Below are 57,671 nucleotides of genomic sequence, written 5' to 3'. Positions count from 1 at the left end.
CCGCTTTGAAACCTCGCGAATGGATGCCGAGGACGACGGCCGCCTTCTGCGCAGGCGCCCTTGCCGCAGGCATGCTGGCCGTGTGGCCCCAGACAGCCGAAGCCGCAGACAGCATAGGGAAAACAACCGCTGCGAGAACGAAGGAAGAGATCGTCGAGAAATGGATGCAGAGCTACCTGCCCATGAAGAGGTCCTTTGCCTATATGAGCGGGAACGACATTTACGAGCAATTGCCGAGTCTGACAGCTCCTTTCCAGGAAGGCAAATTAAAAGCCGAGTATATTGAAGACGGCGTGCGGGCGACGAACTTCGTCCGGTATTTGGCCGGAGTCCCCGATGACGTGCAGCCGGACTGGAGCCTGCACCGGCAGCAGCAGAGCGCATCGCTGATCAATGTGCTGAACGATCGGCTCAGCCATTCTCCGACCAAGCCGGCTGGAATGGAGGAGGAGGCTTACAAGCTGGGCTACGCCGGAGCGGGCAGCAGCAACCTGTATATGGGCAGCCCGACGCTGTACAGCAGCGTCCTCGGCTACATGTCGGACAGCGATCCAAGCAACATCGACCGGGTCGGCCACCGCAGATGGATTCTGAATCCGGCGATGACCCGGACGATGTTCGGCTATGTCCGAGCAGCCGAGACGGGCGGTTACGGGTCGCCGTACTCCTCCATGTACGTTTTTGACAAAGGAAGGACCGCTGGCAGCGTCGAGTACGATTACATCGGCTGGCCGGCCGCCGGGTATTTCCCGTCCGAAGCCTTCTCGCCATCGGATGCCTGGTCGGTATCGCTGAATACGGACCGGTACGACAAAAACAACACGGATTCCATCACCGTAACGGTGACCCGCCAAAGCGACGGCAGGCAATGGACGCTGGACAAATCGGATACGGACAAATCCGGCGAATACTTCCGTGTCGACAAAGGCGGTTATGGCGGCATTCCGGTCTGCATTATTTTCCGTCCGGGCGGAATCTCGGATATCAAGGAAGATGACCGCTTCCACGTGCGCATAGACGGCATCCGCTCCAAAGCCGGCGCGGAAACGTCGATCGAGTACGATACGGTCTTCTTCCGCATGACGGAAATGAAACGGTTCGGCAGCGACGCGATCGCGATAACACCGGGCGAGAGCGTGCCGCTGCGCCTCTACTCCACGGGCGAAGGCGCGGTGGCAGGCCGAATGGCGGGACAGCTGGAATCAAGCGATCCTTCCATTGCATCGGTGGATTCCTCCGGCGTCTTGCGAGGCGTGAAGGCGGGCGCCGCTTATATCCGCTACAGCAACTATTTGGGCCAGGAGAACTCGCTCTACGTCACCGTGCGACCGGCAGCGCCGGGCGATGCCCCGAGCGGCTGGGCGAAGGAAGCCTATGCGAAGGCGAAGGGCGCCGGTCTCATCCCCTATTCCCTGGACACGCAGTACCAGACGCCGATCCGCCGCATTGATTTCGTGCGCATGCTCGTCGGGGTTTATGAAAACACCACGGGAAGCAGTCTTCCGGCAGACCGGAAGCCGTTTCAGGATACGAGCGACTCCAACGTCTCCAAGGCGGTGTCTGCCGGACTGATCAGCGGCGTCTCCCCGACCGAGTTCGCTCCCTTGGCGAAGATTACCCGCCAGGAGGCCGCGGCCCTGCTGACCCGGCTGGAGAGCAAGCTGGCAAACGTTGCCGGAAAGCCGCCGGGTTCCGCCGCACCAACCGGCCCGTTCGCAGATGACGAGGCGATCGCCTCGTGGGCGAAGGCGGACGTATACCGCTCCGTCGGTCTCGGCCTGATGCAGGGCGTCGGCCAGAACCGCTTCAACCCGATGGGCAATTTGACGGTGGAGCAGTCGATTCAAATTTTCCAGAGAACGTTCGAACGATTCGTGAGAGACTAGGCCCGCTGCCCGGGCTCCAGGCTCCGGATCCTGCATGAAAGCGCTAAGGGACACCTCGCGAGGTGTCCCTTTCGACGTGAACGGAAAGCCCCTGACGGCTCTTCCCCGGCCTCGGCTTCAAGGCAAGCCGCCGTTTCAAGGGGACGACAGCCGCCCCCCGGCTCGCTTCGTATAAATCTTTTTAGTCTAAATTACCCCTTGATCCTACTGAAACTATATTCAACCATATTTCACGAGGGATAGATTTAATCCGCTCTAAATTTACACCTTAAATCCCTACTGCGACCTTGAGGAGTGATGGTGGTTGAAAACGAACGAACATGCAAATCAACCTGTGAGAGGCCGCTATTGGTAACCCTTGCACCTCTCATTAGGCCATGGGAGGCAACCGGAAATGATGTCGCTAAAAAACATGGTACGGGGAACGGAAACCGATTCCGCGGCCAAACAACTGATTTCATGTTGGGAGCATGATGCCGGCACGCTGACGTTTTGGAGAGCAAGCAGCAATTTTGTCTACTTGTCGGAAAGAAACGGCGTTCGGCAATTTCTACGTTATGTCCATGAAGAGGACAACCGTCTCGAGAATATTCAGGCAGAGCTTGATTTCATCCTGTATCTGATATCGTCCGGCTATCCGGCTGCCGCTCCTGTCCTATCCCGATACGGCAACTGGATCGAAACGATCCAAACGGCAGATGGATCGTACTTCGGCGTTGTATTTGAACAAGCCAAGGGAAACCCTATTCCGCTGGATCTCATGACGGATCGGCATGCCGAAGAGTGGGGAAGATCGCTTGCTTCGCTGCATCTTTTATCCGAGTCTTATTCGGCTGTGCCGTCATCCCGACCAAGCTGGATGGACGCCCTAACCTTCATCGCCTCCGTATTGCAGCGGCATCCCTCGGAGGAAACGGCTCGGCACGAGCTTGAACGCATCCGTCAACAGCTCTCCAAGCTTCCGACTGACGAGAGACATATGGGCCTGATTCATTATGACTTCGAAACGGACAATATTTTTTATGACGAGGAGCAATCCCGCTATTCCGCCATCGATTTTGACGATGCCATGATCCACTGGTACGGAATGGATGCAGCATCCGCCCTGAGGGATCTGGCGGAGCAAGAGGATGCCGGCGCCCAGCGGAAAATCGAGCACTTTCTAACCGGATATCGGTCGATTAAGCCGTTGGATGAACGCTGCGTGCAGAAGTTTCCTCTTTTTCAGAGGTTTGCAGACCTGTATGCGTTCGCACGTCTCCTCCGCAGCGTGGAGAATATGGATATCCATCGGTCGCCCGAGTGGGCTCTTCAGCTTCGGATCAAGCTCTTGAAGGCGTGCGATCGGCTGCGGGAACGCTTGAGGCCGACCGTAGAACTGCGACCCATCGATTCAACTAACTGGCACGCTTGCACCCGGCTTGAAGTCACGGACGAGCAGAAGGACGTATTTCCTGTACCTGCGGTCTATTGGCTCGCTGAGTCCGCCTATTGCGGGTTCACCCCTCTCGCGATGTACACGGATGAACAACTCGCGGGATTCGCGGTGTACGCTGTCGATCCGGCTGACGGAAGCTGCTGGATCATGGCTTTTATGCTGGATCGCAAGTTCCAAGGAAGAGGGCTTGGACGCTCCGGGATGAAAGAGCTTATGCGTTATATCGAGGACAAGCAATGGGGCGGCACGATCAAGCTCGGCCATCGGTGCGACAACATGCGGGCATCACGCCTATATGCTTCTCTCGGCTTTGCGGAGATTAGCCGGGATGAGCGCGAAGTGGTGCGGGAATGGAGATTCCAGCCCTGATCTTTCCGTGAAGGGGAAGCCTACGGTTGCCTGGCGAAGGGCAGCGGCCTCATTTCGCTGCTCAAGAGCAAACAAGGCGAGTGGAAAGTGGCGACGATTGATTAACGAGGAAGACATCAAGAACCCGAGCCGGACGCGGGTTCTTGATGCTGGATTCGGATTCGGATTCCGATTCCTAAATTTACTTGATGACAGGAAAAAAAAAGTGATTAAATAAAATAGACTGACCAGTCTTTTTTGCGGGGAAACAACAATCGTTTCTAATGGGAGGCTTTTGGCATGGAACTGAAATCCCTCGATCCCAACATTCGGACAGCTGTCGAACAGTACAAAGCATTGGAAGAAAAGATCGCTCATCTAAGCATGATTTCGAGTCTGGTCGGATGGGACCAGAAGGTAACTGCTCCCAAGAAAGGGAGAGACTTGTTCGCCAAAGCGATCGGGACCTTCCGAACGGAGCAGTTCAAATTATCCGTATCGGAGGAGATGGGCTCTCTGCTCCGCCTCCTGTCCGCTCCCGAGGTACAGGCCGACCTGGACGAAATTACGCAGGCGCAGCTTCGGGAACGCACCGCAGAATATGAGCGCTTCAAGAAAATTCCCGAAGACATGTACCGCGATTATGTCGTCCTCACCTCCAAAGCCAACCATGCATGGGAAGAAGCCAGAGAGAGAAGCGACTTTTCCCTCTTCCAGCCTTATTTGGAGAAGATCGTGGACTTCAACCGCAAGATGGCTGAGATTTTCGGCTATGATCAGCATCCTTATGATGCGCTTCTGCATGAATTCGAGCCGGGTTTAAGCGTGGCGGTACTGGATCCGTTGTTCGCCAAGCTGAGGGAGAGCAGCGTGGGCTTGCTGGAGAGGATCAACCGCTCCGGCAACAAGCCTTCGACAGCCGTCTTCGAGCAAGCATTCGAGGTGGACCAGCAGAAAAAATTCAACCACTACTTCCTTCCGATCCTCGGCTTCGACATGAACGCGGGACGGCTGGACGAGACGGTGCATCCGTTCGCCCAGTCCATGAACACCGGGGATGTCCGGATTACGACCCGATATCTCCAGAATAATGTGCGATCTGCGGTATTCGGGACGATCCACGAGGCAGGACATGGCATTTATGAGCAGAACATCGATCCGCGTTTCGAAGAAACCGTCCTATCCAGCGGAGCATCCTTCGGCATCCACGAGTCCCAGTCCCGCTTCCTGGAAAATATGATCGGCCGCAGCGAGCCGTTCTGGACGTACTTCTATCCCAAGCTCCAGGAGCACTTCCCGAAGCAGCTGGAAGGCGTCAGCCAGCATGACTTCTACCGGGCGATCAACAGCGTGCAGCCGACGATGATCCGGGTGGAAGCGGATGAGCTGACGTACAACCTTCATATCATGATCCGGTATGAGATCGAGAAGGCGCTGATCAATGGAGACATCGAGGTGGCGGAGCTGCCGGCGATCTGGAACGAGAAGATGCAGGAATACCTCGGCATTACGCCTGCCAATGATACGGAGGGCGTCCTGCAGGATGTCCACTGGTCCTTCGGCGGCTTCGGCTATTTCCCTTCCTACTCCCTCGGGAACCTGTACGCAGCCCAGCTGCTGAACACGATTCTGCGCGAGAAGCCCGACTTCTATGCCGACATCGAAGCCGGCCGCTTCGAAGGCATCCAGGAATGGCTGAAGGATAAAATTCATCGTCACGGCAAGCTCTACACGCCGGAGCAGCTGATCCGCCAGGTCACCGGCGAGGATCTGAAGGCCGACTATCTGGTGGACTACCTGGAAGAGAAGTACAGCCGCATCTACGGTCTCTAGCTCAGGCGCAAGACAGGCAGCGGCATATCGCTTCAACAAGGAAAGATGGAGGATCCATGAGGGATCCTCCATCTTTCTTTGTCAGGTCCGCATTAAAAAACAGAGCCGAGGTGATTGTTCCCCCAGGCTCTGCATGTCTGATCCGGTTATAAATTGAACCTTTCTACAGCCGCTTCCAGAGTGGAGCTCCTTTTCTTCAACAGCTCCGTCGTATCGGTGATCCGCTTTGCCGCCTCCAGCTGATTCGTCGACATCCGTTGGATCGAGGCCGCGTTCTCCGCCGTTGCCGCTGTAATCCGGGCGATCTGCTCTACCGATGCGGCTGCCTCCTCGGAGCCCGCCAGCACCTCTTCCGCAGCGGCTGAAATCTCCTGAATATGGCTGTTCACGAAATGGAACCGATCCACCGTATCGACAAACAGCGCCTCCACCTGGCTGGAAAGCTCTGTCCCTCTGACCATTTCCTCGGCTTCCTCCGCCATCCTCTCGCCGATCAGAGCCGACTCCTGCTGGATTTGCTGCAGGAGCGAGGTAATCTGCGTCACGGACACGGAAGACGACTCCGCAAGCTTCCGGACTTCGCCGGCCACGACCGCAAAGCCCGCTCCATGCTCTCCCGCCCTCGCAGCCTCGATGGAGGCGTTCAGAGCCAATAGCTTGGTCTGTTCGGCGATGGCCGTTATCGCGTAGAGCACGGGTTCTATCTCATGCATGTACCTGTTCAGCACCTGCACGGAATTCGTCGTCTGCTCCGCCACATCGGAGATGGATGCGACCTGCTCTCTCAGCCAGAGAATCGAGCTTCTGCCCTGCTCCGCTGTTTCCAGCGCTCCCATGGAAGCGATCGACACGCTGGATGAAGCTTCCGACACCCGTTGGATGGCCTGGGTAATCTCCTCCATCGATTTTGCGCTTTCCTCCGCCCCGGAACGCTGATGCTCCGCTCCCTCGGCCATGTCCGCAATCGATTGTCCGAGCTGCACGTTCAAAGCCACCATTCCGTCCGCTTCCGTCCGGAACTGATCCGTGGAATGGACGAGGTCATGCGTGGTCATCTTCACATCGCGGACGACATCCCCGAGCGTGACGCCCAATCTCTCGGTCATCTTCATCATGGCCGAATAAGCTTGTCCGATCTCGTCCTTCGAGCTTGCCCGCCGAATATCCAGATGGCTTTTCGCCTCCGCGAGATCCCCCCGGGCCATCGCTTCCGCACCTTTAACGATCATTCCCAAGGGCCGCAATGCCCGGGACATGAACAGCGCGATGAGCAGAAACACAGCCAACGTCAGAATTCCCATCAGGGCGAACACAGGCATGCTTTTATGCATGACTTCCCGATAGATCGTATTGGACACCGACACATTCGTATCGATTCCAATCGCGCCGATAACCGTTCCCGCCGAATCGAGAAGCGGTGCATAAGAGGAAATGTAATCGCCGTACTCCGTATTCTCGATGATGCCGGTTTTGGCTGTCTGTCCCTTCAGGATCGCTTCAACCGCTTCCTTGGGCACATCGGTTACTTCGCCGATCGGCGAAGCCGAGTCCGATCCCTTCGGCTGACCGTCGATGACAATGAGGGGCTGCCCTTTATCGTCGATTCTCACCGTATAGACGTACTGCGCCCCGATCTGCAGCCGGTAGCGGTTCAATTCCTCGCGAAGGCTCCAATAGAGATCATTCTCCCCGGCATCCTTCAGGTACGTTTCATAGGATTTCAAATCGAATTGCCCCGCATAAGCCTCCGCTGTGTGCATGCTGAAGCTGCCTATCGCTTCTTCGCTTGCCTTCTTGGTGCTGAGTATCTGCAGGTAGATCAAGGCGGAGGACAGGATGACGAGGGTCGACAAAATCATGATCGACAGCTTGAATACCAGGCGGCTTCTAAATCTAAACATGCAGTCCATGCTCCCTTTGATATCGTTTGCGAAATCGGTCCTGTTTCCAGAGGTCCCCCGGAAATGAAGGGATCATCCTTATATCGGAATCAGCCGAGGGCATGTTTAGAATAGAGGGCATAAATGAATGCCGAGGAATCATGTCCCCCGCTTGGACTCCCAAACTCATCTAAAAGCGGGCGAACTCTCCCCCCTATGGGGAAGCACATGGCCGCTCTCTCCTTCACTTCACGCGGAAAGTGCGTTGGCCGCTGCGGCGGATGATCAGCAGCGCGGCAGCCAGATACACCAGCGCCAAGCCTGCCGCCAAGGAGGCGAATGTTCCCGCTGCCGGCTTAAGCACGATGCAGGCTCCTCCCAGCATGGAAATGAACAAGCTGAAGATGAAGTACAGCGGATTTTTCACATTGAGCTCCGTAGAGTAGGGCTGGAAGAAGTAGTACATGAACAGATGATGGACGGAATAGAAGAGCGACAGGAACAAGACGGATATCCACAACAGCACAATCTCCATCCCCAGCCAATCGTTGCCCGCTGCGGCTTGCAGGATGGCAAGGACCGTTCCGAGAGCCGCGGCGATCAGCAGGTTGAAGGCTGCGATCCGGACAAGGCGAAGGCGAAAATGCTGGCTCGCGGCCGACCGGTAGAAGCTGTGCCGCATCAGGCTGAGGTCGCAGTGGTAAAACATGGCCTTGCACATTTTTTCTCCGACCGCGATGAAGTTGAAGCCCAGCAAAAGATACGGGTATACCATCGCCAGCTCCAGCCCGAGCCCGTCGAGCTGCTCGCGAAATGCCAGCGCGGCTGCGGCCAGCAAGGCTCCCCCCGCTCCAATGATGATCAGGCGCATTTTGACTGGGGCTACGAGCAGGCTGCGATGGCGGGCAAAAAAGATCGCATTCAAATAGCGGTAGCCTTCCAGTCCTTCCAGCTTGCTTCTTGATTGCAGGGTATAGTCGCTGTCCTTTGATTGGACGCTTGTCTTCTGCGCCTCCGACATCATGCGTCCGACGTCCAGCAGCGGGTCATCCCGCTTGGCGGCGGCATCGACCGTCCTTCTGTACTGCTTGTAGCGCCACAGCCGGACGGCCGCAAGCAAGCCGGCCGCCGCCATTACAAGCTGAATGGGCCGGCTGAGCATCCAGGCTCCGGCTGCGGGTACGGCATCGCTCAGGAGCGGCGCATATGCAGCCGCGAACGAGAGGCAGATGACGATCCAGACCAGCCCGACTTTCTTGATCAGGATGATTCCCTTGCGGTCATACAGCAACAGATGAAGATATTCCATGAAAATCCGCCACAGGGTCAGCGCCGCTGCGAGCAGGATGGCATCCAGCGCGCCAGCCCCTAGCGCCAGAGCGAAAATGATCAGGACCGGCACATAAAAAACAAAATAAGCCGCATAGCGGTATGCCAGTGCTGCCTTCATGTATCGGGCCGGAGACAGCCTCATCAGCTTGACCGCGACGTACTTCTCCCGCTTGGGCTCCAGAATGGTCGCTGCGCTGACGCCCGCCGCGACAAAGCTGGTCAGGAAAAACAGATGAAGAAACAGCGTCCACCGCTCATCCCCGGATAGATCCGGCACGGCCGACACCGGCAAATAGAGAAATAGTCCGACAAACGCCAGCTTGCCGGCAAAGTTCCCGAGCAGGCTGAGGAGGAATGCCGCTGCCGACAAGATTTTCTTCGCGCCCAGCTTGGCGTAGAGCCTGTCTGGAATCCGCTTGCCGACAAGCGGCAGCTTCTGAAGGTAGTAGACGACTACATTCGCCATGGACGAGGTGCGGATCGCGATCAGGGTGCTAAGCGTTTTCTGCATGGCTCTCGTCCTTCAGCAGATCGATGACGCTCTGCTCGAACTCCGGGCTGCGCAGCAGATCGGCAGGCACGGAGGACAGCCTGCCCTTGCTCAGAACGACCAGCTCGTCGCATAGATCGGAGGCGAGCTGCAGGATATGCGTGGAGAAGATGAGAATATGGTCCCTTTTCATTTCCCGCAGCATGGTTTTCATTTCCAGCGCCACGATGACGTCGAAGGAAGTAAGAGGCTCATCCAGCAGGATGACCAGCGGCTTGGTGATGAGGAACAGCAGCATCTGGAGCTTGTTCTTCATGCCGTGGGAATAACCTTTGATCAGCTTATGCCGATCCTCCTCGGTCATGCTCATCATGTCAAAGTATTCATCAATGGTCCGGTCCATCTGCAGCCTGCCCCGGTTGATGTCCATGAAAAACCGGACAAACTCGTAGCCGGTCAGGAACTCGGGCAGGATGGGCAGCGAATAGACGTAGCCGACGTCCTGCTCCTCCAGCTCCCGTGCCTGACGGTCTTCCTCCAGAAGCACTTTCCCTGCGTCCATCCCCATTTCTCCGCTCAAGCAGTTGAACAGCGTTGTTTTGCCCGCGCCGTTGCGTCCGAGCAGGCCGTAGATTTTCCCTTTCTCAAACGTATAGGACGCTCCCTGGAGCACCTTTTTGCCGTCGAATTCCTTGACGACTCCATCGATCCGCAATCGCATTCGCAGTCCCTCCATCTTTGCCAAAAAACGGATTTTTGTGTTAGCCGTACTATACGGACCAACCGCGGAGAGGTCTCAAAATGGGAACGGGACGGATTTGGAGGACTTCGCCCGAATCCTCTTTTTTCATCAACTAATTTACACTTCATGTAACCTCTATATATACTGGATGGATATACATAATGAACCCAATGGGGAGGGATTTTGGTGCAAAAGACAATCCAAATAGGCATCGTAGGTTACGGAAACCTCGGAAAAGGCGTGGAGAAAGCGATCGCTCAAAATCCGGACATGGAGCTTGCGGCTATTTTTACCCGCAGACAGCCTGATGAAATGATCGGCGGAGAAGGCGTCCGCTTCGAACCTATTTCGGCCGTAGAGCAATACAAGGGCATTATCGATGTCATGATTCTATGCGGGGGCTCCGCCACCGACCTGCCTGAGCAGACTCCCGCGATTGCGGGTATGTTCAACACCGTCGACAGCTTCGATACCCATGCCAAAATTCCGGAATTCTTTGAAAAGGTCCATGCCGTTGCCTCGCAGTCAGGCACGCTCAGCATTATCTCGACAGGCTGGGATCCGGGTCTATTCTCGCTCAATCGTCTCCTGGCGGAAGCCATTCTTCCCCAAGGCCAAGAGTACACGTTCTGGGGCAAAGGCGTCAGCCAAGGCCACTCCGATGCCATTCGCCGGATACCTGGCGTCAAGGCGGGAGTTCAATATACCGTGCCGGTTCAAGAAGTCATCGACCAGATTCGTTCGGGTCAAACGCCGGAGCTCGCGACGCGGGACAAGCATGTAAGGGAATGTTTTGTCGTTGCGGAGGAAGGCGCGGATAAAGAGGCGATTGCCGAGACGATCGTCACCATGCCGAACTACTTCTCCGACTACGATACGACCGTAACCTTCATTACCGAAGAACAGCTGCAAGCGGAGCATCAAGGCATGCCGCATGGCGGTTTTGTCATCCGCAGCGGTGTGACCGGTACCGGAACGAAGCAGATTATGGAGTTCGGCCTGAAGCTCGAAAGCAATCCGGAATTCACGGCAAGCGTTCTGGTCGCATGCGCGAGAGCGGGGCATCGTTTGAGCCAAGAGGGAAATAAGGGGGCGAAAACCCTGTTCGACCTTCCGATCGGCTATTTGTCGCCGAAGTCGGCCGAGCAGCTGCGGTGCGAGCTTCTGTAGCCGTTTCCTCCGATATAAAAAACGGCATTGCCGGGCAACTTTGCCCTGGCAGTGCCGTTTTTTCTTTTCACAGACTACGCCTATTCGCTAGATGATTCTCATATTGCTCGATTGAATCTGCAAATGGATCTTTCCCATACAGCGCATTCAAATGATCGATGAGCTCGATTCCCCAATCATTCATAGCCTTCAATAAAGGCGTCAGGCGCATTTACTTGGATATACGTGTGGGAGACCACTGCAAAAATCGCCCCGTCCTATTCTCTATGGAGAATAGGACGGGGCGTTGAGGGAAAGATATTGTAAAAAAAATAGGGGGTGGGCGCATGGTAACCCTTCCGGATGGGACATCTTTGCCCCGAATCGGTCAAGGCACGTGGTATATGGGGGATGAACCGTCCAAGAAAAATGAAGAGCTGCGCACGTTAAGACGCGGTGTGGAGCTTGGATTGAACCTGATCGATTCGGCTGAAATGTATGGCGACGGCAGATCCGAGTCCTTGGTTGGAGAAGCGATCGAAGGAATACGAGATCAAGTGTTTTTGGTATCCAAAGTGTACCCGCACAACGCGGGACTGAATCGCATCGCCGTCAGCTGCGAACAAAGCTTGAAGCGGTTAAGGACGGACCGCCTCGACCTTTATCTTCTTCACTGGAGAGGAAGCATTCCTCTAAGCGAAACGGTAGAAGCGATGGAGAAGTTGGTCGAAGCGGGAAAAATTTTGCGATGGGGCGTCTCGAACCTGGACACGGAAGATATGAAAGAACTGTTCGAAGCGGCGCGAGGGACGCATTGCATGGTTGATCAGGTGCTGTATCATCTCGGTTCCCGCGGCGTAGAATACGACTTGCTTCCTTGGTTGAGAGAGCGAAAAATCCCGACGATGGCCTATAGTCCGCTCGCCCAGGCGGGCTCTTTACGAAAAGGGTTGATTGAGCATCCAGCGGTCAAGGAGATTGCCGAACGACATGGCTTAACGCCGCTTCAGATTCTCTTGGCTTGGTGCATTAGAAGCGGTGACGTGATTGCCATTCCCAAGGCGTCGACAGCAGCGCATGTCGAAGAGAATGCTGAGGCGGAACGTATTAAGCTTACCGAGGAAGACTTGAGGATGTTGGATGAGGCTTTCCCCAAACCGACTAGCAAGGTTCAGCTCGACATTATTTAACAAAGCCTTCAAAGTTCCCGCAGGTTAGACTTGTTTGATCCGAACTTGAGCATGATTAGTACCTCAATAGAGAATTCCTCGATTTAATGTTGATTTTCGCATGATATTGTTGTTACTGCTAATACATAATGACCACCGGTCGTGTTGTCTTGCCGGTGACGGCCAAGCTGTCCAGACTAGGGTATGAAGAAAGGGAGAATCAAGATAAGTTCAAAAAATACTTATATGATAAAAAATAAATGTGACCCTATACCGACGGAAGCAGTCTAACTTGTATAAAAGAAAAAGGGGTGTGGAATGTGGAGTTGAATCAACTTGCGGTTCAAGCGACAGCGGGCGATCGCAATGCTTTTATCGGCCTTGTCAAGCACTTGGAGAACTCTTTATACCATATGGCCAAATCCATCGTGGGTAAAGACGAAGATGTCGCAGATGCCCTACAGGAAACCATCCTGAAGGCTTATAAATCGATCCATTCCCTTCGTGAGCCCAAATTCTTTAAGACCTGGATCTTCCGAATTCTGATCAATGAATGCAATACAATTCTGTCAAGCCGCTCCCGCACCGTAGTTTGCTCAGAGCTTCTGGCGTCTTCTTCACACTCCGACGACTACGATAAAGTTGATTTGAGAGAAGCCGTAGACCGACTGGATGAGAAGCAGCGTATCGTTGTCATTCTTCATTATTTTGAAGACTTGCCGCTGCGGCAGGTGGCCAGTGTCCTCGACATCTCGGAGAGTGCCGTCAAGATGCGCCTTTCCAGAGCACGCGATACACTTTTGAAAAATTTTAAAATCTTTCGTGAAGGGAAGATGAACTATGGATCGGTTTAAACTACAAATGGAATTGAAAAAACTGAAAGAGGTGAACAACACAGATAGGGTGATGTCACCGCTTGTCCGCACACGTCTGGATGAGACTTACGCTTCGCTCACGGAGCTGCCTGCCCAGCGTACTAACAGGCCTAAACGTTCGTGGCTGCGCGCATCAACCTATGCCGCTGCAGCAGCTGTCTTCCTCGGAGCAGCAGTCTTCACTTCCGGCTTCGTGTCTCCGGTCATGGCGAGCTCGATCAAGAATATTCCTTTAATAGGAAGTATCTTCAGCTCTATTGAAGGCGACACCGGACTCCGCAATGCCGGTGACCTTGGGCTTGCCTCAACCGTGAACAGCAATGTTTCCTATAAAGACATTAAGCTTGAAGTGAAAGAGACGGTCTTCGACGGAAGCCGGGCCGCTTTTCTGGTCAATGTGACGGCTCCTAATCTGACGAATGGCCGCTATGATAACGGAAAAAAGGCAATGAAACTCAGCGATGCAATTGAGAATGTATATTTCAGCGTTGACGGAAAATCGCAAGGCGATTCGGGGTCGTACCTGAAGGGCACATCCTACATGGGCGCCGGGGAAGAACATCCGAACATGCTAATCTTTGAAGAAGTTCTCGATACATCCAGCACCAGCTCCATTCCCGACTCATTCACTGCCGATGTAACGGTCATCTTGGACGGAATAGACCATACATTCAAACTAAATGTTCCCTTCCATAAAACCACGGAAGATATAGTAAATGTACATCCGAATACTGTTGTCCATAATGATGAGCTTACTTTCTCCGTCATCGACCTGCAGTTAACCCCATTGACGACTCGTGTGAATTATTCCATTGCATTGAACAACATGACTGCATTGGAAATGAAAAATGAACTCCGATTACGTCATATCGGTGTAGCCGTATTCAACGACCAAGGCAGCCGACTGGCCACCCTTGGCGGCGATGGCGAGTATGAAGCGAACAGCCTGAACTTTGACGGCCGATATGCTTCAACACCCGGGGAGACCAACTATTTGATTCTGAAGCCTTTTGTAATCAAGGATGATTTTTCAGAGAGCGTACATGAGGATCAATATATAAAGGATTTGGAAACAAGAATTGAGCTGCCTTCTTCCAAATAAATAAGAAGACAGACTACCAGGTTATTTTTCGTAGTCTGTCTTTGTTTCTACTATTAATTATCTATACCTAGTAAAGGGAGATTCCAAGCATATGTCTATCCAATTCACCATTGAATCCTGGTATGTCCTGCTGCCGATGTTTCTTGTATTTCTGTTCGTTCTGTTGGCGCTGGCTATAGTTAAGAAACGGAAGTTTACACCTCTGCAATACACCTTACTGTTCACGTTCAGCATCTATCTGATCGCTGTTATCCATTTGGTATTCTTTCCGATTGATGTAAATATCGGATTATATGCGAACCAGACGCCTTGGTACAAAACGATTAATTATATCCCTATTTTAACAGTCGATTTGAAGACCTTTATACTAAATATCATCATGCTGATTCCACTGGGTATCTATCTGCCTTTGTTGAACCCTAAATACGGCAGCCTAACAAAAGTGGCGAAACTTGCTCTACTCCTCAGCCTCTCGTTTGAAATTCTGCAGTTGATCATCCGGATTACTCTTGGCAGCGGCAGAAGCACGGATATCAACGACATTCTAGCCAATACTCTTGGGGGTATGCTTGGTTTCCTCATCATCAACAACCTGATCAAGACGAGTGCTGTTCAACGTCTGGCGGCCAGGTTCAGTCTGTAGGGGTCTCCACTTCAGTCTATCCCCTCTCCCCACACTGAATTCACCCTATTGTGATTCGGTTCCCCGCGCTATCTGTACCGGTCTTTATTTCCGTTGACCTCGCGTTGACGCAGGCATAAAAAAACATCATCGGGACCAACGGGCCACTCGACGATGTATGTGAGACTTAAATACGGCTATGCCTTCTCTGGATCTTCCTCGTCGCCTACGGCAATCGGATTTTTACTGTAAGAAATCCAGTCGCTCCAGCTGCCCGCATACAGCTTCACATTTGTGAAGCCGGCCGCCTCCAGTGCGAGAATGTTCGGCGTGGCCGTTACGCCGGAGCCGCAGTAGACGATCAGCTCGCGATCCTTCGGAATGCCGGCGAAAGCCTCGTCCAGAGCGGCGCCGGACTTCCAGCGGCCCTGCTCGTCCTGAACGCCCTTCCAGAACCGGTTGACGGCGCCGGGAATATGCCCGGCCTTGGCGTCAAGCGGCTCCTCAATGCCCGCATACCGGATCGGGTCGCGGGAGTCGATCAGCAGCGGGGCGGCGGCTTCGCCCGCCCCTTCCGCTGCCTCGTTCGGCTCCTCGATCGAACCGAACGCCGCTTCGAGGCCGTCTACGACGGAGGCCTCGACGCCGAGGCGGTCAACCGGGGCCAGATTCCCCGGTTGGACCGCCTCCACGGATGCGTGCCCGCCGGCCGCATCCGTCCCGGCATGGCCGCCGCTGCCGCCGGCGGCCCAAGACCCTGGCGCCGCCGCAGACGAGGCGGCGCGCACTTCCTCCAGGCCCGCGAGCCGATGCGGCTGCGGCCTGGCGGCAAAGCCGCCCGGGACGACGATGCGCGTCTCGGCCGTCACGGGAAAGCCTGCGGCTTGCCAGGCGCCGAAGCCTTCGTCCATGACGTAGACCGCGTCATGACCGAGCCAGCGCAGCAGCCACCACAGGCGCGAGGCCATCGCCCCTCCCTGGTCGTCGTACGCGACGACGCGGGAGTCCGGGCCGATGCCCGCGCGGCGGAACACCGCCTGCAGCGCTTCCGGCTCCGGCAGCGGGTGGCGCCCGCCATGCGTTCCGACCGGAGCGGACAAATCCTGCTCCAGGTCCAGGTACACGGCGCCGGGAATATGGGCTTCCTCATAGGCAGAGCGCCCCGACAGCGGCTTGCCTAGAGCGAACCGGCAGTCCGCGATGACGAGATCAGGTTCATACATTCGGGCCAGCAGCCATTTCGGCGATACGACGGTTCCCATGGACGAAATCCTCCTCATAAGCGAATAGGCTTGGCTCCGATCCAAGCCTGCGCCGTGATCGGTTCCAGCGATTCTAGAAGCGTGTTGAAAAATAGGTGGCCTGCGGTCGGTATGGGTCTCCAATCGCTGTTGCCGTTCTGATTTCATTGAATAAGGGATTAGCAGTTGAAATCAGACGACAAAGGCGAACGCTGACGCTTTTTCGACTCCATTCCGACCCTCCGGTCACTTTTTCACCACGCTTCCAGAGCTTGTTCTGCAAGTACCCAGGCTGTTCATCCGAGCAGAATGCCAATGTTAGCCTCTTCTAATCAACTGCTCGGCGCTCTATCCAGCCCCCGATGCAGTTTCCCCATCTATTGCGCTTCCAACCCGGCCGGCTCACTCCGCAGCAGCCGGACCTTTCCCGCTCTTCCGCTCGCCGCCCCGCATCGCCAGAAGCGCGAGCAGCAGCAAGAGCAGAATGGCGGCCATCGCCGCCGTCATCTGCAGCAGGACATGCCAGTCATAGGCGTCGAGAATCCAGCCTGCCAGCTTGGGGAACAGCGCTCCGCCAAGGCCGCCGCAGGCGACCATGAGGCTCGTCGTGCGATCCGTCATGCCCGGCAGCTTCTCGTTGACGTAGATGAGCGCGACCGCGAAAATCCCCGCCATGAACAATCCGGCGAGCGCGACCAGCACCAGCATCCAGGACAAGCCCGACTCCGATACGCCCGACATCAGAACGAGAGATACGAGCGATGCTCCAACGGATACAAGCAGATAAGTCCGGTAGCCCGCAGCCTTGGTCGCCGCTCCGATGAAGAGACGTCCAGCCACCATCGTTCCCCAGAACAGACTGAGAACGGCCGATGCTTCCGCTTCCTTGAGTCCAGCCTGCGCGGTCATGACCGAGGGCAGATAGTTCGCGAACACCATCTCCATGCCGACATAGAGGAAAAAGAACAGCATGCCTGCCGTCAACAGCGGCATCGAGCCTCTTGCATAGCGGGGACGGAAAGGCCGGTCGGTTGCCCGCCCTTCCGCAGGCTCCGGCGAGGAGCCGCCGACGCTGCCGGCCGGATGGGCGAGACCTTGCCTCGCTGCAGCCGTTCCATGGGATGGATGCCCGTTCTCCCCTCTTGCATCGGCCCTAACAGCCGAAGCTCTGCCGGATCCGGCAGCAGGCGCTGCGGAAGAAGCCAGCCCTTCTCCGGCAAGTCCTCCGTCTTCGCCTGCAGCTCCGGCGGTCACAGCGCCCGTTCCCCCGGCGTCTTCGCCATCCGTCCTCTGCTTGACCATGACCGGACCATCCATGCCCGGCGCAGGCGCTTCGCCAGGCGAGCCTTCAAGGAGTGCGGGCCGGCGCGGAACATAGGCCACCGCCTCTTCCGCCTCCCCGAACGACAGCGTCATCCAGAGCAGGAGGCAGATGCCGGCCAGCGCGGTGAGCACCGGGAAGCTCATGGGCCAGATTCCGCCCTGGATGAGCAAGGAAGCCACTCCGGGCATCACGAGCGCTCCGATGCCGAAGCAGACCTCGAGCCAGCCCATCGCGGAAGCTTTCCCCTTGACGAATACGTCCATGATCAGGGCGCCTACGACGGCCTCCGTCATGCCGAAGCCGAACCCGGCCACCGGCGCGACCAGCAGAATGATATCCCAAGGCGGCAAAGTGCTGTATACCGCTTCGGCAATTGTCAGCGCTCCCATAGCAAGCACCAGCGTGCTCCTGCGGCCGATCCGCGAGGAGAGAGCCGGCGCCGCCAGAACGCCGATCAGAAACCCGATGAATTGGTTGGTGATCCATTGCCCTGCCGAGCTGTAGTCAAGCGCATACTCCTTCATGACCGGCTCCAGCAGCGCCCCGGCGACGACATGGGCAAGCCCTATGACGAAATAGGACAGGCAACCTAGCAAAATCAGTTTTCGCATCGCAGCTCCCTCAGGTGCAAGTTTTACATGATGAGTTCCTGTTGTCTCCCCATCATATCATGAGAGCAATCGGGAATGGTATAATGGCCATGCCGGGCAACCGTTATCACGGCCGAAGGAGTGAACCCCTCTATGACGAATAAACCCGACGGCGGGCTGGGCTGGCAGGTGGTGCCCATGACGGAGCGGCATGCCGAGGAAGTATGCGGCTGGCGCTTCGAGCCCCCCTATGACGTCTACAATAACGATCCTTGGGAAGTGCTCAGGAAGCTGGAGATCGAGATCGGCGATCCCAAGCTCAGGCAGGAGCAGTATGCAGCCGTGGTCGACCCGGAGGACGGCGAGCTGATGGGCTACGCGCAGTTTTTTCCCATCCAGGGCGTCACCCGCCTCGGTCTGGCGATGCGGCCCGATCTGTGCGGAGACGGGCTCGGCCCGGCCTTCGTCTCGCTGCTTGTCCAGGAAGCCAAGCGTCGCAAGCCTGGAGACGAGATCGACCTCGAAGTGCTCATATGGAACCACCGCGCGAAGCGGGCCTACGAGAAAGCCGGGTTCCGCCTGACCGACACCTACGAGCGCGGGACGCCGGAAGGACCGAAAATGTTCCACTGCATGGTGTACAAGGGCCGCTGACCGTCTGCGGCCCGGATTGAAATCGGTTCTATTTCTTCCTGCGGCACTTCACTATCCTCTATTCATCCTGCCACCCGGATCGATACCAGCTCTATTCATTCCAGCGCCTGGATGGACATCAGCCTCTATTCCTTCCAGCAGCTCAAACTCGCTGGAGCCGCCATATGTACTCCCGTCAGCCAAGCTCATCCTCCCGGACATCCACTAGCAGGAACATGTCCGGTCCCGCCGGCACGGACACGGTACGCACCCGGCCGCCCCGGTCCAGATCCGTGTACGGCCTGGAGATAGCGAAGCGCCGTCCGGACAGCAGCTCCACGCTGCTGTAGACGAAATAGGGACGCCAGCTCCAATCCGAGCCCCGGTAATGTTCTTCCCGAATCCATCCGCCCTCCGTCCGCTGGTAGTTGGCGGAGAGCTGAATGCCGTCGGACCGGCACAGGTAGGCGCGCATGCAGCCAGCATCTAGCTTGCGGAGCAGCGGCGCCAGGAAAGCCTCTTCGCCGCCCTCCCCTCCGCTGTCCCGGAGCAGCCGCTCCGCCTCGCGGGCGAGCTCCTCGGCCTGCCTCCAGCGTCCGCTTTCCTCTCCCGCCTGCTTCCGCTTGGTGTCCAGCAGCTCCGAGTCCAGCAGACGCTTATACCGGTCCCGGCTGCCGAAGGCAGCCTCCGCTCCCGAGAACAGATAGCCCTGCACGTAGCGCGCCCCGGCCGATATCGCCCGCTGCAGATCCTGCCGGGTCTCGACCCCTTCCATGAGCAGGGAGGCGCCGATGCCGTCGGCGATGGCCGAGAGCGATCGCAGCACCCCGTGGAAGCCTTCGTGATGGGCGCTCCGGGATACCATATTCATATCCACCTTGAGCATATCCGGCTGGATATGCGCGATCCGGTCCAGGTTGCTGAACTGGCTCCCGACGTCGTCGACGGCGATGCTGCAGCCCGCCCGGCGGAATTCACGCACCGCTCCGACCAGGCATTCGATTTCTCCGTCGAAATCCTCCTCCGTCACCTCGATGCAGATCAGGCTTGGATCAACCTTGCACTGCTCCAGCAGCTTCAACATCGGAAGGACAGAGCTGTCCACGCTCCCGGAGGACCCGCCGGACAGCCACCCCGGCTGAAGATTGATGAACAGCTTCTCGGTCCGTCCCAGCCGGCCATGCTCCCGCACGGCCTGCTCCCGGATGAAGGCGTCGAGCTCCCTCTTGGCTTTCTCGGAAACGCCGGGATGGCTGAAATAAGCCCCCAGGCTGCGCGCTCCGGAGGCTCCGCAATCTCTTCCAAGGACTTCGTATCCGGTTACGATCCGGGTATCCAGGGCCAGGATCGGCTGATAGTAGGCTCTCGGGTTCTGCGGGCGGGACGGCTGGTCCGCCTCCGGCCGCTCGCTTGAATCCATCGTCATCGCTGGGGCCTCTCCTGTACCGGTCAATTATGTAAGATAATCTGACATTAATTGCTATTGTATCGGACTCTCCCTTGCGTGACAAGCTTTGGAAGAGCTCCAGGAGAGCCGGCAGCCCTTTCCCCAGCCATCTTTCGCGCATCGCGATCAGCCGGCATGCGATGCGCATCCGGCTGGTCGTTTTATTGTATCGGCAGTTTTCGCCGGCGCGCTCCTGCCCGCTCTCGGCTGACCCATTCGCGCGGAGCGGCCGCTCAGATCAGCCGCACGATGCGGGCTTCCTTGCCGTCCACCAGCACCTCGATGACATGGAACTTCGGCTTGTAGGCGACGACGCCCTCGCCCACATGCAGGATCGGCTCCTCGCCGAGGCCGTAGAAGACATCGTCCGCCAGCGCCTCCATCACTTCATGCTTCTCCTGGTCGCCAAGCTCGCTCCAATCCTCCTGGCTCATATCGAAAAAGGAGTAACTATCGCGAATCGCGCTCACCGCGACCGTCAGATCTTCCAAAATTTCCTTGTATTCCCTCGCATGCTTTACGCCCATGCCTTCCGCCATCCTTCCTGTAAATACGGATCTATTTTCCTATTGTACACGGATATGTGGGGCCTTAACGCCTGGTGACACAATAAAAGCCAAAATTTCTCTAATCGCAACCAGCCGAGAAGTCGATATATAGGACACAAAGGGCTCGGCTCCGCATCGCCTCGGCGCTTGGAGAGCCTGTCATCAACCATTTTTGGACGGGGTGTATTATGGAAAAATCCACATTCATCGGTATTGTACTGGGTTTTGCCGCCGTATTGGTCGGCATGGTGCTTAAGGGAGCTCCGCTCCACAATCTCGCCAACCCGGCGGCATTTATGATCATCATTGTCGGAACGGCCGCGGCGCTCTTCATCGGCTTCCCGATGTCGGAGATCGCCAAGTTTCCGACTCTCTTGAAGCTCGTCTTCTTCAGTCCCAAGCTGCTCTCCCGCCAAAATCTGATCGGCATGTTCGCCGACTGGGCTTCCGTAACCCGCCGCGAAGGACTTCTCGCTCTGGAGACCAAAGTCGAGGACATCGAGGATCCGTTCCTGAAGAACGGCATGCGCATGATCATCGACGGCAACGACCAGGACTTCGTGCGCGAGGTGCTGCTCGAGGACATCGCGGCGACGGAGGACAGGCACAAGGCCGGCGCCCTCATCTTCACCCAAGCCGGCACCTACGCCCCTACGCTCGGGGTTCTCGGAGCCGTAGTCGGCCTCATCGCGGCCCTCTCGGACATGAGCGACATGGAGAAGCTGGCTCATGCGATCGCCGGCGCGTTCATCGCGACGCTGCTCGGCATCTTCACCGGCTACGTGCTGTGGCATCCGATCGCCAACAAGCTGAAGCGGATTTCCAAGCGCGAGATCCAGCTCAAGCTCATGATGGTCGAAGGCCTCCTCTCCATCCAGTCCGGCGTCTCCACGATCGCCATCAACCAGAAGCTGTCGGTCTACCTGACGCCGAAGGAACGAATCCAAATGCAGGAATCGAAAGAAGGGAAGCTCATTGAGCAAGAAACATAAGCACGACGACCACGAAGAGCATGTGGACGAGTCCTGGCTCATCCCTTATGCCGACCTGCTCACCCTGCTGCTCGCCCTCTTCATCGTTCTCTACGCTTCCAGCTCGGTCGACGCCAAGAAGTTCGAGCAGATGAGCCGCGCCTTCAACATCGCCCTCAGCGGAGGCAACGGCGTCCTCGAGAGCTACAAGTCGATCGACGCCCAGGCGATGGTATCCGACAAGAAGGAAAAGGAGCAGGGACAGTCCTCCTCCCAGTCGTCGCAGTCGACCCAGGACTCCCAGAGCCTGGACAAGGCGATGCAGGAGCTGATGCGCAAGGAGCAGGAGGATCTCGAGAAGCTCAAGCGCCAGGTGGACAAGTACATCAAGGACAACGGCCTCAGCACCCAGCTGGAGACGAAGCTCAACCAGTCCCGCCTGATGATTACGATCAGCGACCGCGCCTTGTTCCCTTCCGGCAGCGCGGCGGTGAAGCCCGAATCCCGCAAGCTCGGCACCTTCATCGGCGGCATGCTGCAGAAGTATCCCAATTACGAGATCATGGTGTCGGGCCATACCGACAACCAGCCGATCAACAATTCCGAATTCAGCTCCAACTGGGATTTGAGCACGATGCGCGCCGTCCGCTTCATGGACGTCCTTCTGCTCAATTCGAACCTCGATCCCAAGCGCTTCAGCGCCGTCGGTTACGGCGAGTACAAGCCTCTGGCCACCAACGACACCGATGTCGGCAGAGCCAAGAACCGGCGGGTCGAGGTGTCCATCATCCGCAACTACGCCGAGCCTTCAGCCAAAAGCGAAGTATCGGAAGTGTTCAAGTAGACAAAAGCCCCGCTTTCGCCGGTCGAACCGGAGAAAGCGGGGCTTTTCTTTTTAGCAGGGCTCGCACGAGCAGCGCTCGGCGGCGGCGCCAGGGGCTCGCAGACATCTCCGGCCCCCCCTCAGCCGGCTCCATCGGCAGCTTGATCCCTGCCGCCGGTTCAGCTCCGGCTTCCTGCGGGCGAAGCCGGCTCGTAGTCCAGATCGGAGAACAGCTGCTGCAGCTCCTCGCGGCTTAGATCGCGCCACTTGCCGACCGGCAGGCTGCCGAGCTGGATGTTCATGATCCGCAGCCGCTGCAGCCGGCGCACCTTGTAGCCGAAAGCGCTGCACATGCGCCGAATCTGCCGGTTCTTGCCCTCGGTGAGAATGATCCGGAATGTCCTCTCTCCGACCTTGGCCACCTTGCAGGGCAGCGTCATGCTGCCGAGGATGCGGACGCCCTCGCTCATTCCCTTCAGGAACATCGGCGTGACCGGCTGGTCGATGGTCACGACGTACTCCTTTTCATGGCGCCCTTCCGCGCGGAGGATCCGATTGACGATATCTCCGTCGTTGGTGAGCAGAATCAGCCCCTCGGAATCCTTGTCCAGGCGTCCGATCGGGAAGATCCGTTCCTTATGGCCGACAAAATCGACGATATTGCCCTCGATGTGGGACTCCGTCGTCGACGTAATGCCTACCGGCTTGTTCAGAGCCAGATAGACGTGGCCCCGGTGGGCGGATACCAGCTCGCCCTTCACCCGGACCTCGTCGCCGTCCTGGACTTGGGATCCCAGGACGGCAAGCGCGCCGTTGATCGTAACCTGTCCGCCTTCTACCAGCTTGTCCGCTTCCCTGCGGGAGCAGAACCCCGTTTCGCTGATCCATTTATTGATACGCAATCGATCCACCTCGGCTCTTGCTGCCTGCCTAAGCGCCGCTTCGGCAGCAGCTTCAATGGTACCATTGTACCACACCCTCAGCCGCTCTCAAGAAGCCGCTCCGTCTCCGCCGCTGCGCCGATCGGGAGACATGGGCAGCGTAATGAGGATGGATGTGCCCTGGCCCAGCTTGCTTTGGATTTCCATGCGGCCTTTGTGGCTCTGGATGATCCGCTGGCTCACCATGATGCCGAGCCCCGTTCCGGTTTCTTTGCCCGTAAAGAAAGGATTCCCGATCTTGGGGATGATATCCTCCGGAATGCCGATCCCTTCATCCGTGATCCGGACCAGGACGGAATGCGGCTCTTCCCTTTGGATGTCGAAGTATACGTTGCCGCCTTGCGGCATGGCTTCGATCGCGTTTTTGATGACATTGATGAATACCTGCTTGAGCTGGTTCTCCTCGCAGGAGATCAGGCAGCTGTCCGTCGTGAAGCGGGTATGGAAAACGGCATTTTTGAGATGGCCCTCGCTGTCCAGCAGCGAGATGACGTCGCCCAGCGTGTACCGGACATCCTTGATCTCGAACTTGGCGGCTTGAGGCTTCGCCAGGATGAGGAATTCGCTTACGATCAGATTGATCCGGTCAAGCTCGGCCAGCATGATGTCGTTATGCTGCAGATTCAGCCTGCCGCTCTGCTGCTGCAGCTGGAGGAAACCGCGCAGCGTCGTCAGCGGATTGCGGATCTCATGGGCGACGCCGGCAGCGAGCTGGCCGACCGTCGTCAGCTTCTCCGACTGCCGCAGCAGCTCTTCCATCTTCGCTCTGGAGGTGACGTCGCGGGCGACCGCCACCAGGCTCCACACCTCCCCCTGCGAGTTGCGGACGGCGGACATCGTCACGCCCACCGTCAGGTAATCCCCGTCCTTGTGGCGCCACTTCTCTTCTCCGGGAGGCAGCGCCTCCCCCTGGAGCATGCGGGCAAGCTCCGGATGCTTGTAGGCATGCTCGACGGGATGGACCACATCCGTAATGCGCAAAGAGGAAATGTCCGCAGGAGAATACCCGAATGTATGGAGGAAGGATTCGTTGACCCTCAGCAGGTTCCCGTCCAAGCCGATGATGACGATGGAATCGGCCGTGTTGTTGAAGATCGATTCCAGCTCTTCCTTCATGAGCGCATTTTCATTGACGGCCGCCTTCAGCTTGTCCGTATACGATTTCAAGCTTCCCGACATATGGTTGATGCGGCTCGCCAGTTCCCCGATCTCATCGCTGCGCTTCACCTCGATATCCCGGTCGAACCTGCCGAACGCGACTTCGTTGACTTTGTGCAGAATCCCCTTGAGAGGCCGCAGGAGCAGTTGGATGATGACCCATGTCCCGATCAGCGTCGCGGCCAGAATGAGCAGCGAGCTGCCGATCTGGTTGCGCCGGTGCATGGAGGAGAGATTCTCGATCTGCGTCCGGTCGACAACGACAGAGATGACGTAATTGCTGTTCTTCGCTTCCTCGAAAGGATACCAGGACCGGAGCACGGACTTGCCCCCGATGACCGCCTGTTCCGACTGTGCCTTGCCGGCTTCCGCCAGCTTCATCAGCTCGATGCCGCGCGAATCGGAAGTGTACTGCTCGCTTCCGTATTTCAAGGCGCTGGCGTCAACCCCCTTTTGCCCGCTCATGCTCCAGATGCCGATCTCAAGCACCTCGGGCTGATAGGTCCTGACTTGCTCGATCAGCGTGTCCGGAGAGTATCCGTGTGAATAGATTGTCAATGCAAGTATGTAAGGATGTTCGGAATCGGCGTAATAGCCCCACGATACGGGCACCTTGTCTCCATCGGAAAAAGTGTCCTTCATGAGATAGCGCTCCCCGCTTGCAGGAGGTCCGCCTGCCCACTCCGCAGGAAGGTCGCTCATTTTGAGCGCCATCTGGCCGATCCGGCTTGCGTCGCTAGAAGCCGTAACCCGGTAGCCTCCGGACACCGGCTTCAGCAGCTCCAGCTTTTCGGCTCCTGTCAGCTTGGCAACCTTCCTCAGGCTGGCCACGTTCTCCGCTCCCCCTACCAGAGATGCCGCGCCCTCGATGGCATGGCGCAGTATCGTCGCCGCTTTCTCGCGCTCCTTCTCTCTTCCTTCCAGAAAGTCTTCCACCAATACCGATGTTTGACGGCCTACCGTCTCCGAGAACATGGCATTCTGCGAATTCAGTTCCCGACGGATAAAGTGCTCGTTGATGAAAACATTCAGGACCAGCATCACGCTGACCAGCAAGGAAATGATAAGGGAAAGCCTGGTTTTGACGGACAATGCCGGACACATCCTTATAAGAGGATCAATATCCAGATGATACCACATATACCCAGACTGCGGCCTCTTCTGTTCAGGGTCAAACGGCATAAAAGGACTTTTGATCCACAGTTCAACGTCCTCTACTTCTCTTTTTCGGATGTATTCACAGCTCTGTCCACAAAAATGATGACTTATCAACATTTTCGGGGAGTTGTACACAGCGTTTCAGTGGATAGTTTGCGGGAAGATTCTAATAATTTATAGTTATCCACAAAATTGTGCACAACATGTTAACAAAAGAATGTTTGTTCGTAGCATAAAACGCTATTATTCGACATTCCCTCTCTGTCGAAAGTCACTGCTTGACGGCAGGAACGGGCGGGCAAGCTTGCTTCGGCCTTTTATGCACAGATTCTGTTGACAAGCGGCTTGCATCCGCCACGGGTATCGGGGACAATAAGTCCATAAACCCGCTTCAGGAAGGAAAGATTGATTTGCTTCGTCAGGAAGAAGATGAACGCTGGATGCGCGAGGCGATCGCCGAGGCCCGAAAAGCGGAAGCGATCGGAGAAGTGCCGATCGGCGCCGTCATCGTGCATGAGGGAAAGATCATCGGACGCGGCCACAACTTGAGGGAATCGATCCCCGACTCCACCGCGCATGCGGAGATGCTGGCCATCCGCGAAGCGAGCCGGAGCCTTGCCGCGTGGAGGCTGCTGGACTGCACGCTGTACGTCACGCTTGAGCCCTGCCCGATGTGCGCCGGAGCTTTGGTCCAATCCAGGGTCAAGCGGGTTGTGTACGGCACTCCCGATCCAAAGGCCGGCTGCGCCGGCACGCTGATGAATCTTCTGGATGAGCCGAGGTTCAACCATGAAGCCGAGCTTACGTCCGGGGTGCTGCAAGAGGAGTGCGCTTCGCTGCTCACCGATTTTTTCAGACGTCTGCGCAAATCCCGTTCCACCCGGTAAGAACAAAGTAAGGGCCTGCAGCTCCGGTTCTCAAGGGAGGCATCATCCGCTCTCTTGCTCACCGGGCCGCAGGCCCTTGTTTCCATATTCGTTCGAGCTTGAACTCGCGCTGCTGCTGCTGCAGCTCGACAATCAAGCGGTCCGCTTCCTCGCTGATGGCCAGAACTTCGGGATCCGTGAGGCTTCCCCGTTCCTCCGCTGCCTGGTATAGCCTTCTGCGCAGCTCCTGCAGCCTCTCCAATCGTTCGTTCCTCATCATATCGTCGCTCAAGCTACGCTCCTCACCTGGATGCTTCTTCCGTCGGGCTGTTCTTTATTATACCCGTATGGGGAGGATTTGTTTGTAATAACTTGTCGACAAAATAACGATAAATGGTGGAAATATTCGACAAATCCGGTTTCAGATCAGGTCTTTAGGCTCATTTGAATAGGACTAAGGATTCAAATATAAGGGAGCCAAGGCAAATCCAAGGATAATGGCGAGGATCACCCACGAAACCGGATGGCCCCAGTTGAGCGTAAATCCGATGCCCGTCCGTTTCTCGACGAAAATAGCGGAGTCCGACCGGTCCCAATAGAAAGCTCCCGCCTTCCATTTCGCATCCTCCCCCGGTCTCGAAGCCTCCATCCTGCCCTTGCCGAGCTTCATCATGCTGACGACGGCAGCCGCCGACATGACAAGCGGCGCAATGCCCGCCGCCCCGATCAGGACTCCATTCATCCGGCTTCCCCCGTACAGCATGAAGGCTTGCAGGAATCCCATGAAGATCACCATGCCCAGGCCCAGCAGGAGCATCAGCAAGGACATTCCCTTGCGATAGCGGCGCTGCTGCTCCTCCGAGCGCTCCGGGTCGGCCGGATCGATCTTCATCCGGGCTGCCCCCGTCGTATAGTTGACGAAGATGAATATGGCCAGCATGAACAGCTGGACGAGATTCATCTCGAACACAGTGCCGTAGGATTTGTCCTGAATCCGGTCCGGAATTCCTCGAGCGTTGTAGTGGGTAATGATGCTGTCCGGTATTTTGTCGTACAGCAGCCAAGCGGCTCCGGCAGAGATAAGGATAACGAGCAGATGGGGAGCAAAGGCATAGAGCGGGTAATGAAGCCGTTCCTTGCGGAGCGACAGGCTGGCGGCGGTCCTTCTCTCCTCCTGCCAGCCTGACTCGCGCTTCAGGCGCTCCGCCTTCTGATGGAAAGCGACGAACAGGCCTCCCGAAATGCCGAACAGCGCCAGCAGAGCGCCGACCGGCAGCGTCGCCAGCCATTGCGTGTCATCGGCAGGCATCGTCCCGCCTGTTTTCCAAAGGATTCCCGCGGCAACCAGGATGCCGAATGCGAGGCCGTACCCGATCACCTGACCCGTATAGGAACGGCGAAGCTTGCGGACGGCATCATCGTCGACGGCCGACTTCGGAATTGAGATTCCGAACAGGATATTCCGCGGAGCAAGAGAAGGCTGGAAAGCCGCCACGGCCAGGACCAGCACATAGACAGCCCCCATCGTCAAGCCGAATCCGTACAAAGACATGTTCATCGCTCCCTTCCCCCTTCATGCGTATCTCTTGCTTGAGGCCGGATGCTCCGATAGGCGCTTCGGCATCTCTCCAGAAACTCTTCCTCCCGCATGCTTCGGCATAACGCCTCCGAGGCAAGCGATTCCAGCTGCCGCTCCATCCGCGTTCGAAAAGCATCCGTGACTGGCAGCGAGCCGGCCGGCTGCACGACCGCTCCCTTTTGCCGGTGGATATGGACAAAGCCCTCCTGCTTCAGCAGCTGGTACGTCTTGTTGACCGTATGCAGGTTGATGCCGAGGTCGCCGGCGAGGCTGCGGACCGAGGGCAGATTCTCCCCGGACTCCAGCCGGCCCGATGCGATGCCTCGGACGATTTCGTCATATAGCTGCGTATAGAGCGGAGTGTCGGACTCGTAGTCGATGGAGACGATCATGGCGGCATCCTCCTCCCTTTATTACCGTATGTTTGTTATACACAAAGCATAACAGATAGAACGATACGAAGCAATAAAGCTTCCGCCATACTCCTTGCCGGCTTCAAGTTCTGAATCTCGTCCCATCCTCATAGAAATAGAGACAGGGAACAGGTCTGGCGGGCTCGCTCGACGGGAAAGCTGATAGGAACGAAAGCGGAAGGATGGATGAATGAGGATGGAAAAGAAACGCAAGGAGCAATTCGCCGCGGACGCCAGGATGGTGTACTGCCTCGACACGCATCGCCTGCTGGCTGCCGATGACCGGCTGTACGTGTTCAACACGGCATTCCGGACCTGGAGAGGGGTCAACTATCCGATTGCGGTCCGCAAGGAGTCGCTGCGCCCGTCCTACCTGATGGCCGTGTCGGATTGACGCCTCCGGTTGCAGGGACGTCGTCAACCATGGTATAGTAAATCCGATGCGCGCCCGTAGCTCAGCAGGATAGAGCGACAGTTTCCTAAACTGCAGGTCGTACGTTCGAATCGTATCGGGCGCGCCATTCCTTCAAAACCTTGTTATTGCAAGGTTTTTTGTTTTTTTACAGGACAAATCGGACTCACAGTTTCCCCTTCAATAACGGGCAGACTGTTGCTCCAAACCTTGCGAGACTGTTGCTCCCCCCGACCAAGTACACAGAACCGCTTCTACCGCAGTCATCTTAGGAGGACATGAAGATGGCAACTGTAAAAAGCACAGAAGGACGAAAAGGAAAACGTATTGTACTTGGACGGAATGAATCGTCTGCAGAGCGTCCGATAACGACTCCGCTTCAAATGAGCATCGCAGAAGCATTTAAGCTATTCGTAAGTGTGAAAGAAGCTGAAAACGTAAAACCTCGAACAAAGACGGAATACCATGTTCAGTTTGGATATTTCCAAGACTGGTTAAACGCGAACTACTCCGATCTTCTATACGTAGAAGATATTAGCCCCACAATCATCCGCTCATACATTAATTACTTGGCATATGAAAAGGTTCGCTATGAAGGCATTGACCACAGAGTCAACAATGCTGTGCGTGGATTGTCTCCGTACTCTGTTAATATCCGCATACGATTCCTAAAAGCATGGTTTAACGTTCTGGTTAAGGAGCAGACGCTTATTAAGAATCCAGTAAGCGGCATTAAACTGATGAAAGTCGAAATGGACACAAAACAATCTTTGAGCGAGGAAGAAGTACGGCTTCTATTGCAACAGCCGAATCAAAAATCATTTGCTCAATTTAGAGATTTCGTGATGATTATGCTATTCGTAGATAGTGGAATGAGGGTGCAAGAGGTCTGTTCTTTGGATATAGAAGATATTGATTTTGTCTCTCGGTGCATCAACTTGCCAGCAGTAAAGAATAAAAATCGTAAGAACCGCATTATTCCTTTATCAAATGAAATGAGCCGACTACTCCAAGAATTGTGCAACGATACTCAGCGACATTTTGATACCAAAGTCGTATTTGTCAGTAACTTCGGTGAACGATTGACCACAGATGGTATTCGCACAAACCTAAGCAAGTATGTAAAAAGGGCTGGAATTACTAGGCCAGTCGCGCCACATTCCTTTCGTAGATTTTACGCCAAACATTCTGCGCTGAATGGAATAGACATATTCTCCTTGCAACGTATTCTCGGACACGCCGATATTACAACAACACGCCGATATATCCAGTTGGACAAAGACGATCTGATTTCCCAACACAATCACTTTAGTCCGCTTGGAAACGTACATCAAACCCAGAGATATAGAAATAATTCCTCATTGAACAATGTGAGGGCAAAACAATGACAACGAGAATGTGTATTTGGAGAGCCATAGAAGATAACTCTGTGACCACCGAATTACTAGACATTGCTAGAAAGCTTGCTCTTGAACATAGTAGCAAAAGACACTGTTCCAGAACGCAGAGAAGCTATACAAACTGAAATTGAGCGCCTGAGAACGGAGAGAGACGCAATTAATGGTCAGTATGGCGGAGGAATGCACCTGCAAATAGGATACTTCCTCAAAAGAAGCGTTTGAGAGACATTAACAAACCATAACCACAAAGAGAGTCCGTGATAGTTCGCGGACTTTTCTCTTTGAAAAGGAAGATTGGTATTATCGTCGAATGTAATTTACAAGGGTCACGACACTACGGCAGTTGTTTCAATTAACGGGTAAAAGTGTTTAATATAATCCGTTATTTAGGTGAAGGAAGTGAATCCATGGTAAGTGAATCCAAAAATAAATATGATTTAATCAGATCGTTCCCCAGTAATTTAGACAAGGACGTACAGCACGTCATAGACGTTATCCCCGATGAGTCTCATCTCAATTATAACCGCCTTAACTACTCCGATTTTATGGAGTTGAGATTGTCGGGGGAAACACTTTATATTCCGTATCGAATTTATTATGACGAGCCTAACGATTCACAGTTATCTTCCTTAACGGTTGACCAACGAACCATTCTATACACCATGTACACACGACATCATGACGGCTTTGTACGAGAAAGAAATGTTAAGAAAGCAATCGAAAAGGCAATAGAGTGCGCATGGATAACGCCTTATTTAATGCTTCTTATTGGTGAATACGTTGAAGAAATTGTACAGGTCATTTATGACAATCGTTCGCTACTAAATGCTGACTTAGTTAAAACGTTTGTAGGTGAAAACCAAAGGTTTTATCGAACTGTTCAAAGTAGAGTCGTAAGCTATTGGGATTGTTATTATCGACGGAAATACCCAATGACAGAGCAATATGTCGGGTTTCAAGTCCTTGATTATATGAATCGCTTGTTAAACTAACAGGAAACAATAGCGTACCAAGGCTGTGGCAGGTCGAATGAAATTGAGATAAGTCTAGGAAACGGGAGGACATAATGATCGATCGAAGGAAAATGAAGGAAAATGAAGCTTATTAATCATGGGGTTGAAGATGATCTAAGCTATGTCACCGACACTGAAATACTCATTAATTTCAGTAATGCTTTAAATAGCTTGTACCCCTATTTAATCCCCATTAATGCATTTGCCTACGATGCGTGGGACGACATTGTAGTCCCACTATTTTATGAAATGGTTTATCAGTCTTTTTCCTATAAATACGGCATAACATTGACACCAAAAGATGTACATGCGTATGAATTTACTCTTTCTTCATATCATGGAAAATGCCATATCGAGTGCTATCCGATCAAGGAATCTTTAGCTGTTTTCACTAATTTTGAGTGGGTGAATGTAAGTAAGGAACATTTTGAGGGAACACTCTTAATTTTCAAATCATTCGGTGACGGTATCAACTTTTTAACTGGCGGCATTAAGAAGGAACAAGCAGCACAAGTCCATTTTAATTATGTAGAAATTGAAATCGTGAGCGAGGAAACAGGTAGCAAAAGAGGTAATGAGTTTGAAACCATATATATACCTGCAAAAGATTTGGATTTTGTATTTATTGCTGATGATTAACCGAACTCAGGGATGCTAACGGAAAACGATAGTGCGGCGTAGGGAGAAGAATGGGAGCCTATTGTTAGGCTCCCTGCTTCATTTCGATAACAAAAAGCACCGAAACGAATCGCTTACTGTACTCCTCCATTTTGAACCAGACTCAATAAAACTCGGATTCAATTGGGTCATGCGCTTGTAGCCTGGTATTCAGTTAGTCTTTGCAGATCATGCTGGAACATGATAACGATAGGGTATCCATTACTCATGAAACCTAGTTTCTCTTTTAGTGACTTGTCGAGTCTCTTTCTACATAGGCAATACTTCTCAATAATTTCTCCCAAGCACCGTTTTAGTTGCTCTGTCTTATATTGTTTTTGTCCTTGGAAGTACATTTTCACATCTTCTAAAACAAGCTGTTCTATTGTAAAGCCATACGTTTCGATCTGGGACAGCATTGCTTTTTCGAGTTTCGATGATACGATCTCATTTAACTCATTGATTTCTTTATTCGCGTCTTGTGGAAAAACTCTGTTTGCTTCTTCAAGCCCGAAGTTTCTATATACTCCTTCATAGCTTATCGATTTAAGTGTCATTCCACTTTCGATGTACTTTTTACACTTTAGATCAATTACGCTCAATAAGTCGTATGAGTAGCTTGGAACGCCATAAACAGAGTTGCGATACCTGTACTTGTTCTGATTCTGCCATTGTGAGAACTTTTTCGATAATTCAGGTTGGACATTATCTTCATCATACTTTAGGAATAGTTCTAACAGTACAAACAGCCCCATCCTTCTATTTGCTGAGTCAGGAGACATGTTCAGTTGTTCTGCAATTGTACGTATCGAATGATAGAACATTATTTCAGGGTTATCTCCTGATGGAAGATACTCTTTGATTAGGTCAAACAAAATGTATATATCATCTCGAAAAGGCTTAATCACTTTGAAAAAATGAGGATAGAGCAATTCTAGTTCAGAGGACATTAACAAACGTTTGTTCGCGTCGAGAGTTCGTTTCATTTGCTTTTGCAGTTCCGTTTCGGCGAGTTCAATGTTATATACCTCCAACAGAAAGTTCTCTGCTTCAACATTACTGCATCTAAGCAAACGCTCCACGATCTGAATGATTGTTCCGCAGAATGGATAGCTTTCACTGTGACACTTGTATAAGAAGTGTTCACTGCCCTGACTGCTCATGAAGATGCTCGCGCTTGGGTTTAATTCATGATGGAAAATGTCGCAGAAGCTACTACTGGTTGTAATGCCTAAGAACTCGCGTAAGTCCTGTCTTTTAAGATAGTCATGTACTTCATTCATGTTGTACAACTCGACCTTTAGTGGTTGCAGTTTGTGGTGCAGAGCGTCAATATTTCGTTCTCGTATGTCATCAACGTTGTTTGCATATTGATGATTGGCTATGACTGATGGTTGTCTCTTTGACAATTCAAGGGAATGAACCGGAGGTGGTTTTCGAGCGGACATATTAGATACTAACTCTATGTCCGACCAAAAACCCTTTTTGGCGAGGACAGAATTAACTGACACTCTGTTACTAATGTCGATTGTAAATGCTTCTCGACCGCCATAAAAAAGCCTTACACCATCTCTACAAGCAGAGTCAGCGTAAGGCAGTTGTGAGAAAAGATATGACCAGATTCGTTCAAAATGTTCATAATTGTATATGGGCTTATCGAGTGCGAACACAATTCTGAATTTATGTTTGCTCGGTGAATGTGAAAAGGATGTATAGATGAATGCGGCATTATCCCTGATAAATGAATTGGATAAAGCTTTATCGAGAGATATACCCTCATCAATGTCTAAGGCAATAATCTGCTGACTGTGCCAGTATCGTTTTTGTCTCTTTTGTACTCCATCAATCGACTTTAACGTTGCAGGAACAAACGTTTTGCCTTTCACGAGTTCTCCTGCTAGTTCATCTAGTGTAATATCTACTTCACAACTTGCAATTCGGTTGCTAATCTTTCCTGCTTCTGTACCTTGTGGCTTGTGGGTGTATGCTTGCTTGTCGAGTAATAACTTAATAAAATCATCTCCTTGTAATGTGAAAAATCCCAATCTAAAAGCGATTGGGATTTTTCTTATAAATGGCTAAAATTGGGGGTTATTTGGTGTCCTTTAATCTCGCCTTTTTCGAGTTTTCACTATAAGACAGCATTTGAATATTGCTTAACGTGTAGTGACCGCGTTCATCAATTCGGTCTAAAGTTGGTCTCATGGACAACTGCTTATCACTATCCAAATAAATCGAACTTTGATCTTTCCATTGACCCCAAAACTGTTCCTTTGTGCAAATGAGATCAATCATCATTGCTACAGCGTCAGTCCAATCACAAACTATGTTCGCATAATTCTTACTATATTTTCTTGTCTTGATCGCACTCTCGCAGGAACGATAAAGTAAGTTTGCAAACTGAATCTCATCTTGTTGGATAATATCCATTGTAATGAGACGTTCCTCAATAATTCGATTGATTCTTTTATGGTTATTTTTGATACCGATCTTAGAACAACAGTCCTTGCATACACGACTTCCTTTGCGGAATCGCCGTACTGAGATCAACTTGCCACCACTTTTACAGCCTTCATTAACGCATACTTTTTCCTTGACTCTACTAGCTTTCGTGTTTCTCATTCAAATCATCCTTTCATATCATATTTTCTGATAAAAAAGAAAAACACTCCGAGTTATTGCCCCGAAGTGTTAGCCCAGTCGATTGATAATTGATCTGATTTTGGTCCTGAGTTTAAGCGATATTGGATAAGACTCACTGTGCATCCATCTGCTTAGATGTTCTCGTGAAACGCCACAAGCGGAAGCAATAAAGGTAAGTGATGCTCCATGTTTCTTTCGATACTCTCGTATTAATCCGCGCAACTTGTTGTCATTCATTTGAACCATCTCCTTTCTGTGAAGGTTGAAGGTAAAACAAAAAACTCTCTGAGGAATCTCAGAGAGCCGTTCATTTTGTATAGTGTTTGCGAATGGGACATTTACTTTCGTTTGGCAGGAGAGACGATAAGCGATGTAATGTTGTACAGAATTGTGAGGTAATTACACTCTTGCTTCGCAGTAAGAGAACGTTTCGTATCGCCCCCAGATTAAGACGGGACTCTGTGTAGGTGTGTTAAACCCGCTACGATCGGAGTGAACGTCAAGTCGGCTGTATACCATCTCCCCACTCCCCATATCAGATAGTAGTGAGACAGGAAGTTATTCACGCTTCTAGCGCCAATGAGTAAAGTAAACGCCCATATAACAGTCCATTATGATATAATAGATTGTGTGTATAAGTATCATGAGACTGTAGGTCGAAACGCAGTCTGTTGTTCTTGGTCGAATTGAATAATTGTTGATATAACAAGGTTTACCGCGCGCCCGTAGCTCAGCAGGATAGAGCGACAGTTTCCTAAACTGCAGGTCGTACGTTCGAATCGTATCGGGCGCGCCATTTCTACTTAAATGATCGGGAACCGTACGCTTGTGCGGTTCTTTTTTATTTCCTTCCCCGTATAAATGGAACTTTTTCCCTCATGGCGCGTTAGAAGGGGAAAGCGGAATGAAGGAAAGGGCGATGATCAATGGGCTTATTCGACGGGCTGATGGGAAATGCATCCGAGCTTGCTCCTGCCGAGGTGCAGAAGGAATTTCAGCATATGCTGGGCCGGAACGAACGCGTGGAGAAAGCCTACAAGCTGATACGAGACATGTTCCTGTTCACCGACCGCAGGCTGATCCTCATCGACAAGCAGGGACTGACCGGCAAGAAGACGGAGTACCATTCGTACCCGTACAAAAGCATTACGCATTTCGCTGTCGAGACCGCCGGCCACTTCGATCTGGACGCCGAGCTGAAGTTCTGGGTATCCGGCAGTCCGACGCCGGTCTCGAAGACGTTCAACAAGTCTCTCAATATTTACGAGCTTCAAGCCGTTTTGACCGAATACGTGTGCAAATGAGCGTGAGCCCTTCGTCCTTTGGATGAAGGGCTTCTTCCATCTTTACAGCTCCTTTGCATCCATGCTATTATTTTTTTGCAAAGTTTTCGAGACGTGGCTCAGCTTGGTAGAGCGCTTGCTTCGGGAGCAAGAGGTCGCAGGTTCAAATCCTGTCGTCTCGACCATCACAAACCCTTACAACCGGTGCCTGAGGCAGCGGTTTTTTTGTTGTTCCCTCCGTTCTTTTTACCAAACGGTGTCGAATCGGCCCATCCAGCGTTTATAATAGGGTAAAACCTTACCGATCGGAGGCGTCGCATGGGACTTTTCGATTTTCTGAAGGGCCAATTCATCGAAGTGATCGAGTGGCTGGATGACACCGGCTCCATGGTCTACCGTTTCCCCGTCTACGACAATGCCATCAAAATGGGAGCCAAGCTCGTCGTGCGCGAGTCTCAGGCGGCCGTCTTCGTCAACGAAGGCCAGATCGCCGATGTTTTCGGTCCCGGCACCTATACGCTGAGCACGCAGAACATGCCGGTTCTGACCGCCCTCAAATCGTGGAAGTACGGCTTCAACTCGCCGTTCAAGGCCGACGTCTACTTCGTCAGCACGCGCAACTTCACGCAGCTCAAGTGGGGGACCTCCAACCCGGTCATCATGAGGGATGCGGAGTTCGGCATGGTGCGGCTGCGCGGCTTCGGCAACTACGCCCTGAAGGTCCATGATCCGGCGGTGTTTCTCCGGGAAATCTTCGGCACCCAAGCGGCCTTCTCGGCGGAAAATGTCGGGAGCTACCTGAAATCCGTCATCGTGTCCGGAATCAGCGACCTGCTGGGCGAATCGCGGATTCCCGTCATCGATCTCGCCGCATCGTATGACGAGCTCGGCAGCGCCGCGGCCGCCAAGCTGCAGCCCCAATTCGCCTCCATGGGGCTTGGACTCACCGCCCTCACGATCGAGAACCTGTCGCTCCCCGAAGAAGTGGAGCGCGCCATCGACCGCAGATCGTCCATGGGAATCGTGGGCAATCTGGACACCTATATGAAGTACCAATCCGCCGAAGCGATCCGGGAGGCGGCCAACAACCCGGACGGAGGCGCCGGCGCCGGCATCGGCCTCGGAGCCGGAATGGCGATGGGCCAGGCGATGGGCCGGATGCTGTCGCAGCAAGGCGAAGAAAGCTCCGGCAGCCCTTCGGCAGCGGGCGGCAGTCACGCTGGAGGCGGCGCAAGCGGCGCCGCAGGGACCAGCTCCTCCGGAGGCGGCTCCGCCGCGAGCGGCGCGGCGACGGATTCAGGCTCCGCTCCCGGAAGCAAGAAGTTCTGTTCCGAATGCGGCCAGCCGCTCGCGCCCGGCGCGAAGTTCTGCTCCAACTGCGGAACCAAGGTGTAGATTCCGATGGCCGAAGAAGTCAAGGTTCCGGAGGTCGTTGCTTTTCCTTGCGCCGGATGCGGAGGTCCCATGCTGTTCGATGTCGGCAGCCAGCAGCTCAAATGCCAATACTGCGGCCGCTTGCAGAAAATCGAAGAAGACCGCACCCCGCCCAGCGAGCATGATCTCGAGGACGGCAAGGACGATGCCGACACGGACTGGGGCATCGCCCAGGTCGCGGTCAAATGCGGCAATTGCGGCGGCGAGAGCCTCATTCCCGCGCAGCAGACGGCGACGGTATGCGCGTTTTGCGGCTCTCCCAAGGTGCTGCCGCAGCCGGAGACGGCGAGCATCCGTCCGGAATCGCTCATTCCCTTCCATGTCGACAGCGATGCTGCGGAGGCTTCCTTCCGGTCCTGGAAGAAGAAGCGCTGGTTTCTGCCCAATGCCTTCAAGCGGGAGCGCACGGCCGCCAGGCTGACGGGAATCTATATCCCCTATTGGACGTATGATACGGACACGGACTCCTCCTACTCCGCCCAGCGGGGCGATTATCATTACCGGACTGTGACCCGCACCCGGACGGTAGACGGCAAAACCGAAACGTATACCGAGCAGGAGCGCTATACGGTCTGGCATTTCGTAAGCGGCAGCTACGACCATTTCTTCGACGATGTCCTCATTCCCGCTTCCGGCCAATACGACGCCAAGCTGCTGGACCGGCTCGGCGACTTCCGTCTGGACGGACTGCTCGGCTACAAGCCGGACTATCTCAGCGGTTATGTCGCCGAGCGGTATTCGATCGGCCGCTCCCGGGGCTGGGAGCTGGCCAAGGCGAGAATCGCCTCCTCGGTGGAAAGCGCTGTCCGCTCCCAGATCGGAGGTGACGAGATCAGCAATCTGAGCATCAGCACCCGGTACGCCAACCAGACCTACAAGCATCTGCTGCTGCCGGTATGGAACGCGACCTATACGTACAAATCCAAGCCGTACCGCTTCATGGTCAACGGGCAGACCGGGCTTGTATCCGGCCACGCTCCGCGCAGCCCTTGGAAAATCGCCTTTTTTACACTGGCTTGCCTGGCCGTCATCGCCGCAGTCGTACTGCTCGTGATGAGCCGCCAAGGACAAGGATAGTGCGGAACCTGCCGGCCGCTGGATGGAATGAATGGCAAAGAGGCTTGGGATGATCCCCAAGCCTCTTTTTTTGATCTTATCGGCTCAGCAAGCGGTAGAGCGCCGCCGCGCTTTCCGCGCGGGTCAGCTGATCGCCCGGAGCGAAGGAGCCGTTGTCCCGTCCTCCGAGCAGTCCAAGGCCTGCGGCTGCAAGGACATCCTTCGCTGCCCAGCCGCTGATGGCGGACTCGTCCTTGAAGGATGGAACGGACGGATTCGACGGCACAGCCGTCAGAATGCCTTCTTTGATTCCGTATGCATAAGCGCGCATCAGCATGACGGCCATTTCCTCGCGGGTAACGGACGCTCCCGGAGCGAAGGCATCACGGCCCCTGCCGCCGATGATGCCGGCGTCATAGGCGGCGCTGATGGAATCCGCGTACCAGGCGTTCTCGCCTACATCCGCGAAAGGCTTGGCGCTGCCCGGCTTCAGCTCCAGGATTCGGGCGAGCATGGAAGCGAATTCCGCGCGGGTGACGGCCTTGTTCGGAGCGAACTGCTGCTCCGAGACGCCGTTCACGAGCTCGCGGGCCGCCAGGAACTGGACGGCGGCTGCCGACCAATGTCCGGCAGGGAGATCGGCGAATTCGCGGCCGGCATGCAGCAGCGCATAAGCGGAGCTGCCGTCGGCCGGAACGGTCCAGCTGCCGTCGGCGCCGTTCCACGTTCCGCGGACATAGGTCCCGGTTCCGGTTCCGTCGATCCGGTATACGTTGGCCGTCTTCCCGTCCGCCGCGGAAGCCGCTTTGAAGCTCAGCTTCATTCCCTTTGCGGATACCGCCTGCTCGGAATCTCCGTTCTGGACGAGCAGTCTGGCCTTAATGGCAGAGCCGATCGCCGCGAGGCTGCCGAATCGGCCTTGCTTCTTGAGCCCGGCCAGAAGAGCGTCCGCCTCTGTGCCGGAGACTTCATCCAAACGGAGGACAAGGCTGCCCTTGCCTTCCGCAGCCGCTGCGGCCAACAGCTCCTGCGGCAGCACGATCGTGGTTGTGCCCTTATGGATCCGCAGCACGGAGCCTGCGGCCAGACCGGCGGCTTCTCTAGGGATCAGCACCGTCTGGACGGCCTCGCCCAGCGTCACGTTCACTTCGCCGCCTGTATCCGGCTTGAGGTCGGCAGCCAAGATCGAGAAGGTCTGCCCGACCGGCGTTGGAGACGGAGAAGCGCTGGGAGCAGCAGTCGGTGCCGGCGTCGAAGGCGGGCTGCTCGGGCTTGGCGTCGCACTCGGCGACTCGCTCGGCGTCGCACTTGGCGCCTCGCTCGGCTTCGCGCTTGGCGTCGCTTCGCCCGAAGAGCGGTCAATGACGACATTGATCGTCTTGGTTGCTTGGCTTGCCCGCCCTTTATCCGTGTAGAACGGCAGGTTCAGAGTCTCTTGAGTCGGTTCGATATGGAGCACGAACTTGTTCTCTCCGGGCATCAGAGGAATGTTCTTCAGGTACACATTGCCTTGTGCATCCATAGCTCCGTCCGCGATCGGCTGGTTGTTGATCGTGAAGGCTACGCCGTACGGAACGTTGGCGCTAAGCGTCCAATGGTTCTCATCCGTGGAGTAGCGAATGTCCTCCCCGTAGGAAATGCGCGGCTGCAGAACCATCAACGGCATGTCCACCCAGCGGAGGACGTAGTCGTCGACGACCATTCGGTTGCCGCCCTGATTGGAAATTTGAAGCTGCATATTCGTATCGGTGGAGCTGTAGGCCCAGTTCCCCGGATCCGTCGTATCCCCGGCAAGATGCTTGTGGCTGGTGAGAGCTTCCTTGTCCCAGTCGCCGCGGGCGTATTTGTACTGGATCGACTTGCCGGCCATCATCTTGAACGTATATTCCACCACGCTGCGGTTCGTCGCGCCGCTCGGCACGTTCAGCTTCGTCGACGTCACGTTCCAGCCGTTGAAATCGCCGGCGATGGTGATGTCATCCGTGCTTGGCGTATAATCCGGCAGATGGAGACGGAGCGTCACATCCACCATGACCAGCTTCGGCGTCACGCTCTGCTCTTCCGAGAAGCTGCGGTTGTACGCCATGTCATAGGCCGCGACCTTGTAGCGATAGGTCGTATCGTTGCTCACCGTAAAGTCGGTATAGCTGCGCTTGCCGCCCGTAACCGAGGCGATCCGGACGAAGGAGCCATCCGCTCCGGCAGCTCGGTAGATTTCGAAGCCATAGACGGAGTCATCTTCGCTCGTCCAGTTCAGCACCGCCCGGCTGGATTCCACCGTAATGGCGGCGAGCGCCGGAGGTGCCGGCGCATCCGTGTCCTCATTCGGGAACACCGTGACATGCGACAGCCCCGTGGATTCCGTCCAGGTCTCTCCGTTATCGGCAGAGAAGGCGGCGTAATAATGGTACACGCCCGCTTGCAGCGGCTCGAAGGAAGCCGCGTACACCTTGTCCCCGTCGGCTCCGTCCGCCTTGAACTTCAGCGGCTTGGAAGCCGCCTCGGCCTTGGCCGAGCCGTCCGGGAAATACATCAGCTTGCCGATGAGACCGGCCGGCTGCAGGCCGTCTCCCCGGTCCGTCAGGCCGGGAGCCTTCACGGATACGGTCAGCTCGCCCGTCGTCCGGCCTACGCCGAGATAGACGTCCGCAGCGACGGTCGATACGGCCGACACTTCCGTGATGGGATAGGCCGGGGTCGCCGACACGGTTGGGCCCGGCAAGCCTTCGGAAGCGCCTTGGAAGGCAGCAACGCTGTAATAGTACTTCGTTCCATTGGTTACGGCCGTATCGGTGAATGCCGCTTCCGTGCTCGTGCCGGCCAGCTCCAGCTTGCCGCCGTCGATCAGCGAACGGTAGACGCGGTAGCCCTCGGCGCCGTCAACGGCATTCCAGGAAAGCTCGACGCTGCCATTGCCCGCCTTGGCCAGCAGGCCGCCGACTTCCGCGACAGGCGACAGAGCGCCTTCGGAAATCATCATGACGCCGGAGAGAGCCGGCAGCGTGTATTCCAGCTTGCCTCCGGTTACGACGGCGCTGATGCCGCTGCCCAGGCCGTCGACAAGCGTCAGGCCGTCCGGCAGGTAGCCCGTCACGTCGGCCGTGATCTTCTGCGCGGCATCCCCGCGGTTGATGGAGACGAGCGCGGCCTTCGTGTCGTTCTTGCGGGCGTAAGCGATGGCGTCGCCGGTAGCGTAGACCGCCTTCAGATCGCCCGTTCTCAGCACCGCCTCCGACTCGCGGAGCTTGGCCGCCTTTTGATAGGAGTCCAGCAGTCCGGCATAAGAGCCGGTTGCCGAATAGCTTTTGCCGTCAGGACCTTCGCTCTCCACGACCCGCTCCCACGGGAACGTACGGCGGGAATCCGGATCCTTCGTGCCGGTCACTCCGACCTCGTCGCCGTAATAGATCGTCGGCGCGCCCGGATAGCCCATCTGGAACAGAGCGACCAGCGCCTGCTGCTTGAGCGCCTTGTCGTCCGCATCCTTGGCGATGACCAGATGCTCCTCCTCGTAGTTCGGGAACATCAGCTTCGTGATGGAACGCGTCGTATCATGGGAATCCACCAGGTTGAGCATCGCCTGCCATGCCTGCTCCGGGTAATCCTCGCGGATGGACTCAAGCGTATCGTTGAAGGTTTTGGCATCGCCGCCGATGAGGAACGCCTGCAGCGCGCCGCGGAAGCGATAGTTCATGACGGAGTCGAATTGGTCTCCGAGCAGGTAATGAGTCGCCACGCCCCACTCCTCGCCCAAAATGATCGGATCCTCGATATCGTTGCCGCCTGCGTCCTTGAGGCCCGCCGTCGACTTGACGGCTTCGCGGAACTTCTGCCAGGTTCCGGTCGATACGTCCGGAGCGACGTCCAGCCGCCAGCCGCCGGAGCCCATCCAAGGCCAGCGCTGCGAGACGACGTTCTGCATGGCCGCTTCGGCATCCTCGGCGGATTTGCCGCTCAAGTCGTGGCCGATGACCGCTTCGCGGTAGCCGATATTGTTCCATTCATGCTGCTCCTCGGAGGAGCCGATCGCGTCCGCGTCGCCAGGCTGCGGCGTCTTGGCATCCATCGCCGGCAGGGAATCGTAGCCCCACCAGGCGTCGTATTTGTAATGCGTGCTCGTGCTGTCCTTGTCCGCCACCTTCACGTTCTCGACCGTGAACCAGTCGATGAAGCCGAAGTCGGCCGGGTATTCGTAGTTCTTGCCCGTCGCGGGGTTCATCTTGCCCGTGAAGAAAGCACGGGCCTGCTGCTCGGCTGCCGCCTTGTCGAGGCTCTCTCCTTTATCCTTTGCCGCGTTTTGCAAGTCGTAGACCTTCGCCCAATACTCGTAAGCGCCGATCTCCGGATATTTGCCGTAGCGGTCGAAATAAATGCTGTCGTCGCCGACGTGGTTGAACACGCCGTCCGTGATGAGATGCATGCCCCTGGCCTTGACGGCCTTGGAGAAGTCGATGAACACCTTGTCCGACGCCTTGCGCGTCTCCTCATAGTTGAGGCCTGAGGCCGGATCGCCAGGCTTGTTGTACACCGGCTCGCCGAACATCGGGTCCAGATGCTTGTAGTCGGTGGCATCGTATTTGTGGTTGGACGCCGCCCATGCGACGGGGTTGAGGTAGATCGCCGTCACGCCGAGAGACTGCAGGTAATCCAGCTTCATCCCGATGCCCTGGATATCCCCGCCGTAGAATTCGTTGGTCCAGGTGCCGTCCGAAGTCGCGTTCGGGTAATACGGCTTGTTCTCCGGCTTCACGCGGTCCGGATTTTCCGGCACGTCGCTCCACTGTCCCGCGACTTGTCCGGGAGCAGGGTCGTTCGCTACTCCGCCGTCAAAGTATTGCAAAGGCAGCGGCTTGATCGGAGCGTCCTTGTCGACCCGATTCTCGTTCCGATCCCCGCGGTAGCCGTCCACCAGCTTGGCGCGGTTGTTGTCCGGATTCCCGTCGAAGAAGCGGTCCGGGAAGATCTGGTACACGACGGCGTTCTTCATCCAGTCCGGAGTTTTGTAATCGGCTTTGTATACCGTCAGATCGAATGGTACGGCGCCGTCCTCCGCGGCCATGCCCGTCCCGCCGCGGCTGGACGTGCCGTTCTTGTCGTCGCCGAGCTCCAGCTTGGCCGAGCCGTCGATGAGGATGAATTTATAGCCCCAGATGCCGATTCCGGTGAAGACGGACTTCGGAATGATCGCTTCCCAGTAGTCCTTGCCGTCCACGGTCGTCACCTTGCGCATTTCGTGCGTCGATGCGAGGCCCTCTGCATTCGTCAGCTCCACCCGCGCCATCTGCACGTCGTCCTTGGCAGCGGCCACGCGGAGCGTGAGGTCCGCGCCGTTCTCGGCGATGGCGCCGAACGGCTTCTTGAAGGTGAGCGAGCGGCTGTCGAACTGGATGGCGTCCTTGTTGATCTTGCCGTTCGAACCGCCGCCGGCAAGGAATGTGTCGGCCTTCAGCTTTTGATCTCCTTTGTAGTCGATGCTGAAGATGGCGTACAGATCGTCGCCTCCGACAATATTCAGATTGCCGCCGTTTGGACCTGTCGCGCCGTAGTTCTCCTCCCAGCTCGGGCCAAAGGCAACCTTGGCCTCATACCGGCCTTCCGGCAGCTGGACTTGGAGCTTGTACACGCTGCCGTCCAGGTTGTAGTCGAGGAACCGGTATGTCGCGCCGGCCGGATCCCAATCCGCGGGATCGCCGAGCTTCTTCTGCATGGTTCCGACCAGACGAGGCCATTTCATATCATCCAGGGATGGAACGTATTGGGCCAGGCCGTGCACCCCAGGCACCGAGATACGGGCTTGTCCGATTTCGTCGTTGACGAAGAAGGTGACCGATTCCGCTTGGTCCAGCTTAAGCTTGAAGTTGTTCCCGTTGTCGCCGAAGCCGTCCCAGGTGCCGTTCTTGGTCAGCTTGAACTCGTAATCGCCGGCAGCGAGCGCCGCCGTATAGGCGTACAAGCCGCCCGTCAGATGCTTGAACTTCCAATTGGCGTCGGCATTGTTCCAGTCGTTCACAGTACCGGCGACATACCAGCTGGACGTGCCGCCCGGCTGATCCTGATAGATGCTGGATGATGCAGGAGGAACAGACACCTCGCTGTTAGCGCTTACAATCGAGGCCTGTCCAATGCCGGCCAACAGTTGCAGAACAAGCAGGCAGGCCATGACGGCCCCTATGCTCCGGTTGCGGATGATCCGCTGCCATTTCATCTTGTTTCCCCCCAGATTAGAATAGGGCCTAAATAAGGCCAAAGGATAACGATAGTGCAAACGTTTGCGCATGTTTCTATTATTTAGCATATCATTCCTGTTTTTCCTCTGTCAATGAAAAAAGTAATCGCTTCCATTTTTATTCCAGACGATTTCTCTTTTCGATTTTTTTCATAAAAAAACCGCCTCGGGCCGAGGCGGTTCCAGGGTCGATTAAAGCAAGGCTTCAGACCTGTTTTTATTTGCTGGCGGCCGATCCTTGCAGCGCCGCTTCAAGCTGCTCGACCGGAATCGCATCTGTCGGAATGGCGCCCGTAAAGGCAGCCTTCTCGCCGACTTTGCTGTATGATGTCGTGAAATGCATGACGAGCTTGAGCGGACCGGATTTGCCCCCGGCATACTCGATGTTGGCGTCGACGCTTTCGTAGGCCATTTTGCCGTCCTTGACCGCTCCGAGCACCTTGACCTCGCTGAGCTTCAGCTGTTCCTTCAGCTTCTTGGACAGCTCCGATTGCGGATCTTGCAGCTGTTTCTTGCTGTCTTCCGCTTCCGCCTTGTCCATGCCGAGCGCCTTCAGGTACTGCTCGTTGCCGAGCACCACGTCAAGCACGGCAGGAATCGCCTTCTGCGCCGCAGTCGCCTTCGCATCCTCGGCATTGGAGGAATCGATCAGGAACTGGGAGACGGAGTCCGGCTCCAGGCCTTCAGGAAGACCCTGCACGTCTTTCGCTTTCAAGCTCTTGAAGTAGGTCTTCTCTTCAAAAGGCTTGATGAAAGCAGCTCCGGCTTCCAGCATAAGCTTCTGCTGCACCGCAGGATCCAGCGCCGCGGCTTGCTCGCCCTGCTCCTCGGCCAGCTTGTCCGTGTCGATGACGACATACTTGTCCGCCAGCTGCGCGGTCGCAGGCAGGGCCGGTATCGACGGAACCTTCACATACAGCTTGCTGCCGGTCATGATGATCGGCAGCGTCAGATTCATCTGAGGATTGCCGGGAAGCGCCAGCTGGACGTTGGCGTCCGTGCGCATCGGATCCTTCTGGTAGACGCCGTCCATCGTTATGTTCATTCCCTTCAGCAGGCTGGCGGCTTCGCCGGTTGCTGCGCCTGCAGCCTGACCGGAAGGGAGCTGAAGATCGTCAAAATTAACAGTCGAATGGAAAGCGTAAGAGGAAGCCGCTGCGATGCTCGCAAGGGCGGATTCGAGCTCTGCCTTCGGAGATGGGGATTTGCTGCATCCGGCGGCCGCTACAAGCGCCGCAGCGGACAGGACTGCGAGCGTTTGCTTCCAGGGCCGGTTTTTCGCGTTCAATGTATTTCCTCCTTTGAAATCCTGCGTGAAATCTACTCTTTGTATTCTACCATTGTCGATGGGAATTGAATAAGGGGGAGAACAAGTAATCAAAAAATTATTCGATTCGAGTAATGATTTGCATATCAAAAAAACCGCTCCCGCACTACGGGAACGGCCTCGATCCCACCCGCTTTTTCCTTCCGGCTTAACTGCCCTCGGGATTGTGATGGTCGACATGATTGCGGTTTTTGACCGTCTTGCTGCCCGACATCGGCTGCTGCGGCTGTCCGTGGTCCCGGTCGCGGGATGCCTTGCGGTCTTCATCCGGATTGGGAACCGGAATGCTGTCCGGCTTGCTCATCGGCTTCTCCTCCTTTTGCTGTCTAAGGTCAGGTCAATTGATGATCCAGATCGGTCTCGTCGCCATGGTTCAGATTGTCCTGATGCCTGCGGTCCTCCGATTGGCGCTGCAGCTGGTTGGCGTTATGCGCGTTCACCGGCTCCATTTCGAGATCCTTGGCCACATTCTGCAGGTTTTTATCCGGTCCTTTTTGCTTCGTCAAGCCCCATTCCCCCTTTGCTCAGACTTTGGTCAAGCGATGCAGCGCCTGGGCGCATTCATGCAAATGCCGGATATAGTCGGCTACCTGCTCCTGTACGAGCTCCTTGCGCTCGTCGATCGTCTGCTTGTCCTGATCGACATCGATCAGCGTCACTTGAACTTCCCGGCTGTCCACATAGGTAACCTTGAAGTCGTACGAGTACATCTGATGCCCGGCGCCGAAGATCGTGACCCGCAGCGATCGCGGATCCTCTTCATCGGCATGGACTTCGCAGCGGTCGGTCTCATTCATCGTTGTCGGGAGCGTTTCATTCCAGGCCTCGACCAAGCGGGACTGGTCCAGCTGAAGCATATCGGGATTGCTCATTGGCCTTCCACCTCCATCCCGTAGGTTGCATCGAAATCAGGTTTTCTATGCCTCGATACGGCCTAATACGGCGGATGACGAAGATGCTTGCAAAATGTTTCCTGACGGCTGAACGACAATCGGCTCCTGCTGCAGCAAAAATAAAAAAGCCCGGACATTCCTGTCCGGGCTTGAGCTTTAGTTGAAATGAATTGGCGGAGAGAGTGGGATTCGAACCCACGTGGGCTTGCACCCTAACGGTTTTCAAGACCGCCCCGTTATGACCGCTTCGGTATCTCTCCATCGTTCAATACCTGAGCATTGTACCATAGCCGTTTCCCTCTAGGCAACCGATTCAAGGCAAAAAAAGCGCCATTCCTTCCAGGAATGGCGCTCCAAGCATGAAGAGAGTCAATCAACCGCGCGGACCGATAACCTCAATGCCGCCCATGTAAGGACGAAGCACCTCAGGCACGAGGATCGTTCCGTCGGCTTGCTGATAATTCTCCAGGACTGCGGCGACCGTACGGCCTACCGCAAGACCGGAGCCGTTCAGCGTGTGCACGAACTCCGGCTTGCTCTTGGCGTCGCGCTTGAAGCGGATGCCGGCACGGCGCGCCTGGAAATCCTCGCAGTTGGAGCAGGAGGAGATTTCGCGGTACGTATTGGCGCTTGGAAGCCAAACTTCGAGATCGTAGGTCTTCGCGGCCGAGAAGCCCATGTCGCCGGTGCAGAGCTGCAGCACGCGGTAGGGAAGGCCCAGCAGCTGCAGCACGCGCTCGGCGTTCTGCGTCATGGACTCGAGCTCGTCATAGGATTCCTCGGGCTTGGCCAGCTTCACGAGCTCCACCTTGTTGAACTGATGCTGGCGAATCAGGCCGCGCGTGTCCCGTCCTGCCGCTCCGGCTTCGGAACGGAAGCAGGCGCTGAAGGCGACAAAACGCTTCGGAAGGTCATCCGCGGCAAGGATTTCTTCCCGGTGCAGGTTCGTTACCGAAACCTCCGCCGTCGGAATCAGATAGTACTCGCTGTCCTTGATTTTGAACAAATCTTCTTCGAACTTAGGCAGCTGTCCGGTTCCGACCAGGCTGTCGCGGTTCACGATCTGCGGAGGCAGCACCTCGGAGTAGCCGTGCTGGTCGCTGTGCAGATCCATCATGAAGTTGAGGAGAGCACGCTCCAGGCGGGCGCCCAGACCCGTGTAGAAGACGAACCGGGAGCCGGTGACCTTGGCCGCACGCTCGAAGTCGAGAAGGCCGAGTCCTTCAGCCAGATCCCAGTGGGCCTTCGGCTCGAACTCATACGTGCGGGGCTCGCCATGACGGCGGATTTCCACGTTGTCTTCCTCGCCGCCGCCGACGGGCACGCTATCATTCGGCATGTTCGGAATCGCGAGCAGAAGAGCCTCAAGCTCCTCGTCCAGCACGCGCAGCTCTTCGTCGAGCTCCTTGATGCGGTCGCCGACCTCGCGCATCTCCACGATGAGGGCTTCGGCGTCGCCGCCGTTTTTCTTCAGCTTGGCTACTTCCTGAGACACCGTGTTGCGGCGGTTCTTCAGCGTTTCGCCTTCCTGCAATATTCCGCGGCGCTTCGCGTCCAGCTCCGGGAAGGAGGAGATGAGGTCCAGCGGTTTCTTGCGGTCGGTCAGCGCTTTGGCTACCCGGTCATATTCATTTCTAAGCAGTCGTACGTCAAGCACGGTCGGGGCACCCCTCTCTGATTCTTGAAAAACAGACATCAGGGCGGACGTTATAACGTCCACCCTGACGGATTGATTATCGCTTCACCTGCGCCGCTTCTTGAACCATGTTCGCGAAGTAGGCGTGCAGGCTGTAATCATCGGTAAGCTCCGGATGGAACGATGCCGCCAGCAGCGTTCCTTCGCGGGCAGCGACTATCTCGCCGTTATGCGTCGAGAGGACCTCGACGCCGCTGCCTACCTCGCCGATCAATGGAGCGCGGATGAACACGGCTCGCACCGGATTGTCGATGCCTTGGATGGCGAGCTCCGTCTCGAAGCTTTCGCGCTGGCGGCCGAATGCGTTGCGTACGACAGTCATGTCCATCAAGCCGAGATGAGGCTCCTCGCCCCCTTGGATCGTCTTGGCCAAGACGATAAGCCCTGCGCACGTTCCGAACAGCGGCTTGCCCGCTTCATGGAACTTGCGCAGCGCGTCGATGAAGCCGTACTTGCGCATCAGCTTGCCGATGGTCGTGCTCTCGCCGCCAGGGATGACAAGCCCGTCCAGCTGCTCCAGATCTTCGACTCGCTTGACCGCGACCGCTTCCGCGCCGGCAGCCTGGAGACTGCGAATGTGCTCTGCTACGGCGCCCTGCAGCGCCAGTACACCGATCTTCTGGGTCATTTCGCTAAGGCCTTCTTTCTTTCTGCCGCCAGCCGCTTACCAGCCCCGGTCGGACATGCGCTCATGCGGCGCCAGCTTGGAGATCTCGATGCCTTTCATCGCGCCGCCGAGGTTTTTGGATACTTCGGCGATCAGCTTGTAGTCCGTATAGTGAGTCGTCGCTTCCACGATGGCGCGGGCGAATTTCTCCGGGTTGTCGGACTTGAAGATGCCGGAGCCGACGAATACGCCGTCAGCGCCCAGATGCATCATCAGAGCCGCATCGGATGGCGTAGCCACGCCGCCTGCAGCGAAGTTGACGACCGGAAGCTTGCCCGTCTCGTGCACATCGAGCAGCAGCTCGTAGTTGACGCCCAGGTTTTTGGCTTCCGCATACAGCTCGTCCTTGGACAGGCCTTTGATCTTGCGGATCTGGCCCGTGATCAGGCGCATGTGGCGAACGGCTTCAACAATGTTGCCCGTTCCCGGCTCGCCCTTGGTACGCATCATCGATGCGCCTTCCTGGATGCGGCGCAGAGCCTCGCCCAGATCCTTGGCTCCGCATACGAACGGAACCGTGAATTCGCGCTTGTCGATATGGAACACTTCGTCGGCCGGCGTGAGCACTTCGCTCTCGTCGATATAGTCGGCGCCGAGCGCTTCCAGCACGCGCGCTTCCACATAATGGCCGATGCGGGCTTTGGCCATGACCGGGATGGAAACGACCTTCATCACCTCTTCGAGGACAGTCGGGTCCGCCATGCGGGCTACGCCGCCTGCGGCGCGGATATCCGAAGGCACGCGCTCAAGGGCCATGACTGCCGTAGCGCCTGCCGCTTCGGCGATCTTGGCCTGCTCCGCGTTCATGACGTCCATGATGACGCCGCCTTTTTGCATTTCCGCCATACCTCGTTTAACTCGCGATGTTCCTGTTTCCAACATGGTCTGAAAGCCTCCTATAGTCTGTTCGCCCAAGACGGGGCGATGACAACTTTTCCGAGTTGATTATCCCAAATTCTATCATGTACGCCAAGCGGCGACAACTCATGCATGAAACTATTGCAGGAAAGCCTCAGGTGTTATTGCCCGTTCCCGGCGGATTCCTCCCGCGGTCAGCGAGACCCGTATGACCGCGCTCCGCGCAGTTCGGCTGAGCATGCTTATCCCGCTATAACCGTTCGTATTAGAACAAATCGACGATGCCCTTGAACAGCCCGGAGAAAAATCCTCCGATGCCGCGCAGCATCAGCTTGAACCAGCCTGCCTTCTCCACGCCTTCCGCGGCGATGAGATTGATCTCTTTCGTAACCGCTGTGCCGGTGTCGGCATCCGTATACTTATACGTAACCGTTCCGATCTTCTGTCCCTGTGCGACCGGAGCGACAAGCTCGCCCGTCTTGGGGATCGACGTGGCAATGATCTTCGGCTCGACTGCCGCGCCTTTCTTCACCATAAGCGTGAAGTCGGATTCCGTCACCAGGCCGACGGTTTTCGCTTTGCCTTTTGTTATTGTAGCCTCCGCGGCGGATTCTACTACGGTTTTCGGCTGAACGATCGTTTTGCGCTCCAGGTTGCTGAAAGCCCAGTCGTACAGCTTGCGCGTCTCGAGGAAACGGGCGCCTTTGGTCTTGGTATGGTACACGACGCTGATCAGGCGGGTGTCTCCGCGCTTGACCGTTCCCGTGAAGCAGTAACCCGCTGCGCTGAGATAGCCGGTCTTCATGCCGTCCACGCCGTCATAGACATACTGCTTGAAGTTGGTGTTTCCTTTGTTGCCTTCAAGCATCCAATCGTTGTTGATCATCGGCTTGGCGTCCCGTTCCCGGAACTTGACGGAAGGAATCTTGGAGTAGTCCAGGAATTCCGGAGTTTCCTTCAATATGATCATGGCGAGCTTGGCCATATCCTTGGCTGCGATGACGGTCGTATCGAGAAGACCTGTCGCGCTCGTGAACTGAGCCGTCTTGAGGCCGAGCTCCTGAGCCTTGGCATTCATCTCGGTGACGAAGCCGGCCTCGGATCCTCCTAGGAAGGAAGCCAGCGCGACAGTCGCATCATTGGCCGACGCGACCGACATAGCGGTGTACAGTTCCTTGACCGTATGGGTATCGCCTTCCGCCAAATAGATCTGGGATCCGTCCTTCGGCGTGCTTGCCGCTTCCTTGCTGACCGATATTTCCTGATCCCACTTAAGCTTGCCGCTTTTGACGGCGTTGAGGACCATATATTCCGTCATCATCTTGGTCATGCTTGCCGGAGGCAGAGGCTTGTCAATGTTATAGGAATAGAGGACTTGTCCCGTGTCGGCATCGATCAGGATGGCCGCATCGGCAGCCAGGCCAAGCGGATTGTCTTTGCTGACTGCCGGGGCGTTGCTGCTGCTCGTATTGGGTGCCGCGGATGCCGCGGGAGTAATAGCCGGAGCGATATAAGAGCCTGCAATGAGAGTAGCCGCCACGATGGCGGAGACAACCGGCTTCACGAGAGCCGGAGCGAATCTTGCTTTCAATTTGTTCTCTCCTTCACCATGGATTAATCAGGTTTTATTGTACCATACCGTTAACGAGGCGGGGGATGTTTTTGCTTTATCCGACATGCAAAAAGAGCAGTCCGCGCGCGGCGCGGACTGCTTCTTAGAAAAATCTAATCCTTGTTCCTAGAGCGAATAGTTCGGGGCTTCCTTCGTGATCTGCACGTCATGCGGATGGCTCTCGCGAAGACCTGCGCCCGTAATGCGGATGAACGAGGTATCGTTCTTGAGCGCTTCTATGGTCGCCGTTCCGCAATAGCCCATTCCTGCTCGCAAGCCGCCGATCAGCTGGTGGACCGTATCGGCCAGCGGCCCTTTGTAAGGCAAGCGGCCTTCGATGCCTTCCGGCACGAGCTTGTTCTCGTTCTCCTGGAAGTAGCGGTCCTTGCTGCCTTCCTTCATCGCGCCGAGGGAGCCCATGCCGCGATAAACCTTGAAGCGGCGGCCCTGGTAGATCTCCGATTCGCCCGGGCTTTCTTCCGTGCCGGCGAAAAGGCTGCCGATCATGATCGCGCTGGCGCCGGCTGCGATCGCTTTGGTGATGTCGCCGGAATACTTGATTCCGCCGTCGGCGATGACCGGCACATTGTACTCGCGTGCCGCCGTGGCGCAGTCATAGATCGCCGTTACCTGCGGCACGCCGATGCCGGCGATGACGCGTGTCGTACAGATGGAGCCGGGGCCGATGCCGACTTTGACGACCGAGGCTCCAGCTTCGATCAGGTCTCTCGTCGCTTCGGCCGTGGCGACGTTGCCCGCGATGATCGTCAGCTCGGGGTAAATGCTCCGCAAATTGCGGACGGCTTCGATGATATTAATATGATGCCCGTGCGCGGAGTCCACGACCAGGACGTCGATGCCTGCTTCGACGAGCGCCGCAGCGCGCTCTTCCGTGTCCTTGGAGATGCCGACGGCAGCTCCGCATAAGAGCCTGCCCTGCTTGTCCTTGGCTGCGTTCGGGAATTGAATCGCCTTTTCGATATCTTTGATCGTGATGAGGCCTTTAAGCGTATTCGTCTCGTCTACGAGCGGCAGCTTCTCGATCTTATGCTTCTGAAGCAAGACTTCCGCTTCTTGCAGCGTCGTTCCCACAGGAGCCGTTACCAGCTCTTCGTGGGTCATCACTTCTTTGATTTTCATGGAGTAATCATGTACGAAACGAAGGTCGCGGTTCGTCAAAATGCCGACCAGCTTGCCCTCTTCGTTGACAATCGGCACGCCGGAAATGCGGTATTTGCCCATCAGCTCTTCCGCGTCGTACACATGATGCTCGGGAGTCAGGGAGAACGGGTTCGTGATGACGCCGCTCTCGGAGCGCTTGACGCGGTCGACCTCTTCCGCCTGCTGGGCGATCGTCATGTTCTTGTGAATGATGCCGATGCCGCCTTCTCTCGCCAGCGCGATCGCCAAGGCAGCCTCCGTTACGGTATCCATGCCCGCGCTGATCAGCGGGATGTTCAGCTTGACGCTGTCGCTCAGCTGGGTACCGACCTGGACTGCGCGCGGCAGCACCTCCGAGCGGCGGGGTACAAGCAGCACATCGTCGAACGTGAGGCCTTCTTTAGCGAATTTCGATTCCCACACGAATGATTTCCTCCTATTTGTTATGGCTTGCCGAAATATATTATTGACCATCTTAGCAGAGGGGTATAGGGCTGTCAACCTAGCGGAATCTTGCTTTCATAGTCATTTTCAGAGGCGCTTCCACCTCTTGCCAGACCTTGTGTCTCTTGGATGTATGCCTGCAGTCGGCAGATGCCGATCATCCTTGGTGTTCATCGGTCAAAGGATAGATGCAGCGCGGACTCCAGAGCAGATATTGATCGACCCCTGCTTCGCGGGCGGCCCGAATCTGCTCCCGGATTTCCTTCTCTCCGTAGGCAAGGTGGGGATGCAGCCATGTCGCCGTAAAGCTTTGCAGCCAAGGCCTGATCTGAGCCGGCTTGATTCCGCTCTGGATCAGATAGCGGTTGCGGGCAGCCGCGTCGCTCATCGATTTTCGGATGACAGCGGATGGATTGAGATCGGGCTGTGGAATTCCATACATGCCCGCCGAGTAATGCGAAGGATAGACCATCGGCGAAATGGCATCCACGCTCGAAGCTACCGAACGCCACGTCTGGCCAATCCCCATATCATCCGAAGAGGATGTAACCAGGCCGAATACATCCGCGGATATCGGCTTTCCATGCAGCTTATCCCTCGCACGGCCGAGGAATTGCCCGATCGCTTCCGATTTGTTTGTCCCGTGCGAGCCATAATCAATGACTGCCTCTGCCCGCTTTCCATTGGCGGGGAAGCGGACGTAGTCGAATTGAATCTCGTCAAATCCCAGCTCGGCGGCTTCCTGGGCGATCGCAATATTATAATTCCATACCTCGCTTCGATAAGGATTGATCCAGGCCTTCCCCTTGGAATCCCTCCATACCTTGCCGCTCTGCTCATGCAGTGCCCAATCCGGTACACGGCTGGCCAGCCAGGCATCCTTGAAAACGACCAGCCTTCCGATCACGTAGAGCCCTTCGGCATGGAGCTCGTCGATCAATTGCGTAGGCTGAGCCATGAGAGGCCTGCGATCGGCTCCAATTCGATGAGCCAGCCGCACTTTCGAAGGATAAGTCAGCAAGCCGTAATCATCTTTGACATCGATGACCATGGCATTGATTTCTGTCCGCTTCGCCAGATCGCGAAGCCTTCCCATCGCCTTCGGGCTTCCTGCCGCGTAGCCGGATACGTAGATGCCTCTGACGGGTTCGGCAACAGGCCCTTTGGCCGAATCCGCCCTTTGACCGATTCCGGTCGGCTCCTTCGCACCAGCTGCCGCGGCTGTGCTGCTGACTTTGAAAGGTTCCTTAAGCGTCTTTAAAGTATTTTCAGCAACGGAATGGGCGTGATCAATCTGCTTTTGGAGATTATCCGGGTGTTTCTCGATACCGGTGTTCCAACCTTCGGAAGCCGTCAGCATATGCGCTCCGGGTGCAATTCCATTTCCTTCGGGGATGGCAAGCCCCAGCATCATGATTCCGGCGAACGCCAATGCGACTCGAATGCTTCGATTCCCCTTCATCTGCTTCACCTCCAATGACCGATTTGGTGATGATTAGTATGAGCGGATTGAAGGGAAATAATCGGGCAAAGACGGTTTGTCCGAAATGCGCCTCTGTCCAACACACATGCGCTTATTCTGAATAGAAAAAAAGCCTGACCGGCGATTGCTCGCAGATCAGGCTTCTCTCTGTGCTTGGCGACGTCCTACTCTCCCAGGACCCTGCGGTCCAAGTACCATCGGCGCTGGAAGGCTTAACGGTCGTGTTCGGGATGGGTACGCGTGGTTCCCTTCCGCCATCGCCACCAAACGTTACGCTTGTTCAAGACGTGGCTTGCGCCTTGAAAACTGGATCGAATCAATATGCTGGATGCTGAGTCCATTCGTGCTTCTTACATGGCTAACGAATCGTACTGAGATTCATCTCGCCATGTCTCGCCAACGTTCATCGTCTTGCGACGATATCCCGTTAGGCTTGATCCATAGGATAAGCCCTCGACCGATTAGTATTCGTCAGCTGCACGCATTGCTGCGCTTCCACCCCGAACCTATCAACCTGGTCGTCTACCAGGGGTCTTACATACTGGGAAATCTCATCTTGAGGGGGGCTTCGCGCTTAGATGCTTTCAGCGCTTATCCCGTCCGTACGTAGCTACCCAGCGGTGCTCCTGGCGGAACAACTGGTACACCAGCGGTACGTCCATCCCGGTCCTCTCGTACTAAGGACAGCTCCTCTCAAATTTCCTGCGCCCACGACAGATAGGGACCGAACTGTCTCACGACGTTCTGAACCCAGCTCGCGTACCGCTTTAATGGGCGAACAGCCCAACCCTTGGGACCTACTTCAGCCCCAGGATGCGATGAGCCGACATCGAGGTGCCAAACCTCCCCGTCGATGTGGACTCTTGGGGGAGATAAGCCTGTTATCCCCAGGGTAGCTTTTATCCGTTGAGCGATGGCCCTTCCATTCGGTACCACCGGATCACTAAGCCCGACTTTCGTCCCTGCTCGACTTGTAGGTCTCGCAGTCAAGCTCCCTTATGCCTTTGCACGCTGCGAATGATTTCCAACCATTCTGAGGGAACCTTTGGGCGCCTCCGTTACATTTTAGGAGGCGACCGCCCCAGTCAAACTGCCCGCCTGACACGGTCCCTGTACCGGATCACGGTACCAGGTTAGAACTCCGATACGATCAGGGTGGTATCCCAACGGTGCCTCCACCGAAGCTGGCGCTCCGGCTTCCCAGGCTCCCACCTATCCTGTACAGATCGTACCAAAGTCCAATATCAAGCTGCAGTAAAGCTCCATGGGGTCTTTCCGTCTTGTCGCGGGTAACCTGCATCTTCACAGGTATTAAAATTTCACCGGATCTCTCGTTGAGACAGCGCCCAAGTCGTTACGCCATTCGTGCGGGTCAGAATTTACCTGACAAGGAATTTCGCTACCTTAGGACCGTTATAGTTACGGCCGCCGTTTACTGGGGCTTCGGTTCACAGCTTCGGGTTGCCCCTAACCGCTCCCCTTAACCTTCCAGCACCGGGCAGGCGTCAGCCCGTATACTTCGCCTTACGGCTTCGCACAGACCTGTGTTTTTGCTAAACAGTCGCTTGGGCCTTTTCACTGCGGCCCCCTCGGGCTATTCACCCTACCGAGGCACCCCTTCTCCCGAAGTTACGGGGTCATGTTGCCGAGTTCCTTAACGAGAGTTACTCCGCGCGCCTTAGCATGCTCTGCTCGCCTACCTGTGTCGGTTTGCGGTACGGGCACCTTCGCCTGGCTAGAAGCTTTTCTTGGCAGCTGGAGATCATGACCTTCGGTACTATAAGTTTCCCTCCCCATCACAGCCCAGCCTTACGGTTTGCGGATTTGCCAACAAACCAGCCTCACTGCTTGGACGGACACATCCATCGGTCCGCGTCACTACCCTTCTGCGTCACTCCATTGCTCATAACGGCTTACGGTGGTACAGGAATATCAACCTGTTGTCCTTCGACTACGCCTTTCGGCCTCGCCTTAGGTCCCGACTTACCCTGAGCGGACGAACCTTCCTCAGGAACCCTTAGGCTTACGGCGGATCAGATTCTCACTGATCTTTTCGTTACTCATACCGGCATTCTCACTTGTGTACTGTCCACCAGTCCTTACGGTCTGACTTCAACCTATACACAACGCTCCCCTACCCAAGTACCTATTGGTACATGCCATAGCTTCGGTGGTGTGTTTAGCCCCGTTACATTTTCGGCGCAGAGTCACTCGACCAGTGAGCTATTACGCACTCTTTAAATGGTGGCTGCTTCTAAGCCAACATCCTGGTTGTCTGGGCAACTCCACATCCTTTCCCACTTAACACACACTTGGGGACCTTAGCTGATGATCTGGGCTGTTTCCCTCTTGACGATGGATCTTAGCACTCACCGTCTGACTCCCGGTTATACATGACTGGCATTCGGAGTTTGACTGGACTTGGTAACCCTTGGCGGGCCCCGCACCCAATCAGTGCTCTACCTCCAGCATGCTCAACACCGAGGCTAGCCCTAAAGCTATTTCGGGGAGAACCAGCTATTTCCGAGTTCGATTGGAATTTCTCCGCTACCCCCACCTCATCCCCGAATTTTTCAACATTCGTGGGTTCGGGCCTCCAGTGCGTGTTACCGCACCTTCACCCTGGACAGGGGTAGATCACACGGTTTCGGGTCTACATCCACGTACTATGGCGCCCTATTCAGACTCGCTTTCGCTGCGGCTCCGTCTTCCCGACTTAACCTTGCACGTGAACGTAACTCGCCGGTTCATTCTACAAAAGGCACGCCATCACCCATATAGAGGGCTCTGACTTTTTGTAAGCGCACGGTTTCAGGTTCTATTTCACTCCGCTCCCGCGGTGCTTTTC

Annotated in this window: 44 protein-coding genes, 4 tRNA genes and 2 rRNA genes (2 of these 50 running past the window's edge); 22 read left to right on the top strand and 28 right to left on the bottom strand. The window is 55.5% G+C overall.

Annotation, left to right across the window (positions count from 1 at the left end):
• The 3 genes from VE23_RS17495 to VE23_RS17485 all read left to right on the top strand — a co-directional run.
• Positions 1 to 1,886: the 3' portion of an S-layer homology domain-containing protein gene (locus tag VE23_RS17495; RefSeq protein ID WP_049868680.1), read on the top strand. The gene continues 16 nt to the left of window position 1, outside the view; 1,886 of the gene's 1,902 nt are visible here — the last part of the coding sequence; its start codon lies beyond the left edge, outside the window; it ends in the stop codon at positions 1,884 to 1,886.
• 394 nt (positions 1,887 to 2,280) lie between these two features.
• A complete protein-coding gene (locus tag VE23_RS26005) occupies positions 2,281 to 3,693 on the top strand; it encodes a GNAT family N-acetyltransferase (protein WP_084781567.1) in 1,413 nt (470 codons plus the stop codon).
• Between the two features lie 279 nt (positions 3,694 to 3,972).
• Positions 3,973 to 5,505 (top strand): carboxypeptidase M32, encoded by a 1,533-nt coding sequence (locus VE23_RS17485; protein ID WP_048749151.1) that lies wholly within the window; start codon positions 3,973 to 3,975, stop codon positions 5,503 to 5,505.
• Positions 5,506 to 5,651: 146 nt separating this feature from the next.
• Here the strand turns inward: VE23_RS17485 and VE23_RS17480 are convergent, their stop codons facing one another.
• The 3 genes from VE23_RS17480 to VE23_RS17470 form a co-directional block, all read right to left on the bottom strand.
• Positions 5,652 to 7,406: a methyl-accepting chemotaxis protein gene (locus VE23_RS17480; protein WP_049868679.1), complete on the bottom strand. Its 1,755-nt coding sequence runs from the start codon at positions 7,404 to 7,406 to the stop codon at positions 5,652 to 5,654.
• Positions 7,407 to 7,629: 223 nt separating this feature from the next.
• Positions 7,630 to 9,228: a hypothetical protein gene (locus VE23_RS17475; protein ID WP_049868678.1), complete on the bottom strand. Its 1,599-nt coding sequence runs from the start codon at positions 9,226 to 9,228 to the stop codon at positions 7,630 to 7,632.
• Positions 9,212 to 9,928: an ABC transporter ATP-binding protein gene (locus VE23_RS17470; protein ID WP_049868677.1), complete on the bottom strand. Its 717-nt coding sequence runs from the start codon at positions 9,926 to 9,928 to the stop codon at positions 9,212 to 9,214. The genes VE23_RS17475 and VE23_RS17470 overlap by 17 nt, the downstream gene beginning before the upstream one ends.
• A 207-nt stretch (positions 9,929 to 10,135) precedes the next feature.
• On the opposite strand from VE23_RS17470, the gene VE23_RS17465 reads away from it, so the two are divergent.
• From VE23_RS17465 to VE23_RS17445, 5 genes are all read left to right on the top strand, one after another.
• The gene (locus VE23_RS17465; RefSeq protein ID WP_049868676.1) at positions 10,136 to 11,119 is read left to right on the top strand and encodes a diaminopimelate dehydrogenase; all 984 of its coding nucleotides are present in this window, start codon (positions 10,136 to 10,138) and stop codon (positions 11,117 to 11,119) included.
• A 326-nt stretch (positions 11,120 to 11,445) separates the two neighbouring features.
• Entirely contained in the window at positions 11,446 to 12,288 is an 843-nt protein-coding gene (locus tag VE23_RS17460) for an aldo/keto reductase (protein ID WP_084781563.1), read from the top strand.
• 299 nt (positions 12,289 to 12,587) lie between these two features.
• Entirely contained in the window at positions 12,588 to 13,121 is a 534-nt protein-coding gene (locus VE23_RS17455; RefSeq protein WP_049868674.1) for a sigma-70 family RNA polymerase sigma factor, read from the top strand.
• Positions 13,108 to 14,244: a DUF4179 domain-containing protein gene (locus VE23_RS17450; RefSeq protein ID WP_049868673.1), complete on the top strand. Its 1,137-nt coding sequence runs from the start codon at positions 13,108 to 13,110 to the stop codon at positions 14,242 to 14,244. The genes VE23_RS17455 and VE23_RS17450 overlap by 14 nt, the downstream gene beginning before the upstream one ends.
• Before the next feature lie 91 nt (positions 14,245 to 14,335).
• Complete coding sequence (locus VE23_RS17445; protein WP_049868672.1) at positions 14,336 to 14,887, top strand: VanZ family protein; 552 nt, start codon at positions 14,336 to 14,338, stop codon at positions 14,885 to 14,887.
• A 176-nt stretch (positions 14,888 to 15,063) separates the two neighbouring features.
• On the opposite strand, the gene VE23_RS27445 is transcribed toward VE23_RS17445, so the two are convergent.
• Both VE23_RS27445 and VE23_RS27110 read right to left on the bottom strand, forming a co-directional pair.
• The gene (locus tag VE23_RS27445) at positions 15,064 to 16,128 is read right to left on the bottom strand and encodes a sulfurtransferase (RefSeq protein WP_049868671.1); all 1,065 of its coding nucleotides are present in this window, start codon (positions 16,126 to 16,128) and stop codon (positions 15,064 to 15,066) included.
• Positions 16,129 to 16,509: 381 nt separating this feature from the next.
• Complete coding sequence (locus VE23_RS27110; protein ID WP_049868670.1) at positions 16,510 to 18,042, bottom strand: MFS transporter; 1,533 nt, start codon at positions 18,040 to 18,042, stop codon at positions 16,510 to 16,512.
• 132 nt (positions 18,043 to 18,174) lie between these two features.
• Between VE23_RS27110 and VE23_RS17430 the strand changes: the two genes are divergently transcribed.
• Positions 18,175 to 18,675 carry a GNAT family N-acetyltransferase gene (locus VE23_RS17430; protein WP_048748761.1) on the top strand — a complete coding sequence of 167 codons (501 nt, stop codon included), beginning with the start codon at positions 18,175 to 18,177 and terminating at the stop codon, positions 18,673 to 18,675.
• Positions 18,676 to 18,850: 175 nt separating this feature from the next.
• Here VE23_RS17430 and VE23_RS17425 read toward each other — a convergent pair whose 3' ends face one another.
• Both VE23_RS17425 and VE23_RS17420 read right to left on the bottom strand, forming a co-directional pair.
• A complete protein-coding gene (locus VE23_RS17425) occupies positions 18,851 to 20,080 on the bottom strand; it encodes an EAL domain-containing protein (RefSeq protein WP_049868669.1) in 1,230 nt (409 codons plus the stop codon).
• 254 nt (positions 20,081 to 20,334) lie between these two features.
• Positions 20,335 to 20,628 (bottom strand): hypothetical protein, encoded by a 294-nt coding sequence (locus VE23_RS17420; RefSeq protein WP_048748768.1) that lies wholly within the window; start codon positions 20,626 to 20,628, stop codon positions 20,335 to 20,337.
• A gap of 209 nt (positions 20,629 to 20,837) precedes the next feature.
• Here VE23_RS17420 and motA point away from each other — a divergent pair, with 209 nt between their 5' ends.
• The gene (motA, locus tag VE23_RS17415) at positions 20,838 to 21,641 is read left to right on the top strand and encodes a flagellar motor stator protein MotA (RefSeq protein WP_048745204.1); all 804 of its coding nucleotides are present in this window, start codon (positions 20,838 to 20,840) and stop codon (positions 21,639 to 21,641) included.
• Positions 21,625 to 22,464 carry a flagellar motor protein MotB gene (gene motB / locus VE23_RS17410; RefSeq protein WP_049868668.1) on the top strand — a complete coding sequence of 280 codons (840 nt, stop codon included), beginning with the start codon at positions 21,625 to 21,627 and terminating at the stop codon, positions 22,462 to 22,464. Before motA ends, motB begins: the two co-directional genes overlap by 17 nt.
• Positions 22,465 to 22,622: 158 nt before the next feature.
• Here the strand turns inward: motB and rluF are convergent, their stop codons facing one another.
• Together rluF and VE23_RS17400 are read right to left on the bottom strand one after the other, a co-directional pair.
• Positions 22,623 to 23,345: a 23S rRNA pseudouridine(2604) synthase RluF gene (gene rluF, locus VE23_RS17405; RefSeq protein WP_049868667.1), complete on the bottom strand. Its 723-nt coding sequence runs from the start codon at positions 23,343 to 23,345 to the stop codon at positions 22,623 to 22,625.
• A gap of 87 nt (positions 23,346 to 23,432) precedes the next feature.
• Positions 23,433 to 25,634 carry an ATP-binding protein gene (locus tag VE23_RS17400; RefSeq protein ID WP_049868666.1) on the bottom strand — a complete coding sequence of 734 codons (2,202 nt, stop codon included), beginning with the start codon at positions 25,632 to 25,634 and terminating at the stop codon, positions 23,433 to 23,435.
• A 476-nt stretch (positions 25,635 to 26,110) separates the two neighbouring features.
• Here VE23_RS17400 and tadA point away from each other — a divergent pair, with 476 nt between their 5' ends.
• A complete protein-coding gene (gene tadA / locus VE23_RS17395; RefSeq protein WP_127508001.1) occupies positions 26,111 to 26,587 on the top strand; it encodes a tRNA adenosine(34) deaminase TadA in 477 nt (158 codons plus the stop codon).
• A gap of 58 nt (positions 26,588 to 26,645) precedes the next feature.
• Here tadA and VE23_RS17390 read toward each other — a convergent pair whose 3' ends face one another.
• The 3 genes from VE23_RS17390 to VE23_RS17380 all read right to left on the bottom strand — a co-directional run bounded on the left by VE23_RS17390 (position 26,646) and on the right by VE23_RS17380 (position 28,537).
• Positions 26,646 to 26,858 (bottom strand): aspartyl-phosphate phosphatase Spo0E family protein, encoded by a 213-nt coding sequence (locus tag VE23_RS17390; RefSeq protein ID WP_021881284.1) that lies wholly within the window; start codon positions 26,856 to 26,858, stop codon positions 26,646 to 26,648.
• A gap of 162 nt (positions 26,859 to 27,020) precedes the next feature.
• On the bottom strand, positions 27,021 to 28,124 hold the full coding sequence (locus tag VE23_RS17385) for a DUF1648 domain-containing protein (RefSeq protein ID WP_049868665.1): 1,104 nt from the start codon (positions 28,122 to 28,124) through the stop codon (positions 27,021 to 27,023).
• Positions 28,121 to 28,537: a GntR family transcriptional regulator gene (locus VE23_RS17380; RefSeq protein ID WP_021881282.1), complete on the bottom strand. Its 417-nt coding sequence runs from the start codon at positions 28,535 to 28,537 to the stop codon at positions 28,121 to 28,123. Before VE23_RS17380 ends, VE23_RS17385 begins: the two co-directional genes overlap by 4 nt.
• A gap of 217 nt (positions 28,538 to 28,754) precedes the next feature.
• On the opposite strand from VE23_RS17380, the gene VE23_RS17375 reads away from it, so the two are divergent.
• The 5 genes from VE23_RS17375 to VE23_RS17355 all read left to right on the top strand — a co-directional run bounded on the left by VE23_RS17375 (position 28,755) and on the right by VE23_RS17355 (position 32,022).
• Complete coding sequence (locus tag VE23_RS17375; RefSeq protein WP_048745202.1) at positions 28,755 to 28,952, top strand: hypothetical protein; 198 nt, start codon at positions 28,755 to 28,757, stop codon at positions 28,950 to 28,952.
• 50 nt (positions 28,953 to 29,002) lie between these two features.
• Positions 29,003 to 29,079: transfer RNA gene (locus VE23_RS17370), tRNA-Arg, on the top strand.
• Positions 29,080 to 29,254: 175 nt separating this feature from the next.
• Positions 29,255 to 30,358, top strand: a complete 1,104-nt coding sequence (locus tag VE23_RS17365; protein ID WP_049868664.1) for a tyrosine-type recombinase/integrase — start codon at positions 29,255 to 29,257, stop codon at positions 30,356 to 30,358.
• A gap of 419 nt (positions 30,359 to 30,777) precedes the next feature.
• Positions 30,778 to 31,362: a hypothetical protein gene (locus VE23_RS17360; protein ID WP_049868663.1), complete on the top strand. Its 585-nt coding sequence runs from the start codon at positions 30,778 to 30,780 to the stop codon at positions 31,360 to 31,362.
• 102 nt (positions 31,363 to 31,464) lie between these two features.
• On the top strand, positions 31,465 to 32,022 hold the full coding sequence (locus tag VE23_RS17355) for a hypothetical protein (protein WP_049868662.1): 558 nt from the start codon (positions 31,465 to 31,467) through the stop codon (positions 32,020 to 32,022).
• Between the two features lie 167 nt (positions 32,023 to 32,189).
• Here the strand turns inward: VE23_RS17355 and VE23_RS17350 are convergent, their stop codons facing one another.
• On the bottom strand, positions 32,190 to 33,926 hold the full coding sequence (locus tag VE23_RS17350) for a hypothetical protein (RefSeq protein WP_049868661.1): 1,737 nt from the start codon (positions 33,924 to 33,926) through the stop codon (positions 32,190 to 32,192).
• A gap of 205 nt (positions 33,927 to 34,131) precedes the next feature.
• On the bottom strand, positions 34,132 to 34,662 hold the full coding sequence (locus VE23_RS26600; RefSeq protein WP_157053985.1) for a hypothetical protein: 531 nt from the start codon (positions 34,660 to 34,662) through the stop codon (positions 34,132 to 34,134).
• A gap of 740 nt (positions 34,663 to 35,402) precedes the next feature.
• On the opposite strand from VE23_RS26600, the gene VE23_RS17340 reads away from it, so the two are divergent.
• The 5 genes from VE23_RS17340 (at position 35,403) to VE23_RS17320 (ending at position 38,477) form a co-directional block, all read left to right on the top strand.
• A tRNA-Arg gene (locus VE23_RS17340) sits at positions 35,403 to 35,479 on the top strand.
• 130 nt (positions 35,480 to 35,609) lie between these two features.
• The gene (locus VE23_RS17335) at positions 35,610 to 35,987 is read left to right on the top strand and encodes a PH domain-containing protein (protein WP_021881280.1); all 378 of its coding nucleotides are present in this window, start codon (positions 35,610 to 35,612) and stop codon (positions 35,985 to 35,987) included.
• 87 nt (positions 35,988 to 36,074) lie between these two features.
• A tRNA-Pro gene (locus VE23_RS17330) sits at positions 36,075 to 36,151 on the top strand.
• Between the two features lie 133 nt (positions 36,152 to 36,284).
• On the top strand, positions 36,285 to 37,361 hold the full coding sequence (locus VE23_RS17325) for an SPFH domain-containing protein (RefSeq protein WP_049868659.1): 1,077 nt from the start codon (positions 36,285 to 36,287) through the stop codon (positions 37,359 to 37,361).
• Between the two features lie 6 nt (positions 37,362 to 37,367).
• Positions 37,368 to 38,477: a hypothetical protein gene (locus VE23_RS17320; protein WP_049868658.1), complete on the top strand. Its 1,110-nt coding sequence runs from the start codon at positions 37,368 to 37,370 to the stop codon at positions 38,475 to 38,477.
• Positions 38,478 to 38,553: 76 nt separating this feature from the next.
• Here the strand turns inward: VE23_RS17320 and VE23_RS17315 are convergent, their stop codons facing one another.
• From VE23_RS17315 to VE23_RS17255, 14 genes are all read right to left on the bottom strand, one after another.
• Positions 38,554 to 44,661, bottom strand: a complete 6,108-nt coding sequence (locus VE23_RS17315) for an alpha-amylase family glycosyl hydrolase (RefSeq protein WP_049868657.1) — start codon at positions 44,659 to 44,661, stop codon at positions 38,554 to 38,556.
• Between the two features lie 238 nt (positions 44,662 to 44,899).
• The gene (locus tag VE23_RS17310) at positions 44,900 to 45,970 is read right to left on the bottom strand and encodes a hypothetical protein (protein ID WP_049868656.1); all 1,071 of its coding nucleotides are present in this window, start codon (positions 45,968 to 45,970) and stop codon (positions 44,900 to 44,902) included.
• Positions 45,971 to 46,157: 187 nt separating this feature from the next.
• On the bottom strand, positions 46,158 to 46,313 hold the full coding sequence (locus VE23_RS17305) for a small acid-soluble spore protein P (RefSeq protein ID WP_048745939.1): 156 nt from the start codon (positions 46,311 to 46,313) through the stop codon (positions 46,158 to 46,160).
• Positions 46,314 to 46,341: 28 nt separating this feature from the next.
• On the bottom strand, positions 46,342 to 46,515 hold the full coding sequence (locus tag VE23_RS27105) for a hypothetical protein (protein WP_021879957.1): 174 nt from the start codon (positions 46,513 to 46,515) through the stop codon (positions 46,342 to 46,344).
• A gap of 18 nt (positions 46,516 to 46,533) precedes the next feature.
• Positions 46,534 to 46,881: a hypothetical protein gene (locus VE23_RS17300; RefSeq protein ID WP_021879958.1), complete on the bottom strand. Its 348-nt coding sequence runs from the start codon at positions 46,879 to 46,881 to the stop codon at positions 46,534 to 46,536.
• A 192-nt stretch (positions 46,882 to 47,073) separates the two neighbouring features.
• Positions 47,074 to 47,162 (bottom strand) — tRNA-Ser (locus VE23_RS17295).
• Between the two features lie 113 nt (positions 47,163 to 47,275).
• Positions 47,276 to 48,559, bottom strand: a complete 1,284-nt coding sequence (gene serS / locus VE23_RS17290) for a serine--tRNA ligase (protein ID WP_048745940.1) — start codon at positions 48,557 to 48,559, stop codon at positions 47,276 to 47,278.
• Positions 48,560 to 48,635: 76 nt separating this feature from the next.
• Positions 48,636 to 49,226, bottom strand: coding sequence for a pyridoxal 5'-phosphate synthase glutaminase subunit PdxT (pdxT, locus tag VE23_RS17285; protein ID WP_021879960.1), 591 nt, complete (start codon positions 49,224 to 49,226; stop codon positions 48,636 to 48,638).
• A gap of 36 nt (positions 49,227 to 49,262) precedes the next feature.
• A complete protein-coding gene (gene pdxS / locus VE23_RS17280; protein WP_200801164.1) occupies positions 49,263 to 50,147 on the bottom strand; it encodes a pyridoxal 5'-phosphate synthase lyase subunit PdxS in 885 nt (294 codons plus the stop codon).
• Between the two features lie 241 nt (positions 50,148 to 50,388).
• Entirely contained in the window at positions 50,389 to 51,714 is a 1,326-nt protein-coding gene (locus VE23_RS17275) for a D-alanyl-D-alanine carboxypeptidase family protein (protein WP_232312970.1), read from the bottom strand.
• A gap of 147 nt (positions 51,715 to 51,861) precedes the next feature.
• Positions 51,862 to 53,319, bottom strand: a complete 1,458-nt coding sequence (gene guaB / locus VE23_RS17270; RefSeq protein ID WP_048745941.1) for an IMP dehydrogenase — start codon at positions 53,317 to 53,319, stop codon at positions 51,862 to 51,864.
• Positions 53,320 to 53,497: 178 nt separating this feature from the next.
• Positions 53,498 to 54,802 carry a putative glycoside hydrolase gene (locus tag VE23_RS17265; protein WP_232316984.1) on the bottom strand — a complete coding sequence of 435 codons (1,305 nt, stop codon included), beginning with the start codon at positions 54,800 to 54,802 and terminating at the stop codon, positions 53,498 to 53,500.
• A 172-nt stretch (positions 54,803 to 54,974) separates the two neighbouring features.
• Positions 54,975 to 55,091: ribosomal RNA gene (gene rrf, locus VE23_RS17260) — 5S ribosomal RNA — on the bottom strand.
• 173 nt (positions 55,092 to 55,264) lie between these two features.
• Positions 55,265 to 57,671, bottom strand: a 23S ribosomal RNA gene (locus tag VE23_RS17255) (it continues 522 nt past the right edge of the window).

Source organism: Paenibacillus sp. D9, from assembly GCF_001188365.1.
Lineage (GTDB): Bacteria > Bacillota > Bacilli > Paenibacillales > Paenibacillaceae > Paenibacillus_O > Paenibacillus_O humicus.
Note: the sequence above shows the minus strand (reverse complement) of the source record. Positions and strands in the feature narration are given on the sequence as shown.

What these genes read in the sequence shown, in the direction of transcription:
- VE23_RS26005 (WP_084781567.1), top strand. Translation starts at nt 2,281, where the DNA reads ATGATGTCGCTAAAAAACATGGTACGGGGAACGGAAACCGATTCCGCG.
- VE23_RS17485 (WP_048749151.1), top strand. Translation starts at nt 3,973, where the DNA reads ATGGAACTGAAATCCCTCGATCCCAACATTCGGACAGCTGTCGAACAG.
- VE23_RS17480 (WP_049868679.1), bottom strand. Translation starts at nt 7,406, where the DNA reads ATGTTTAGATTTAGAAGCCGCCTGGTATTCAAGCTGTCGATCATGATT.
- VE23_RS17475 (WP_049868678.1), bottom strand. Translation starts at nt 9,228, where the DNA reads ATGCAGAAAACGCTTAGCACCCTGATCGCGATCCGCACCTCGTCCATG.
- VE23_RS17470 (WP_049868677.1), bottom strand. Translation starts at nt 9,928, where the DNA reads ATGCGATTGCGGATCGATGGAGTCGTCAAGGAATTCGACGGCAAAAAG.
- VE23_RS17460 (WP_084781563.1), top strand. Translation starts at nt 11,446, where the DNA reads ATGGTAACCCTTCCGGATGGGACATCTTTGCCCCGAATCGGTCAAGGC.
- VE23_RS17450 (WP_049868673.1), top strand. Translation starts at nt 13,108, where the DNA reads ATGGATCGGTTTAAACTACAAATGGAATTGAAAAAACTGAAAGAGGTG.
- VE23_RS17445 (WP_049868672.1), top strand. Translation starts at nt 14,336, where the DNA reads ATGTCTATCCAATTCACCATTGAATCCTGGTATGTCCTGCTGCCGATG.
- VE23_RS27445 (WP_049868671.1), bottom strand. Translation starts at nt 16,128, where the DNA reads ATGGGAACCGTCGTATCGCCGAAATGGCTGCTGGCCCGAATGTATGAA.
- VE23_RS27110 (WP_049868670.1), bottom strand. Translation starts at nt 18,042, where the DNA reads ATGCGAAAACTGATTTTGCTAGGTTGCCTGTCCTATTTCGTCATAGGG.
- VE23_RS17430 (WP_048748761.1), top strand. Translation starts at nt 18,175, where the DNA reads ATGACGAATAAACCCGACGGCGGGCTGGGCTGGCAGGTGGTGCCCATG.
- VE23_RS17425 (WP_049868669.1), bottom strand. Translation starts at nt 20,080, where the DNA reads ATGACGATGGATTCAAGCGAGCGGCCGGAGGCGGACCAGCCGTCCCGC.
- VE23_RS17420 (WP_048748768.1), bottom strand. Translation starts at nt 20,628, where the DNA reads ATGGGCGTAAAGCATGCGAGGGAATACAAGGAAATTTTGGAAGATCTG.
- motA (WP_048745204.1), top strand. Translation starts at nt 20,838, where the DNA reads ATGGAAAAATCCACATTCATCGGTATTGTACTGGGTTTTGCCGCCGTA.
- VE23_RS17385 (WP_049868665.1), bottom strand. Translation starts at nt 28,124, where the DNA reads ATGAACATGTCTTTGTACGGATTCGGCTTGACGATGGGGGCTGTCTAT.
- VE23_RS17380 (WP_021881282.1), bottom strand. Translation starts at nt 28,537, where the DNA reads ATGATCGTCTCCATCGACTACGAGTCCGACACTCCGCTCTATACGCAG.
- VE23_RS17375 (WP_048745202.1), top strand. Translation starts at nt 28,755, where the DNA reads ATGGAAAAGAAACGCAAGGAGCAATTCGCCGCGGACGCCAGGATGGTG.
- VE23_RS17365 (WP_049868664.1), top strand. Translation starts at nt 29,255, where the DNA reads ATGGCAACTGTAAAAAGCACAGAAGGACGAAAAGGAAAACGTATTGTA.
- VE23_RS17360 (WP_049868663.1), top strand. Translation starts at nt 30,778, where the DNA reads ATGGTAAGTGAATCCAAAAATAAATATGATTTAATCAGATCGTTCCCC.
- VE23_RS17355 (WP_049868662.1), top strand. Translation starts at nt 31,465, where the DNA reads ATGAAGCTTATTAATCATGGGGTTGAAGATGATCTAAGCTATGTCACC.
- VE23_RS26600 (WP_157053985.1), bottom strand. Translation starts at nt 34,662, where the DNA reads ATGAGAAACACGAAAGCTAGTAGAGTCAAGGAAAAAGTATGCGTTAAT.
- VE23_RS17335 (WP_021881280.1), top strand. Translation starts at nt 35,610, where the DNA reads ATGGGCTTATTCGACGGGCTGATGGGAAATGCATCCGAGCTTGCTCCT.
- VE23_RS17325 (WP_049868659.1), top strand. Translation starts at nt 36,285, where the DNA reads ATGGGACTTTTCGATTTTCTGAAGGGCCAATTCATCGAAGTGATCGAG.
- VE23_RS17320 (WP_049868658.1), top strand. Translation starts at nt 37,368, where the DNA reads ATGGCCGAAGAAGTCAAGGTTCCGGAGGTCGTTGCTTTTCCTTGCGCC.
- VE23_RS17315 (WP_049868657.1), bottom strand. Translation starts at nt 44,661, where the DNA reads ATGAAATGGCAGCGGATCATCCGCAACCGGAGCATAGGGGCCGTCATG.
- VE23_RS17305 (WP_048745939.1), bottom strand. Translation starts at nt 46,313, where the DNA reads ATGAGCAAGCCGGACAGCATTCCGGTTCCCAATCCGGATGAAGACCGC.
- VE23_RS17300 (WP_021879958.1), bottom strand. Translation starts at nt 46,881, where the DNA reads ATGAGCAATCCCGATATGCTTCAGCTGGACCAGTCCCGCTTGGTCGAG.
- pdxT (WP_021879960.1), bottom strand. Translation starts at nt 49,226, where the DNA reads ATGACCCAGAAGATCGGTGTACTGGCGCTGCAGGGCGCCGTAGCAGAG.
- pdxS (WP_200801164.1), bottom strand. Translation starts at nt 50,147, where the DNA reads ATGTTGGAAACAGGAACATCGCGAGTTAAACGAGGTATGGCGGAAATG.
- VE23_RS17265 (WP_232316984.1), bottom strand. Translation starts at nt 54,802, where the DNA reads ATGAAGGGGAATCGAAGCATTCGAGTCGCATTGGCGTTCGCCGGAATC.